The following is a 56,082-nucleotide window of genomic DNA, read 5'->3' as shown; positions in this document are numbered from 1 at the left end:
TCCGCCGCCCGCTGGAGGGCGTTCTCGAACGTCTCTTCCTGGCTCCGATCGTACAGCGTCGCGGCCGGGTGGACGCAGATCAGGAGCCGACGCGGCGCGTCCTCGATCCGGACCTCTTCGAGCGTGCCCGCCTCTTTGGTCACCGCGACCGAGCGACCCAGCAGGTGTTCGCTCGGGACCTTGCCCAGCGTGACGATCACGTCCGGGTCGAGGAGTTCGATCTCCCGTTCGAGGTAGCCGCGGCAGTTCGCGAGTTCGTCCGTCTTCGGGTCGCGGTTCTCCGGCGGCCGGCAGCGCACGCAGTTGGTGATGCGAACGTCGCTGCGGTCGAGCCCGACCGTCCGGAGCCCGTCGTCCAGAACGGTGCCGCTGCGGCCGACGAACGGTTCGCCCTGCTCGTCCTCGTTGGCGCCCGGGCCCTCGCCGACGAACAGGAGATCGGCGTCCTCCGGGCCGCCGCCGTTGACGATCCGGCTGCGGGAGTCGACCAGCGCCGGGCAGCGCGTACAGTCCGTGACGCAGAGATCCTCCATGTCGCCCATAGTCGTGGCTCGGTCGAGCGCCTCCTACGTCTTTCTCTTTCCCGCTCGCGTCGCTGCCGGTTCGGCTCTCCCCACCCTGACTCTACTCGAACGAACGAGCGTACGAATCCGCCGCCCGCGCCGCCAGGCGGGCGACGCGAATCGGTTCCGGGCGGCCGCCGACGGGGGTGAACGACCGGACGACGTCGTCGGCTTCGTCGGGGTCGAGGCCGACGGCTCTGACGTAGACCGTCTCGTCGTTGACCGTCAGGTCGCGCCGCGCCGGCAGCGCTCGGTAAGTCGCCAGGCGCTGTTCGAGTTCGGTGCCCGAAAACGCATCTTCGAGACCGGCCGCGAGCCCGTCGCTGGCCTCGAAGGTGACGGCCAGAACCGGGCGGGCGGCCGCCTCGTGAATCCGCGAGAGATCGAGGAGGTTGTACCAGGCGGGGGCGACGGCGCCGAGCAGGACGTACCGGACGTCCGGGCGACCCACCTCGTCGACCAGGCGGATCACCGCATCGGTCGCGTCGGTGCCGCCGACGGTACAGGCGTCGTACGCGAGGCCGTCACAGACGCGGTCCGCGCGGACGACGGCGCCGGCGAGCGTGCTCCGATTTCGATCGCGACCGTCGCGCTCGCGGTACGATTCGGCGACGCCCAGCGCCCGCACCCCGGGCTTCATTCGTCGTCGTCTTTGATCTCCTGTAGCCGATCGAGCAGCTCGTCGCTGGTCGCACCGTTTTCGAACTCGATTGTGCCTTCGTGGCTGTTCTCCCCGGACTTGACTGCGTCATCGTCGTCAAAATCAGCGTCGACTTCTTGTTGCTCGGATTCGTCGTAGCTCCCGAATCCCATACGGTGTTCCCTACGCGATTGCGATTGAAAAAGTCCGCGGTTACCAGTTTCGTGGGGTTTTCAAGACCGGAGACACGTTCCGGAGAGGGCCCAGTACCGGTGTGTACCCACCGATCCTCCGAAGTATATATGGATTCTGCCAGGTTATGCGAGCGGGCGCTGTGGCGACGACGATCGGAATGCGGGGTCGATGGCACCGTTTTTGCCGCCGGCCGTCGAGTGTCCGCGTATGGAGGTTTATCACGTCACCGAAGACACGGAGACGTTCACCTGCAACGCCTACCTCGCCGTCGGCGACCGGACGACCCTGGTCGACGCGGGGGCGATGGACGGCGTCGTCGACGAGATTCGCTCGCACACCGACGACCTCGAGGCCGTCGTCCTGACCCACCAGCACGGCGACCACGTCGAGCGACTCGAGAGCGTCGTCGACGCCTTCGATCCCGACGTGTACGCCTACGCGGACCATCCGACGCGGACCCGCGAACTCGACGACGGCGACACCGTCACGATCGGCGACGAGGAGTTCGACGTCGTCTACACGCCGGGCCACGCCGACGATCACGTCTCCCTGGTTTCGGAGACGACGCTGTTCTCCGGCGACGTAGTCGTCCACGACGACGGGGCATTCGACTACGGGAGCTTCGGCCGCACCGACATGGCCGGCCAGTCCCGCGAGCGGCTCATCCAGAGCATCGAGGACCTTCTCGATCGAATGCCAGACGGCGTCGAGCACATGTACGCGGGTCACGGCGACGTCTTCCACGGGGACGTGCGCGATGTCGTCGAGACGGCGCTCGAGCGGGCGGAAAAGCGGGAGCCGAAGTACCCAGACGAGTAGCGGATTTCGGAGGGCGTAGCCGGTTCGACCGCTCGTCCACACTCGCTCTCACTTGCCCTCGTCCGCCGATAGCGCCGCGATAGCAACGCGACAGCGTTGTGACTGCTCGGCGAAACGCGGAAGAAAGTGGATCGAGACGCGATCCGTCGTTGCCGTCGATTATGCGGCGCGGGGTTCCTTCGCCTTGGGGCGAAGCTTCTCGTAGCCGCACTTGCGGCAGCTGTCGGCTCGCTTCGGGTTGCGAGCGTTACAGCGCATGCAGATCATCTTCTCGAGCGTCCGTCTCTCGGCGGCGTCGAAACTTGGCATACCGCCCCGTTAGCCCGTGGTACATATAATCGCTGTGGTCCGTGCGACGGGGCCGACGCCGCCGGACTCCTTCGTGCATTTGCGTCGCCGCCACAACCATTGCATAATAAACACTTAGGGGGAGCCGGCGCGTACGGATCGATAATGGCGACCGACCCCGTTCGGTGGACCTGCGGCCCGCACAACAGCTGGCTCGTGCGCTTCGTCACGTACGCGCCGCACGGTCTCTTGGGCGGCGTCGCCCTCTGGCTCGCTGTCGGCGTCGCCGCCCTCGCCGCGAACGGGGCGGTCAGCGGGTCGACGGTCGCGTTGCTCCTAATCGTCGTTCTCGTCGGCGGCCCGATGTCACTGCTGTACGCCTGGTGGATCGCGAGCTACGGAGCGAACGGTTCGCGATGGGTCGGCAAACTCGTCGGCACGGACCAACTCACGGGCCGCGGGCTCGCCGTCGCGACGGTCCTCGGTGCGTTCGCGATCGCCGGCGGGATCACGATTTCGCCGCGGTTGCTGGCCGCCGCACTCGTCGTCGCCGTCCTGTTGTCCGTGTTCGGGAGTTCACTCGCGGTCGCCGTCGAGCTCGATCCCGTCGCCGGGCGACTCAGAGTCGGTCCCGAATCGCGGTTCGCCGGCGCGACCGCCGTCGACCTCGCCGACGCGACCGGCGCGTGGCACTTCTCGCTCGGGCCGCCGTCGGCCTGGCGAGTCACCGTCCTCCGACGGATTGCGGGCCCGCCGCTGATCGTTCCCATCCCGAAGCGACGCGTCGCGGCGTTCGACCGCGCGCTCGAGCGCGGCCTGGCGGCGGCCCCCGCGTCGGAGCCGGCGACGGCGTCGACGACCCGCCCGATGCGGATCGCGCTGGCCGCGATCGGACTCGGGTTCCTCGGACTCGCGGTCGGCTTCGGCGCCCTCGTCGTACAGACGGGGCAAACGGCCGGCGGGCGGGTGTTCTACCCGATCGTGCTTCTCGCGACGTTCGCCGCGATCGCACTCGGCTACGCCGGATACGAATCGTGGCTGGCCCGCCGCGCCGCGTCGACATCGGACCGGTGACGGCGGTAGCCGGGCGGCAGCAAGCAGGTGAGAGCGGGAGAGCCGGCAGTCGCCGTCGCCAGGCGCCACTCCTCGTCCTCGTTAGCCGAGCCGTCACCCCTCGTCAGTCGAGGCGTCACCCTCGTCCTCGTCGGCCAGGTAGTCCTCCTGGACCGCGACGACTTCGCTCGAGTCCGCGCACTCGCTGTACCGACGCAGGGGTTCCTCGTTGAGCGTCAGGAAGGTCTCGCCCCAGCGGAACGGCTCGAGCAGCTCCTCGGCCCGCTCTCGCTCCCCGAAGATGCAACAGGCGCCGGCGAGGGCTTCGACGGTGGTTAGGCGGAACGGCCGGCCGTAGTTGACCGGATTGGCGGCGACGAGGAAGGGCAGCGCCCGGTGGACGCCGTTCATCCGGAACGACGCCGCCTCGGCGGACTCCCACGAGCAGTCCAGCGCGACCAGCGTCCCCAGGCCGTCCGCGGCGTCGGCCGGCGAGAGCGCCTGGTCGGCGTGGGGGTTGAGGACGACGCCGTAGGGCACCTGCCCCATCGACCGGTAGAGGGTCGCCTTATCGAACTTCTCGAGGCGTCGGGCGGTGCACTTGGCGGGGTCGTCGTCGCCCTCGTAGTAGACGTGACACTCCACGCGAGGGGATAGGGGCGGCCGAGAGAAAAGGCGTATGGAACGCCGGCCGCCGACGCCGTCCCGCTGGCCGACGGCGATGCCACGTCGCTGGTCGACGTCATGTCGCCGGCCGAGGCCGAGACACCGCACCGCCGCTACTCGTCGTGGATCGTCTCGCCGCGGTTGAGCCGCGCGGCGATCGAGAACGTCTGCTCCGCCTGGCGCCGCGTCGGAAAGTGGGCGGCCAGGTAGCGGGCCGTCGCGATCAACGGCACGCGACGGCGCCGCTCGAGATCGATCGCAGCCGCGGACTCGTCCGCGCGGTCCCCCCGTTCCGACGCCCGCCCGTCGCGCGTTACCGCTTGCTCGGCTCGCTCGTCGGCGAGATCGAACTGCCGGAACGCCGCCTCGAGGTTCTGGAGCGTGTGGAAGCCGGCGTCCTCGCGCAGCAATCCATGGCCGAGCGTCCGCTTCAATTCGTCGGGATCACCGCCGCAGTCGAAGTGCTCGGCGACCAGGCGGCCGGCCTCGTTCACCTCGCCTTCGACGTCGAAGGTCGCCAGCAGTTCCTCGCGGATCGCCGCGGGATCGCGGCCGGTCTCGTTGTCGCCGGGGGCGGGAACGGGCGCGGGCGGCGTGTTGAGGAACCGATCGAGGTAGACGGAGAGGGCGGCGTCGAAAACGCCGCGGTAGAGTTCGACCGCGTCCGTCCGCCGCGCGCTCTGGTGGACCGCGTTCGCGTACGTGAACGTGTGGTGGACGGTGTTCCAGTCGCCGAACTCGTTGGCGGTCCCGAACTGCGCGACGCGAGTCGCGGCCGCGTGCGCGACCTCGGCCGCAAGGTCCTCGGTCGACGCTCCGTTGTCGACGGCGGTCGCGAGCGCGTCGACGACGGCTTCGGGGTCATCCGACAGCAGCGTGTCCTGGAACTCGGCGGGCGGCGACCAGTCCCGTCCAGCACCCTCGCCTCCCTCGCTCGCGAGTGCTTCCAGCCTGCTCGTCACCGTCACGTCGCCGCCGTAGGCGTCCTCGAGCAGCGCGACCAGGTCGACTGGCTGGCGCCACGAGGACCGCTCGTCGCTGCGGTCGGCGGTCGCGAGCGGTTCGATCAGGCTCGCCAGCGTCTCGCCGGCGTGCTCCCAGCCGACGTGCTCGAGGCTCTCGAAGGCCGTGTTGGCGAAATCGAGCACGTGCCCGGTCGAGAGGTAGGGGTGGTCGGTCGCGGCGGCGAAGAGCAGTTCGGCGACCTCGGACTCGGACCGGCCCGTCGCGACGGCGGTTCGGAGGCACCGCTCGGCGCCGTCGGCGTCGCGCACCTCGATGCAGTTTCGGAACCAGGCCTTCAGCCGATCGAACGCGACCTCGTCGGTCGAGAACGACGGCTGGTCGAAGTTCGGCGGCTGGTCGGCGCAGTCGTCTGCGACGTGACGAACGCCGGTGTACAGCGCCCGCTTCCGGTCCGCCGGGTCGAGGTCGTCGATCACGTTCGCCAGGCAGCCCAGGATCGTCAGGCCGGGTCCCCAACCCGAGTCCCGGTAGCGGGTTCCGAACTCGAGGGCGGTCGCCATCGGTTCGCGATAGTCGACGCCGGCGTCCAACAGACCGATCGTCGATTTCGCGACGACGAGTCGGAGGTTTTCCTCGAGACCGGTCTCCAAGCGATTCGCCCAGTGCTCGTCGGGCGGCAACTCGCGGGGCGGATTCGGGTTCACGTAGACGGTGCCGTCCCGGATTTCGGTCGGATACGTCCGGACGTCGTCGGCCCAGGGATCGAACGTATCGCCGCAGGAGAGTTCGAACCGCGCGTGGTGCCAGTGACAGGTAAGGATGCCGTCCTCGACGCTGCCCTCGCTGAGGGGAAACCCCATGTGCGGACAGCGATTGTCGACCGCGCGAATCTCGTCCTCGTGGTAGAACAGCGCGATCGCCGTGCCGTCGACGGTCACCAGTTCGCGGGTCGTCTCTCGCAAGTCGTCCAGCGGTACGGCCGCCTGAAATTCGTCTGCCGTTGCCATGCGTGTGATATCACCACACAGGTGCGTAAGCGTTCGCTGAAGTCAAATACTGTAACGAGGCTGAGAAGTCAGCCGGAGTGGCACGCTTTTGGCGTTCGCGACGAAACGTCGGGTATGGATGCGGCCGCCCTCGTCCGACGCTACTACGACGCGCTCGACGAGCACGACTACGACGCACTCGAAGCGGTTCTCGCACCCGAGTTCGTCCAGCATCGTCCCGATCGCACGTTCGAGGACCGCGAGTCGTTCGTCCGGTTCATGCGCGAGGAGCGGCCGAACCCCGACACGCGCCACGAACTCGAGGACGTGATCGCCGGGGACGACCGCGCCGCGGCCCGCGGTCGCGTGGTTGAAGCGGGAGAGCGAGACGACGGTGACGGAACGGTACTCTTCGAATTCGCCGACTTCTTCGACCTCGCGGACGGCCGACTCGCCCGTCTCGAGACCTACTCGCGGTGACGGCGACGCGCCCTCTCGCCGCGGCTCAGGCCGAACAGTTGTTCGGCCCGAGTTCGAGTTCCGTTCGCTCCTCGGGCGGCTCGGACGTCGCGCCGCGGTTCAGATCGATGATCTCCTCGTAGTTCGACGGCTTCTCTCCGGCGTCCGCCATCCGCTCGACGAACTCGTCTTCTTCGAGGCCGAGCAGGTCGATCCCCGTCCGCGCGTCGCGGATCGTCGTCTCGATCGGCTCGCCTGGCGCGCCGTGTGCGAACGCCCCGTCGGCGGTGACGGTCACGTGGCCCGGAAGCACGACGACGTCCTCGGGTTCGGCCAGGATCGTCCGGTGGAGCGTCTCGTAGAGCAGTTCGGCGCCTTTCTCCCCCGCATCCTCGCTGAACTCGAGTTCAGTCCGGCCCGTGGAGTCGACGTGGAGCGTGTCGGCGGTCAATAGCGCCCGGTCGTCGACTAGCAGGGTGATCATCTCGCTGGTGTGGCCAGGCGCGAACACGGCCTTGAGCTCGCGGTCGCCGACTTCGAGCACCTCGTTTCGCTCGAGGGGCGTGTATTCCAGGTCGACGCCGCGTTCGGCGGCCCGCGCACCGAGGTAGTAGGGCACGTCGAGGTCGTCCGCGAGGTCGCGACCGCCCGAGACGTGGTCGGCGTGGACGTGCGTATCGATCACGCCCGTGATCTCGAGGTCCACCTCCTCGGCCGCGATTTTGTACTCGTCGACGTCGGCAGTCGGATCGACGACGACGGCCTCGCCGGTAGCCGCGCAGCCGACGACGTAGCCCAGACAGCCCTTCGCGCGCCGCTGGACCTGAACGATCGTCAGGTCGTCGCCGGCGCCGACGTCGATTTTGGCGTGATCATAGACGCCGCTCCACCCCTTCATGCCGCCCTCGACGGTCGCGACGTCGTACTCGTCGGTCGCCGACTCGAGGCGGCTCGCCAGGTTCCCCGACGAGATGCCCTTCGCGCAGACGGTGATCACGCGCTCGGCGTCCCCGACGGTGTCCCGGAGGTCGTCGAGGCGGCCGTCCAGGTCCTCCTCGGGACCGAACGGGAAGTGGACCGCGTCCGCGATGTGCCAGGCCGCGTAGCTGTCTTCGGGCCTGGTGTCGAGGAGGACGTAGTCCGCATCTCCACTTTCGTCCCCGTTCTCACTCTGGGCCCCGGCCTCGTCCTGCAGTTCCGCGAGCCGCTCGGGCGAGATCGTGGTGACCATACGCACGCCTACGACCGCGACCGACGTAAACGCCGACGCATCATTCGCCACGGTCGCACCGGGAGCGCGTCGGCTACCCGAGACCGCTTGCGCCCGTGGCGGCGCAACGACCGACCGCTGCACGTTCCGCGCGTCGAGAGGGTTCATTTAACTGAGACGCGGGCAAAGGACGGTCATGGCGCTGTCAGATTTCGTCGCCGCCGTCGTCGCCGTCCTGCGTCGTCGCCCGTCCGATATCCTGCCGATGTACCTGCTCGGCGTCGCGCTCACAGCGGTCGTCCGCGTCGTCCCGTTTCTCGCGGTCGCCGTCGCGTACCTCTCGCTCGCGACGACCGGCCGGCTCGCGGCGATCCGGACGCACCTGGCCGATCTCGACTCGCCGCCGGATCCGAACGCCGACCCCGAGGCGTTCGAGGCGTGGGCCAGCGGCCTCGAGCCGGTCGTCGAGCAGTTGCTCACGCCGTCGCTGGTCGCCCTCGCGGGCGTGACGGTCGTCGCGAGTCTCGTCCTCTTCGTCCTCGGCTCCGCCGTCGTCGCCGCGGGCCAGCTCGCGGCCTGCTACGGCCGGCTGCGAAACAACCGCGGACTCGTCGCTGGGCTCGCAGGAGCCCGCCGCTACTGGCCGCGGTTCCTCGGCCTGTTCGTCCTCGAATTCCTCTGTTGGGCGGTCGTCCTCGGCACCGTCGGCGTCGGAACGGCGCTGTTCGCCGGCGCGGCCTCGCTTGCGACCCAGTCCGCGGTGCTCGCCGCCCCCGTCGTCCTACTGGCGATCCCCGTCACGATCGCCGTCCTCGCCGTCGTCCGCGCGCTGTTCGCGTTCGCCCCGGTCGCGGTCGTCGTCGACGACGCGGGCGTCTTCGGCTCGCTGCGACGCGCCGCCGGGTTCGTGCGCGCGCAGCCGGTCGGCGCGGCCTTCTACTGCGTCCTCGCAGTCGGATCGATCATCGCCCTCTCGACGATCAGCGGCTTGCTCTCGCTCGTCGACGTAGTCGCCCTCGGTTCGCTGCTCACGTCGCTCGTCCTGTTTCCGATTCTGGATCTGCTGAAGACGGCGCTGTACTGCGGTCATCGAAACCGCCTGTCCCCGCCGGAGCCGCCGACTCGCTCGGTTCGCGAGCAGCTCCGAACGGGGCTCCGCCGCGGCTGGACCGAACTGACCGCGTTCGTCCGAGCGCGACCGGGAACGCACGCGCTCGTCGTCGGCCTGGCCGTCCTCGGATTCGGTGCCGGCTGGCTGGCCGCCGAGCCCGTCGCCGGGACGTTCGAGACGTCGATCGCGGCCCGCCTCGAGGGTCACTTCCCGCCGGCGGCCGCGATCGAACTGTTCGGCAACAACTGGCTGGTCGCGTTCACGACGGCCTACGGCGGCGTCGCGCTCGCGCTCCCCGCGATCGTCTCGCTGCTTTTCAACGGCGTCTCCATGGGCGTCATCGCCCGCCTCGAGGTCGCACCGACGGAGCTCGCTGCCTTCGTCGTCCCCCACGGACTCCTCGAGATTCCGGCGATCCTGATCGCGACCGCGCTCGGGATCTCCGTGGGCCGGGTTGCCTGGCGGACGTGGCGCGGTCGCGCCGGTCGCCCGGACCTGGCGGACGCCCTCGAACGGGCGTTCTGGGTCCTGATCGGAATCGGACTCCTGCTGGCGGTCGCCGCGGTCATCGAGGGGTTCGTCAGCCCGTATTACTACCGCCCCTTCGTCTGATCGGCCGAATCGGAGAGATCGACGTCGCTACTGGTAGGCGTCGAACCCCTCGCCGAAGACGAGGAAGTAGGCGGTGCCGACGAGCCCGATCGCCGTCGCGATCGTAAAGGCGACCGTCGGATCGCCGGCGAACGCCTGGTCGCCGGTCAGCGGATTCGCGAAGCCGCCCCAGAGCAGGCCGCCCAGCGCCGCGCTCGGGATGACGATCAGGTTCCGCAGGAGGTAGTAGGCGCCGGTCACCCGGCCGCCGGCGCCCCGTTCGGCCGGGCCGACGATCAGGGCCTTGTGGGCGGGCAGGCCCGCGAATCGGAGTCCGGAGAAGGCAAAGAGGAGGGCGAGAACGGCGGCGTCGTCGGGCGCGTTGATCAGCAGGATCGGGAAGATCGCGTAGACCGCGAATCCGAGCGCGACCACGGGCTTGAGCCCGATGTGCTCGGCGGCCTTGGCGACCGGGATCATCGTCAGGAGGGCGACCAGCATCTCGATTCCCAGCAGGATCCCGAAGTACGACTGCGGTGAGAGCTCGACCGCGCCGACCGCCGGCAGGGACAGCGAGAGCCCGACCTCGAGGAAGCGCGTGACGACGAGGACGAAGAAGACGTAGACCATCCCGTTGGCGAAGCGAACGAGCGTGTCCCCGACGAGCAGGGGCCGGAGCTCGGCGGGCATCTCTCGGAGATCGGTGAACAGTTGCGAGACGCCTTCGAACTCCTTGCCGATGTCGTCCGCGTCGGGCCGGTAGAGGATATGTTGGACGACCGTCCCGACAGCGCCGAACGCGACGGCGACGAGCAAAATCAGCTGGAAGGCGGTGACGATCTCGCCGTCGGTCGACCCGAACGGATAGAACAGCGCGGCGGCGAACAGGGGGCCGACGAGGAAGGCCGTCCGGCGGAACGTTTCGGTGCTCGCGAAGCCGGCGGCTAGCTTCGAGGACGGCACCGACTGCTTGACGATCGCGAAGGTCGCCCCGAGTCCGAAGGACTTCCAGGCCTGGGCGAGCACCAGGCCGACGAAGATCGCGAGAATCGCCGGCGATGACGAACCGGCCGTCGCGTCCGCGACCGCGGGCGCGAGCAACCAGATCCCGAAGCCGAGCGTCGAGCAGAGACCGAAGGCGGTCAGGGCGTACCGCGAGCCGATCCGGTCCGAGATCGCCCCGCCTGGATATGGGTAAACGGCGCTGATGACGTTTCCGACCGTCCCGAACAGGCCGACGACGAACGCCGACGCCCCCAGGGCCGACATGTACTCGGCCATGTACCGGTTCGTCATCTGAAACCCGAGGCTGAAGGCGAACATCGCCGCCGAGAGGACGAGGACGTCGCGCTCGAGCGCGAAGAACTGCCGAAACGCGTCCCACGGATCGACCTCCTCTTCGGCCTGCTCCCGCTCGAGGCTCATGGGCGACGGTACGAACCACTCCGGTTTGAAATTTGGTTCATCGGTCGTCGAACCTTCTGGGCCTCGCTGTGGCCTGCGGACTGATACGACAAAGGGAAGGGCTCATTAACTCGTAGTGTGAGTTCAGGACAATGGCTTCGTGGAAGCGGGATTTTGCGAGCGGGCTCGTCGTCCTGGGACCCATCCTCGTCACGCTCTACGCTATCTATTGGCTCTACGGGCTCGTCGCCGGCCTGACTCCCGGTCTCATTCTTCAGGAGGAGGCGCTCGAACCGTTCATTACCGGGACGAGCGACCAGGCCGTCCAGACGCGCGAGCAACTCGCCCAGTTCCTCCGGGTGGTCGTCGCGCTGACCGTCTTCATCATTCTCACGTTCTCGGTTGGCTACCTGATGCGGACGACCGTCGGCGGCCTGGTCGAACGCCTGGTCGACAACGTCGCGAACCGCGTCCCGGTGATCCGGGTCGTCTACAACGCGTCGAAGATGGCCGCCGAGACGGCCTTCGGCGAGCAGGAGTCGCTCCAGAAACCGGTCAAGATCGAGACCTGGGAGGGGCTCCGGATGACGGCGTTCAAGACGGGGAAAGTGACCGACGACGGTCGCGAAGTGCTCTTCCTGCCGACGTCGCCGAACATCACCACCGGGTACGTCATCGAGGTCAAATCGGATCGGATCACCGAACTCGACGAGGACGTCGAGGACGCGCTGACCCGCATCCTGAGCGCCGGATTCGGCGACGCAAATCGCCGCGGCATGGACGCCGGCGTCTCGATCGACGTCGTCGACGAGGCGAAGACGAGCGGACCGAGCGGCGCGGACGACGACTGACCGCCGACATTTCACCTGCGATCTACCGCCTGGCGGCTGCGCCGCACAGCGCGATGTCCCTCGGCAAAGTGCCGATCAAAAACGCTTCACCCTTCGTTTCGAGCGCTTCGCGCTCTCGACGTTGATCGTCGCCCGCTCGCTCGGCCGCCGCCTTCGCTCGCGGCCGGAATCGGTGGCCTTCCCTCCCTCGATCGAGCGCCGCTCGCCTCCTCGCGGCGCTCTTCGAGCCGAGAACGGAAACCGGAGAGAAGAGATCGGGACTCCGTTCGACGGTCGACCGAGCGCCGATTACGTCACTCGAGGTATTCGAACCACTCGTCGTACTCGTCGGTCCGGCGCTCGACGACCTCGAAGAACCGCTGCTGGAGCTCCTCTGTGACGGGGCCGCGGGAGCCGTCGCCGATGACGACGTTGTCGACCTTCCGGATGGGCGTGACCTCGGCCGCGGAGCCGGTGAAGAACAGTTCGTCGGCCGTGTTGAGTTCGCCCCGCGAGATCGAGACGTTGTCGTGGACCGTATAGCCCAGGTCCTCCGCCAGTTCGATCACGGTGTCGCGGGTGATCCCGTCGAGGATCGACTCCGAGAGGCCGGGCGTGTAGATCTCGCCGTCGCGCACCAGGAAGACGTTCTCGCCGGGGCCTTCGGCGACGTTGCCCTCCTTGTTGAGGACGATGGCCTCGGCGTAGCCGTTGCGGCGGGCCTCCTCGCCGGCGAGCATGCTGTTGACGTAGAGACCGTTGGTCTTGGCGTTGGTCGGAATCTGGCTCGAGGCGTGTTTCCGCCACGAGGAGACCATCACGTCGATCCCGTTTTCGAGGGCGTCCTCGCCGAGGTACGCGCCCCACGGCCAGACGGCGATGGCGGTACGGGTGGGGCAGTCCTTGGGGCTGACGCCCAGGGAGTTGTAGCCGTAGAAGGCGACCGGCCGGATGTAACACGAGGTGAGGTCCTGGCGACGGATGAGTTCCTTCGTTGCCTCGGTGAGCTCTGCCTTCGTGTGGTCGATGTCCATGTCGTACGGCTTCGCGGACTGGAAGAGCCGTTCGAGGTGTTCCTCCCAGCGGAAGATGGCGGGGCCCTTCTCGGTCTCGTAACAGCGTGCGCCCTCGAAGACCCCGCTCCCGTAGTGGAGGCCGTGCGTGAGCACGTGGATCTGCGCGTCGTCCCAATCCACGTACTCACCGTCCATCCAGATCGTGTCGACGTCCATCTCGTCGAATCCCATGATCGTGTGTGTTGCAAGCCACTCTACTAAGTGTTCGCGGTTTCGGGATCGAAAATCGCGCTCGGCGACGGCGCCGTGCCGTCGAATTCAATTCGCGACCCGACCGTAACTGTCGTCAGTCGGCGCGTCCGCGGAAGCGGACCGCCTCGACCGCGACAGCTACGGTGCCGACGAGTCCGATCGCGAGCGCGACGACCCGCAGTCCGGCGGTAAACAGCGAGTCGCCCGCGTCGTCACCGTCACCGCTCTCTCCCTGGTCGTCGCGTTCGTTCGCTTCGTCGTCACCGCGCTCGTGGTCGTGACCCTGTGCGTCGGCGTCCGATAGCGCGTGCACGTCGACCCACTCGTCGACGTACCGGCTGTCCGGTTCGCCGGTGATTCGCAGCCGCCAGGCGCCGTCCGCCGGCAGCGTTTGAACGGTCGCGTAGGTTCCGTCGTCGGTCTCCTCGAGTTCGACCTCGAACCGATCGCCGTCGGGGCCGTCGGCGAGCAGGCGGACGGTCCGCTCCGATTCCAGCGGTTCGCCGCCCGCTCGGAAGGCGGCCTCGAAGACGATCGGCTCACCCGCCTGCACGAGGAGTTGCTCGTCGGAGTCGCCGCCGTCGCCATCGTGCTCGGCGGGAATCGCCGTCAACTCGACACCGACGTCGCCCTCGCGTTCGATCGTCGCGCTCTCGAGGCCGTCGTCCTCGCCGCCGACGGCGGCCGTCGGGACGGAGGTGAGCACCCCCGAGAGGAGCACGACGAGGACGAGCACGGCGACTTCGAAGCGGACGGCGCGAGTGAACGCGGTGATCGTCCCGGCGGCCGCGTCCGCCTGGCCGCCGTCCTCTCGCACCCGCATCTCGGAATCGGCCTCGGAGCGACCGCCGAACAATCGCTCGGCGAACCTGCCCCGATCGCCGTCCGCGCCGGGCTCGAGCCGGCGGAGAAGACCGAATCGAGTGAGTCCACCGAGGCCGAGCGCCAGCAGGACCAGCAGGAATTTCGCGGAGAGGACGACGCCGTAGCGATTCGCACTGAGCGACTCGACGGTCGGCACGTGCCACGCCGCCAGGAGGAATCCGGTCGCCGCCGCCAGCGTCACGCCGCCGAGTGCGAGCAGGGAGTAGCGGCGGATCGTTCCGGCGGCGAGCGCCGCCCGATCGGCGGGGGCCGTCTCCCGGAGCACCGGCGGGACGACGAGCGCGAGGACGACCAGGCCGCCGACCCACAGCCCCGCGCCGCCGATGTGGGCGAAGTCGACGGCCGTCCCTTGCAGCCGATCGATCGCCGTCGCGGAGTGGCTCGTCCAGCTGACGGTCGCACCGACGTAGGTCGCGCCGACGGCCGTTCCGGGAAGCCAGACGCGGCGGGAGAGCGACCCCGCCGCGGCGAGGGCGAGGACGACCAGGAGGATTGTTGCGAGCGCGAGTTGGAGCAGCCAGGCGCGCCCGAGCGCCGTTCCGGCGAATTCGACGATCGTCTCGACCGACGGTGGGCCGACCGACGCGGCCCGGCTGAGTCCGAGCGCGAGCACCGAGACGAGCAGCAGTCCGCCCGCGGCGGCGAACGCTCGGATGAGGCGGCGATCGACGGTCCGACCCGACGAGTCGAATCGGGCGGCGACCGGGTAGACGGCGACCGCGGCCGTTACCGGACCGCCGACGAGTCCGACGAGCGCAACCAATAGCAGCCCCTTCGCGGCGATTTCGACGGGCGGAACCGACTCGTCCGTCTCCTCGCCGTCGGTCTCGTAGGCCGCGAGGACGGCGTCCCGGTCGAGCGGTTCGTCGCCGACGCTGAAGACGAACGAGCCGCTGGTCTCGTGGCCGTCATCGGCGAGGATGGACCACCGAACGGTGTACATTCCGTCGGCGTCCTCGCCGTCGGCCGCGTCCGCGAGCGGGACGCGAACGATCCGCGAGTCGTCGGCGTCGACCGCGGCGTCGCCGCTGACGTCCTCGCCGTCGGGCCCGGTCACCGCGACGTCGGCGGTCTGAACGCCGTCCCCGCCGAACGTCAGCGTCACCTCGTCGGGAACGGACGCGACCTGGTCCCCGTTCGACGGGTCGGAATCGCTCAGGTACGCGTGGGCCGCGACCGGCGCAGCGATACCCGGGAGGACGACGACAGCGACAACGAGACCGACGAGGAGCCACGCTCGACGGGGGCGGGAACGGTGCGATCGGTCGCCAGGCGTCCGCTCGAGCGATTCACCCGGTGGCATGGTCACTCGGGGATGTAGGCGACGGCGCCGACGCCGTCTTCGATCGCGACCTGGTCGATCAGTTCCCGGTCGGCCATGTCGATCACCGCGACGGAGCCCTCGGCGTCCGCGGGCGTGAAGAAGTAGCCGTCTCCGGAGACGGCCGACCGGTGGAGGTGCTGGGCGCCCTCCGGGCGCTCGATGTCGCCGGCCTCGATCCGGTCGACTTCCTCGAGGGCGTCCATGTCGACGACGGCCGTCTGGGAGTCCATCGTGTTCGCCGTGAAGCCGTAGAGCCCGTCGTCGGCCTCGTAGTACTCGAGGTCGTCGGGACCGCCCTCGATCGCGACGGAACCGACTTCCGCCGTCTCGTCGCCGGTCACGTCGAACAGGTGGAGCTCGCCGTGATCGATGATCGCCATTCGCTCCTCGTCCGGCGTGAGGTACATGCCGCCGACGACGTCGAGTTCGTCGACGACCTCGTCGGTCTCGGTGTCGACGACGGCGGTGACGTCGCCGTACTCGACGTACGCGAAGCCGTTCGACGGACTGTACGCCTTGTAGTGAGTGCCGCCGTCCTCGCCGAGTTCGATCGAGTCGGTTCGCTCGTACGACTCGAGGTCGATGACGTGGAGCGCGGGATCGTTGACGTTGGTCGCGTACCCCACGTCGCCGAAGTCCTCGTGGGAGAGGAGTTTCCCGTGTCCTTCTCCGTCGAGGCCCGCCTCCACGGTCTCGACGACCTCGTGGGACTCGGTATCGATGACGTAGAAGGTCCCTTCCGCGTCGGAATGAGCCCACATCTCGTCGTCGGTCGGGTGGTACATGTGGGTGCCGTCGGGCCCCATTCCGACCTCGGCGGCGATCTCGCGCGTCTCGAGGTCGATGACGAGCACCTGGCTGAGCGTCTCTTCGATGACGAAAAGCTGGCTTCCGTCGTTCGTCACCACCGCGTCGCCGTACTCGTAGCCGTCGACGCCGTCCGCGATCTCGTCGACGACCTCTCCCGCGGCGGGATCGATAAGCGAGATCGCGTTCGGTCCGAACGCGTAGGCCAGGCCGGCGCTTCCCTCGCCGGCCCCATCACCGTCGTTCTCGTCGCCGCTTTCGTCGTCGTCATCGCCACCGAGACAGCCCGCGGCACCGATCGCGAGACCGCCGCTGACCACCTGTACGAATCGTCGTCGGTCGATGGAGTGCGCCATGTGCGGTACCCATCCGCCGCGGCCTATTTTCTATTCTGGTGCGACCGTCGAAATTATGGTACGAACGTCGAAATCGTCCCTCAACGTGCCGGTCTGTCGGTCGGTCGACCGACCGAGGATGGTGTGACAATCGAACGAAAACGAGCGGATTCGCCGTCTTCTCGCGGCCGTCAGGAGTCGACCGAACGCGTCCTATCCGAGGCGCTCGAGAATCTCGCGGCCCTCGAGGTAGGCGAAGTCGTGGCGCTCCGCGTAGGCGCGGGCGTCGGCCGGCGAGAGCGCCTCGCCGGTCTGGTCGTCGAGCATCTCACAGACGACGACGGCGGGCGCCAGGTCCGCGACGTCGGCGAGGGCCAGGCCGAGTTCGGTGTGGCCCTCGCGCTGGGCGAGCAGGTCCGGCGCGCCCTTGAGCAGGTGGACGTGACCGGGGACGCGAAACTCCGCGGCGAAGTCTGCGCCGTCGGGATCGGCCGCGACCTCGCCGAGCGACCGGATGGTCGTCGACCGGTCCTCGTCGGTGATCCCGGTGTAGGTGTCCCGGTGGTTGACCGTCAGCGAGAACGACGAGCGGTCGTCGTAGCCGAGTTCGTGATCGCTCGTCGCGGGGTGGTCGACCGCGTCCGAGTAGAAGGGCAAGTCGAACACCTCCGCGATCTCGTAGCCGAGCGCGACACAGACCAGGCCGCCCGCGTCGTTGCGCAGCCTGGCGACGGCGTCGGGCGTGACGGCGTCGGCGTGGTAGATCAGGTCCGTCTCGCCCTCGCGGTCGGCCGCGTCGTGGACGAGGACGGGTTCGCCGTTCCGGAGCGATTCCAGGGCGTGATCGAACGCGTTCGCGCTCGGTGCGCCGGCGTTCGCGCCGTCGTCCGTGCTCGCGCCCGACCGCGCGCCGGCGCGGTGGCCCGTCATTCCCGATCACCCACCGAGACGGTGACGTGGTCGCCGTCCTCGAGGTCGAGTTCCTCCCGGAGTTTGTCCGGCGCGATGACCTCGAGTTGGTCCTCGTCGTGGTGGGTGCGTTCGGGGGCGATGGTGTGGGCGGTCTCGTAGGTCTCGCCGTCGGCGGTCTCGATCGTCGCGGGGGAGCAGACGGCGGGGCCGTAGGTCCGCTCGTCGGTCTCCCAGCCGTCGATTGGAACGGGCTCGAGCGAGGACATGGCGCTGCGCCGGCGGATGCTGTCCTCGCGGAGGTCGACGTTGAGCGTCCCGGGGAATGGTTCGTACCCGAGTCGGTCCTCGAACTGACGCTGGTAGCCGGGGAGGGAGATGTAGTGGCGTCCCTCGCCCATGCCGCTGGTGACGGTGCCGTCGAGTTCGATCTGCGACTCCGTCTCGAAGATGCGACGGTAGTCCTCGTACTCGGCGTGGAGCGTCCGTTCGCCCGTCTCGGTGATCTTGACCCACTGCCCGTCGCTGACCGTATCGCGCTCGAGTAGGTCGGCGCTCTCGAGGCGCTGGAGCCGACGAGAGGCGGTCTGGTTCGACGCGTCGAGGCGGTCCGCGAGGTGAGAACAGGAGATCTTGACGTCACCCTCGAGCCCACCCTCGAGCGCGAGGAGTTTGAGCACGGCGAGTTCGTCGTGCCCGACGGCGGACTCCGTTAGCACTGACATACGTGCCGGTAGACCGTAGCCGCCTAAAAGCATATCGAATGTGGGATGCGTAACGAAACCGTGACGTAGTTCACGAGCGTTTATCGCGTACTCGGAGGTTCCGAGCGCGACGCAAAAAGCCACCGATCCGGCGAACGGCCGTCCCGCGAACGACGCGTACATGGACAAGCGGGCGGCGTTCACGGTTCCCTGAATTCGTGATGCGCCCGACTGTCCGTCCTTGCACAATGCAAGCCGTCGGGTTTTGACGCGGACTGTTGAGCGTTAAGGCGTATCTGCATGAAACGTCTCGTCGAGGCCCTGTTCGGCCTGGTGGCACTGACGGGCCTCCCGTACCTGCTCTACTTGGGGGTGTACTATCTCCGGCGGCCGTCCGGCACGCCCGCCGATGCACAGCCGCGAGAGCCGTCGGTGAGCATCGTCTTGCCGACGTACAACGAAGCTGCGATCGTCGAGTCGAAACTCGAGGAACTCGTCGGACTCGACTACCCGATGGAGAAGGTCGAGATCGTCGTCGTCGACTCGAGCGACGACGGGACGGCCGACCTGGTCGAGACCTTCTTCGCGGGCCGGCCGGCGCCCGACCTGACGCTCGTCCGGAAGGAAGAACGCGAGGGCCTGGCGACCGCGCTGAACGAGGCCTACGCCGCCGCGGCCAACGAGATCGTCGTCAAGACCGACTGCGACTCCCGGATCGCGGCCGACGCCGTGCGTACGGCCGCCGCGAACCTGGCCGATCCCGACGTTGCGGCGGTGACCGGCCGCAACGCCGAGGTTATCGGCGACAGCGAGGTCGAGCGGGGCTACCGCGACCTCCAGACGATGATCCAGGTGCTCGAATCGCACCTCGACTCGACGCTGATCTTCCACGGGCCGTTCTCGGCGTTCGAACGCGACGCCATCGTCTCGATCGACGAGGACTCGCTGGCCGACGACACCGAACTCGCCCTGAAGATCCGCCGGAACGGCGGCCGGGTCGTCTTCGATCCGGAAATTCACTACAAGGAGGCGGCCCACTCCGAGTTCGGGAAGCGCCGCGAGCAGAAGGATCGACGGGCGATGGGGCTGCTTCGGCTGCTGTGGCGCCAGCGCGACGCGCTCGGCCGCCACGGGGCCTACGGCCGCGTCGTGTTGCCGTTCAACTGGTGGTTCATGGTCGTCTCGCCGTGGCTCGTCGCCGGCTCGCTCGCGCTGGCGACGGTCGGCTCGCTGGCCGTCGCGGGACCGTTCGGACTCGCGGTCCCGGCCGGTATCCTCGGGTTCACGGCGCTCGGCTCCCGCGACGCGCTCGGCCCGATCCAGCCGCTCTACTCGCTGTTCGACACCCAGATCTCGCTGCTGCGCGCGAGCGTCTCCCTCCTCCGGGCCCGCGCCGAGGACGACGACGAAGCCCACGACGGCACCTGGTCGCCCGACCGAGAGCTGCGGGAGGTGTTACAGTGACCGACGGCGAGACCGACCCCGACGCCGCCGCGGACGTCCCCGTCCCCGTCGACGTCGCGATCCTCCACGACCGGTTTCCCGGCATCGGCGGCGGCGAGGAGTTCGCCATCGAAGCCGCGCGGGTGCTCGACGCGCCGATCTACACGACCTACGTCGCCGAGGGAACGGAACTCCCCGACGACGTCGAGGTGATCCCCTTCGAGCAGGCGAAGTACACGTCGCTGCCGTGGCGGCCCTTTCTCGAGTGGAAAAACGAGGGGATGAACCCCCTCGAGACGCTCAACGTCGCGCTCGACATGACCGACGCCCACGAGGACCTCGCCGAGTACGACGTGATCCTCGAGAGCGCGCCGCTGTCGAAGTACTACGTCCCCGACGTCGGCCAGCGAATCGTTCACTACCCCCACAGCCCGCCGCGGTGGCTGTACGACCTCTACCGGGACCGGCTCTCCGCGTTCGACCGCCCGTTCGTCGAGACCGGGCTCAAGGCCTACGCGAAGGCCTGGCGAGCGCTGGACAAGGAGGCCAACGACTACGTCGATCGGTTCGTCGCGAACAGCGAACTCGTTCGGGATCGGATCCGGCGGTTCTACGACCGCGACGCCGCGGTGGTCTACCCGCCGGTCACCGGCGACTGGCGCAACGAGGGCGACGACGGCTACTTCCTCACCTGGTCCCGGCTCGCCCCCGAGAAGCGGATCGACCTGATCGCGAAGGCCTTCGCGGGGCTCGACGAGCGACTCGTGATCGCCGGCGACGGCGAGCAGCGCGACCGGCTCGAGGCCTTCGCGGCGAACTACGACAACATCGAGGTGCGGGGCTACGTCGAGGACATCGAATCGCTGGTCGCGCGGGCCACCGCGGTCGTCTACGCGCCGAAGCAGGAGGACTTCGGACTCGTCGGGGCCGAGACCATGATGGCCGGCAAACCCCTGCTCGGCGTGAACGAGGGGTTCACTCGCTATCAGGTCAAGGGCGACCGGACGGGACTCGTCTTCGAGCCGACCGTCGAGTCGCTCCGCCGGGCGGTCCGCCGGTTCGACCCCGACGACTTCGATCCGGTCGAGATCCGCGAGGAAGCGCGCCGGTACGAGTACGACCGCTTCGCGGCGGGGCTCCGTCGGGTCGTCGCGGAGACCGCGGCCGCCGGAGCCGGAGCCGCCGCAACGGAACCGGAACCGGCGGTAGAAACGGAGCGGGAGTCGGAATCGGAACGCGCAGACGACCCTCGAGACGCCGACCAGCGGCGCAGCGCGGGGCGCGGCGAAGAGCGCGCCGAAGGGGTGACCGATCGGTGACGGCGAGTACGACCGCTCGCGACCGGAGCGGTGAATCGAGGGAGCGGCGAGAAGACCAGGCGTCGGGACCGCGGGGAGCGGAGCCGAGCAACCGGTGTTTCCTCTACCAAAACGACGATGCACACCCCGCACACCGGGTCTTCGCCGACGCCGTGGACGCCGACCGTCGCCACTTCGAGACCGGCGCGCGACCGCCCGCACCGGGCGGGAACACGGAGCGAATCGTCGATCGGCTCCGGATCGCCGGGACGCTCCCGTCGTACGACACCGTCATCGCGGAAGGAACCGCGCCGCTCCAGACCGGTCTCGCGTACAAACTGCGCCGGCCGGGAACGACCCTCGTCTATCTCGCCGCCGACGAGACGTTCTACACGCTGCCCGAGCGCCCGACGCGGCACCTCTGGCGCGGACTCAAGCCGCTCGCGAATCGGTTGCTCGACGGCGTGATCGCGGTCGGCCGCGACGTCTACCGCTGGGCGCGGCCGTACGTCGGCGACGTCCCGGTCGCGTACGTCCGGCCGCCGATCGCCGACGACAAGTACGACCGGCTCGCGTCGCTCTCGCCGCGCTCGCCCGCCGATCCGTTTACCGTCCTCTCGGCGGGCGAGGCCAAACCGGCGAACGGATACGACCGCCTGGCCCGAGCGGTCGAGCGGTTCGCCGGCACCGTCGAGGCCGACATGCGCCTGGCCGTCCTCGGCGAGGGACACGACGAGCGGGCCTACGCGGACCGCCCCCACGTCGTCACGCCCGGGTTCGTCGACCTGGACGCCTTCGCCGACTGGTTCGGTCGCGCGAGCGTCTACGTCCAGTCGTCGCGGGGCGACGCGTTCCCCGTCGCCGCGCTCGAGGGGATCCTCTCGGGAACGCCGACGCTGGTCACCGAAGCGACCGGCGTGCGGGAGCTGCTGCCCGCTCGGCAGGTCGTTCCGCCGACCGAGCGGGGGCTGTTCGAGGGCTTGCGAGATGTCTCCGAGCGGTCGCCGGACGAGCGGCGGGCCACCGCGAGCGAGCAGCGACGCCTCGTCGCCGACCTGACCGAGTCGAACCAGGGAGACCGCTTCAGCGCCGCGCTCGAGGAGTACGCATGACCGGAGCCGACCGACCGAACGTCGTCGTCGTCTGTCTCGACACCGTCAGGAAAGACGTCTACGATCGGTACGCGACCGGGCTGCGGGAGCGGGCCGCCGTCCGCTTCGAGGGGATGCGAGCGCTCGGCGGCTGGAGCGTCCCGAGTCACGCCGGACTGCTGACGGGGTCGGTCCCGTCGGAAACGGGCGTGCACGCCCACCAGCGCCGGTTCGATCCGATCGACGTCGAGGACACCTGGATCGCGCCACTCGCGCGCCAGGGGTACGAGTCGGTTTGCGTCACGGCGAACATCTACGCGAGCCCCGTCTTCGGATTCGACCGGTTCTTCGATCGGACGATCCCCGTCTCACCGAGTCGCAGACTGCCGGCTGGGATGGACGTCCAACGGCACATTTCCGACCGGTCGACCGAGGGAATGGGGGCTTACGCCGATTTCGTCCGCCAGGCGCTAGACCACGAGCATCCGCTGCGATCGCTGTGCAACGGTGTCCTGCTCAAACTGGACGACGTGAGTCGGAAACTGCCGATCGAGAAACCGACCGATTTCGGCGGGCGGGCGATCGCTCGGTCCCTCGAGCGGGAGATCACCGAGCGCGACGGCCCGGTGCTGGCTTTCGCCAACTTCATGGACGCTCACGGGCCCCACACCCCGTTCCGCGGGTTGGATGACTCGATTCACGGCGTTTCGGCCGACTTCCACTCGAGTTCGTTCCGGGACTCGGACGTGAACGTCGCGGACGGCCTCGGCGAGTTCGGTCCGGACGTCGAGCGCGTCCGCCGGCTGTACGCCGCGACGGTGGAGTACCTCGATCGGATCGTCGCCGACCTGGTGACCGCGTTAGAGCGCGATGACCGCGAGTCGATCCTGATCGTCACGGCCGATCACGGCGAGAACCTCGGCTACGAATCGGACGGCCACCTCATGAACCACATGAGCAGCCTCTCGGAGGGGCTGTTGCACGTCCCGTTCGACGTCGTCACCACCGGCGACCGCGCCCTCGAGCTCGCGGTCGACGACACGGGCGCCGACGGCGCCGCCCGTCCCGTCGACGTCGACGGGCTCAGTTCCCACGCCGACCTCGGCGACGTGATCCGGTCGCTCGCGAACGAGGACCCGTTCGATCCGTTCTCGTTCGAGCGCGAGCGCGCTCGCGCCGAGATCGTCGGCTCCGGCTCCGGCATCCCGGAGGGCGGGGACGAGTCGTACTGGGACCGAGGACAGCGGGTCGTCTACGAGGGCGAGCGGAAGTACTACCGCGACCAGCTCGGCACCGAGGCGGTGTACGACGTCTCCGGGCCGCCGTCGAAACAGGTCGAACGACCGGACGAGACGGTCCCGGACGGCGTCTTCGAATCCGCCTTCGGCGACTGGATCACCGACGGCGAGCGGACCGACGCCGCGGAGGTCGACCAGGCGAGTCGCGCGCGACTGGAGGATCTGGGATACCTATGAGCACGAATTCGATTCGGACGGTGAATACCCACGCATGACAGAGACGACCCTGCTAGTCACGATCGATTCGCTCAGAACCGATCACGTCCAGTACATGCCCCGAACCCGGGAGTTCCTGGACGACACCCACGACGCCGCGTTCGCCACGAGCACCGCGACGCCCGGCAGCTTCCCGGCGATCATCGGCGGGGAGTACCCGGCCGGAAATGGCCTCGAGACGGAGGCTAGTGTCGCGAACGAGTTCGACGTCCACTGCGTCGGTATCACGACGAATCACCTGCTCTCTCAGGAGTACGGCTACGCGACCGGGTTCGACTCGTTCACGTCACCGAAAGGCGGCGGCGAGTCGCTGAAGGACAAGGGCGCGATCCTGCTCGAGCGCGGGTCGCTCCCGTACAAGATCGCCAGTTGGGGCTACAACCGCTATCAGCAGCTTCGGAGCTACGTCGACGAGACTGAGAAGTCGTTCCGACCCGCGGACGCCGTCGTCGACCAGTTCTTAGACGAGGTCGCCGGTCGCGACGAGTGGTTCGCCTGGCTGCACTTCATGGAGCCCCACCACCCGTACGATCCCGACGGCGCGGACGTCGACCGGGCGACGGCACAGCGGATCACCCGTCGCGTGCTCTCGGACCGCGGCTCGGCGGAGGACGAAGCCCTCGTTCGGGACCTCTACCGGCGGGAGGTCGCCGAACTCGACGCGGCCCTCGAGTCCCTGTGGGCGTCGATCCCCGACGAGACCCGCGTCGTCTGCTGCGGCGATCACGGCGAACTGCTCGGCGAGGACGGGCTGTGGGGCCACCCGGGAGAGATGCGCCCCGAACTGCTGAACGTCCCGTTCGGCACGCGGAACGCCCCCGAGGTCGGGGAGGTCGTCTCGCTGGTCGACGTCCCGACGATCCTGACGGGCGCCGAACACGGCAGCGGCACGTTCGATCGCGACACCGCCTTCGCCGCCTACGGGGATCGAAAGGCTGCGATGACCGCTGAACACATCGCGACGGACGACGGCACGTACCGACTCGACGACGGCGAGCCTGTCGACGATCCCGCCCTCGAGCGGGAGCGCGAACGGTTCGACCCCGCCTACGTCGTCAAGGAAGACGCGCTGCAGGAAGATCTGGAGGATCTCGGTTACGCATGACGGTCGTCGTACTGGCGCTGGACGCGCTCGACGCCGGACTGGTCGACTACTTCGATCTCGACGCCGTCCGCCTCGGGTCGGGCGGGGAGATCGAGACGTTCGCGAACACGCAGGACGTCCCGTACACGCCAGAGGTCTGGGCGACCGTCGCGACCGGGCTCGAACCGGCCGAGCACGGGATCACCGGCGGCGGAACGAGCGAGTGGGAAAACCCCGCGCTCGACCTCGCGTCGACCGTCACCGGGCACCTCGACGAGTCGACTCGGGGGACGCTCGGCAAACTGGTTCGGTCGCGGACCGGCACGCGCGAGCGGATCGGCGAGACGGACCGAGAGTCGATGTTCGACGCCGACGACGCGGTCGTCCACAACTGGCCAGGCGTCCACGACGGCGAGCCGCTCCAGCGGGCCTGGGACCTGATGAACGCCGTGGCGGAGGGGATGTCCCGCAGCGAGTTCGAGCGCGAACTGTTCGGGCTCTGCGCCCAGCAGTTCGGCTGGGCGCGCGAGATGCTCGAACACCCCGTCTCGATCGCTGGCGTCCACGTCCACACGCTGGACGCGGCGGGCCACGCCTACGCCGACGACGAGGCCGCGTTGCGTCGGGCCTACGGCCGCGTCGGGGGGTTCGTCGAGGAGGTCGCCGACGCCCTCGGCGAGGACGACGACCTCCTCGTCGTCAGCGATCACGGCATGCGGACCGCGTTCTACCCGCCGGACGACGGCGAGAAGCCGGCGAGTCACTCCTGGCGCGCGTACGCGAGTTCCACGGCGGAGACCTGCCCGGAGTCGGTCTACGACGTGCGGGCGTGGGTCGAGGAACGTGCGAAAGGCTCCGCGACCGCGACCGGAACCGACGAGGGGATCGACATGCCGACCGACCGCCTGCGCGAACTCGGCTATCTCGACTGAGGCGCGGCGGGCGGACGGGTCGTCGCCGACGGACCGAGACGGGAACGGGGTGTATCCACCGCATAATTATACCCGATTCCGGCGGAGAGAACCACGATGCGAATCCTGCTTCTGCGAACGTGGACGACGAACATCGGGAACGGATTCATCGATTACGGGGCAAGAGCGATGCTCGAACGGGCGTTTCCCGACGCGGAGATCGTCGAAACGGGGGGTTATCCCAACCACGCGTCGGACACCGCGGCGCTGTGGGGCGGAACCCGGAAGCTCGCTCGGATGACGGGGTTCGATCGCTCCGACTACGAGTCGCCGACCCACCCGATCCGCCGGAACGCGGTGAACGTCAGCGAGCTGATCGATGCTGACCTAGCCGTCCTCCCGGGATGCGTGCTCTCCAGGCCGACCTTCCGCAAGTACTACGATACGCTCCGGGAACTCAGGGAGCGGGGCGTGCCGATCGTTATCGTCGGCGGGGGCGGCGAAGAGTACGATCAGGACGAACGGAAGTACGTGGAGACCGTGTTCGACGCGCTGGATATCGAGGTCCTGCTCACGCGGGACCGGACCGCCTACGAGGAGTACGGCGATCTCGTCGAATACAGGTACGACGGCATCGACTGTTCGCTATTCCTCGGCGACCGGCATCGGCCGCCGGACGCGAACCAGGCGTTCGACGTCCACACGTTCGACAAACTCGAGGAACCCGATATCGACGGCGCGTCGACGGTCATCAGGCCCGATCACGCGCCCTTCGACGAACCGTACCACTTCCCGGTCGGCGAACGGGCGAGGGAACTGGCCGGCCTCGAGACGCCGCTGTTCGAGACGGAGAACGTCTTCGTCTCCGATCTCGTGACCGATTACCTCTTCCTCTACGCCAACGCGGACGTGGTGCGGTCCGACCGGATCCACGCCTGCCTCCCCGCGCTGACCTACGGCAACAGGGCCCAGTTCTACTTCGACACCCCCAGAGCGAACCTGTTCGACCGGGTCCCGATCGACGGGGACGTCACGGCCGAGCCGGTCTCGTTCGATATGGACGAACTCGAGCGGGAGAAGGACGCGCAGGTCGAGGCTCTCGAAGAGGGGGTCGCGACCGTCCTGTGAGCGCACCCGGTTCCATTGCCGGGACTAGGTTCTTTATCGGCGATATGGTACGATGATCGGAACCGCGACTATGGGAGACGAGCCATCTATCGCCCTCATCGTGCTCGATACGCTTCGGGCGGATTCGTTCGACGAGCACTTCGATTGGTTGCCCGGCGTGCAGTTCACGAACGCGTGGAGCACGACTCACTGGACGGCCCCGGCCCACGCCTCGCTGTTCACCGGCCGCTACGCGAGCGAGGTCGGCGTGACGATCACGTCCCAAGCGTTCGATCGGCACGCCACTCGCCTCCCCGAACTGCTGCAGGATCGCGGCTATCGGACGCGAGCGTTCAGCTGTAACGTCAACATCTCCGAACAGTTGGGCTGGCACCACGGGTTCGACGAGTTCGACGGCGGCTGGCGGCTTCGCGGCCTCGGCGAGGACGTCTTCGACTGGGACGAGTTCATCGCGGACCACCGATCGGACGGTCCGGAACGGTACGTCCGTGCGCTCTGGCGCTGCGTCGACGGCGACTGCGATACGGTCCAATCGCTGCGGCAAGGCGCCCTGATGAAACTCCGGGACATGGGACTGAAGGGCCGCCACCCCGACGACGGTGCGGCGGAGTTTCTGGAGTACGTCCGAGAGCGGTCGTGGAACGACGATCCCGAGTTCCTCTTCACGAATCTCATGGAGGCGCACTTGCCGTACGACCCGCCGGACGAGTACCGCACCTATCCCGACGAGGAGCCGCCGCACTTCGACAGCGTGAAAGCGACGCTCGGGGAGCCGTCGGCCGACCCGGATCGGATCGCGACCGCGTACGACGACGCCGTGCGGTACCTCTCGGACATCTATCGGGACATCTACCGGGAACTCGCCGAGGAGTTCGACTACGTCGTGACACTCGCCGACCACGGCGAAGCGCTCGGAGAGTACGGCGCCTGGCAACACGGCGGCGGTCTCCACCCCCCGGTGACGCGCGTCCCGCTCGTCGTCTCCGCGCCCGGTCCGAACGCCGACGACCGGACCCCCAACGCGGACGGCGAGGAGCGAGCGACGCGGGACGCCCTCGCGAACCTGCTCGACGTCCACGCGACGGTGCTCGACCTCGCGGAAATCCAGTCGGAACACCGCCGCGGCGAATCGCTCCGTCCGCTGCTCTCGGGCGACCCCGTCGCGCCGGAACCGCGGTCGAACGCGCTGCTGGAGTACCACGGGATCTCGAAGCGGCGAGCGCTCGCGCTCGAGGACGACGGCTACGACGTCGCACCCGTCGACCGCGAACGGTACGGCATCGCGACAGCCGGCTGCTACTACTTCGAGGGCATCTTCGAGGACCGGCTGCTCGGCGACTGCGACCAGGCGACCCTCGAGTCGGAACTCGAGCGGCTGCTCGCCGACCTCGAAACGCGGGACGGCCTCGACGAAACGGATCTATCAGGTCTGGAATCTCAGCTCGAGGACCTGGGGTACCTGTGACCGTGCGCTCGATGCGACCGACGGCGACCGGCCGAACGCGGTCTCCACCCGATAAATTCGGCTCTAGCGTGCCCGTTGTCCATCAGCTATGAGTGACGCGACGTCGGTCAGCCTCGGCGGCGAGACGCTCAAGGCGACGGCCGCGAAGTTCACGATGGCTGCGATCGGATTCCTCGGCACGATCGTCTTCGCGCGGGTCCTCGGCCCGACCGGATTCGGCGGGTACTACCTCCTCTTTTCGCTGGTGAAGATCGCCGATCGGGCGGTCAACGGGTGGGGAACCGCGGTCAAGAAGCGGTTTTCGGAAGCCGAAACCACGCCGGGCGAACTGGTCGGCAGCCAGGCGCTGTTCACGCTGGTCTGGATGGCGATCGTCTGCGCGACGACCATCCTGGCGTCCGACCGGCTCGTCGCGTACACGGGGCTTCCCGAGGCGCCGGTGTTGTTCATCGTCCTACTGTTCGCCGTCACGCTCTTCGAGCCGCTCGATCTGATGGTGCAGGCCCGCGGGCGCGTCGGGGCCTCGATGTGGACCGACACGCTGCGATCGCTGCTCACCTTCCCGCTCCAGCTGGGCCTGATACTGCTCGGGTTCGGGGCCGCCGGCATGGCCTACGGGCTGGCCGCGGCGACGTTCCTAACGGTGCCGATCCTCTGGTACTACGTCCGAGTGCGGCCGGTCTCTCCGGGACGGGAGACGGTCGCGAGCCTCTGGTCGTACGCCAGGTTCAGCATTCCGAACTCGCTGCTGAGCCAGGCCTACGATCGGTTCGACATCATCCTGCTGGGCTACCTGTTGGCGCCCGCCGCTGCCGGCCACTACGAGGTCGCGCTCAAACTCACGGTTCCGGCGACGTTCGTGACGATGGCCGCCGCGAGCGGACTGATGGCGCGGGTGAGCCACCGGCACAGCAAGGGGGACGACCTCGGCACGGACGTCTCGAACACGTTGGCGTTTACGAGCGTCGTCGCGATCCCGATGTTCTTCGGGGCCGTCGCGATGCCGAAGCAACTCGTCGTGACGTTCTTCGGTCCCGACTACGCCGCCGCCGCGCCGCTTCTCGTCGGACTCGCGCTGTATCACGTCGCGAAGACCCAGGCCGGCGTGCTCACGAGCGTGATCGACGGGATCGATCGGCCGGACGTCAACACGCGCATCTCGGCGGTGACGCTGGCACTCAACATCGCGCTCGGCGTGGCGCTGACGCTCGTCTACGGGGCAATCGGCGTCGTGGTCGCGACGGTCGTCGCCGAGACGCTCCGATACGTCCTCTCGGCCGCCGTCGTCAAACGGCGGCTATCGTCCGTCGTCCTGCTTCCGCGGACGCTTGCCGAACAGGTCGCGGCCGGTGCCGTGATGTTCGCCGTGATCGTGCCCGTCGAACGCGCCGTCGCCGTCGATCAGTGGTATCACCTCCTCGCGATCGTCGTCCTGGGTGCGGTCGTGTACGCCGTCACGCTGGCGGCGATCAGTCGCAAACTCCGGATCACGATCAAGGGCGTCCTCCACAGTTCGCGACTCGATCTGTAGCGTTCCCGGGTCCGTCCCGGTAGGTACTGCGACGGATCTCGGTCAGTCGCCGACGACCGGATCGCGCTCCCAGAACTCGCTGCCCTTCTTCAGTTTCGGGACCCAGGTGTCCTTCTCCTTCGCGAGCAGGGCGACGCGGGAGGCCGGGACGCCCCGACACTCGGCGAACGCGGGCATGTACTCCTTGACGTCCTCGGCGAACGCTACGACCTCCTCGTGGTCGGGCATCGAAGACCGGTCGAGCCGCCCCTGCGAGTGGCCGACGTGCATGTACGCCTTCAGCTCGATAAAGTCCGGATCGGCCTGTTGGTAGAAGCCCGCGTACCAGTCGGGGTGGTGCATGTTCTCGCCGTCGACGAGCGTCGTCCGGAGGACGGTCCGGGTCTCGTCTTTCTCCGCGAGGACGTCCATCGTCTCGAGGAGCCGCTCCCAGGAATCGTCCTCCATCGCGCCGACGACCTGATCGAAGGTGTGGCGCTCGGGGGCGTCGACGCTGACGTACAACTGCGTCGGGTCACACTCCCGGAGCACCTCGGGGCGAGTGCCGTTCGAGACCAGGAACGTGGTGATATCGCGGTCGTGGAAGGCCTCGATGAGTTCGGGCAGGTAGGGGTAGAGCGTGGGCTCGCCGTCCAGCGAGATGGCGACGTGGCGCGGCTCCATCGCCTGGTCGAAGACCTCGCGGGGGACCTCGTCGTTGCCGCCGAAACCCGAGAGGAGCTTCTTCTGGAGCCGGATCGAGGCGTCGACGACCGCCTCGGGGTCGTCCCACTCGACCTCGTCCATCTCGTAGGCGTGGCCCTGATGGTCGCGCCAGCAGAAGACGCAGCGCTCGTTGCACTTGACGACGGGCGTCATCTGGATGCAGCGGTGGGACTCGATGCCGTAGAAAATGTACTTGTAGCACTTGCCCTCGCCGCGGATGGCGTTAGCCGTCCAGCCGCAGGTCTGGGCCGCCGTGTGGTTCTCGCTGTGATAGTCCGGGCTCGAGACCTGAGCCGGGCCGCCGGTGCGGTCGGCGTCGCCGTCGGGACCCGCCTCGGCGTCGGCGCTCGCGCCGTCGCCCCCGGAATTCGCGGAGTCGCTCATGTTGACGGCCGTTGGGCGGGCGCGGGCAAAAGGTGTGTGGTGTCCCGGGCCCGTCGGGCGGGCGTCGCGGATCGGCTCGCTAGCCGTCGGACCGTCGCTCGTTCGCGGTCCGTTCGTCGCCGTCGCTGCCATCGCTGTCGGCCGTCTCACTGCGGCCGTCCGGGAGAACGTGCGGGTCGGCGGGTTCGTCCCCGTGTCTCGCGTCGTCGCGCTCGAACAGGTACAGCGCCGGGCCCGCGATGACGATCACGAGCAGGCCTGGTACCGGCACGTCCAGCGGCGAGAGGAAGATCCCGAGCCCGCCGCCGCACGTGACGAAGACGAACCCCGCCCACAGGTGCGGCCGCGAGACGCCGATCCGGCGCGCGTCTCGGTACACGACGCCGGTACAGCCGAGGACGACCGCGAACCCGAGGACCGCGCCCGCGATCCCCTGCAAGGAAGCCATACGTCGAGTTACGAGAACGAGGGGAAAAGCGTTCTGAGAGGCGATTCGCGGGCGAAACCGTCCCACCGTCGACGGCGAGATGGGTCTTGCTTCGCCCCTCGCTCGCTTCCGTACGAAAGCCTCGCTCTCTTGCCCGTTCCGGCGCAAACATCGTCCATGATTGGCGCGTACACCATCGGTAAGAAGGCGGTCACGTTCGGGTACAGGCGCTACGGAATTCCGGGTGCGATTGCGTCCGGCGGCGCGGCCCTGGCGGGCTACGTCATCGTCCGACGAGCCCTCCAATCGGCCGCGAACTCCGAGAACGTCGACTCGGCGATCGACGCCGACGAACTCCGGTCCGCGGTCGAGAACGAAGGGTTGAGCGCGGTGGCCGACCGCGACACCCTCGATCAGTCGATCGACGCCGACCGGATCGGCTCGACGTTCGACATGGACGACGTTCAGTCGTCGGCCGAGTCGGAGACCGAGGAGTTCACCGACAATTCGGGCGATAGCGGCGGCTCCGAGTAGGGCGGCTCGCCTCTCTCGTCGGTCCGCGGCGAGCGGGGATCTCCGCTCCTCCTCTCAGCGCCGTCTGCGGTCCGCGACGTGACCTCGGTTCCCTGCTGTTCTCGCGCCCGACCAGGCCCGCCGTCCGACGCGTCCGATGCGTCCGACGGAGCCGGGCACTGGATCCCGGGTCCCGAACCGGTGACTCCTACACCGCCCCGCGGACCCGTTCGAGCACCGCCAGCGCGCCGTCCGCGTGGACCTCGTCGAGGACGTCGTCGGCCGCCTCCGTCGCAGCTTGATCGGCGTTGCCGACCGCGAAGCTCCGGCCGACGACCTCGAACGTCGAGGCGTCGTTGATCGAGTCGCCGACGGCGACGCAGTCTGCGAGGTCGATCCCGACACGGTCGGCGATCGTCTCGACGCCGTCGCCCTTGTTCGGAGCCGCGTCCTTGACGTGGTAGGCGTAACCGGTGTCGATCACTTCCAGGCCGTACTCGGCGGCGATCTCACGCAGCGGGTCGATCGGCTGCTCGAGGTTGACCGCGATTTCGGTCTCTCGCCAGCGGTTAACCGTGTCCTCTTCCCCCCAGCCGAGGTCGTAGCCGGCGGCCCGATACTCTTCGGCGACAGCCTGGGCCGCCTGGCGGTCGGCGGTGAAGAAGACGTCGTCGCCAGTGTAGACGACGCCGCCGTTCTCGGCGACGACGAGTTCGGGGATGCCGACGAAGTGACAGAGGGCGACGGGGTAGGGGAAAGCCTTCCCGGTGGCGATCACGACGGGGGCGTCCCACTCGCGCAGCGGGTCGAAGATGCGGGGATCGATGCCCCACCCCTCGGGGCGAGTCAGGGTACCATCTATGTCGAGAACGAGCGGCGGATCGGCTGTCATATTCCTCGTTCGTGGATCCAGGATTAAAAGAGTCGGTTCGGAACCGGAGTACAACGGCGCTGTTACTCGACAGTCTCAACTGTGTACGTCGATAATGGCGTCTCTATCGGATCACTCGTCTCAAGTGCAGGGCTTACAGCAGATTATCGATGCGCGTGTCGGTCCCCATAGAGCGGTCAGCGGACGGTGTACCCGCCATCGATAGAGATCGATTCGCCCGTCATGTACCACGAGGCCTCCGATGCCAGGTACACGGCGAGCGCCCCGATCGATTCTGGACGCGCCATCTCGTCGAGGAGCATCTCTCGTTTCCACTCTTCGGCCATCTCGGGATCGTTTTTGAGAACGTCCTCGACCATATTGGTGCGGATGTAACCGGGATTGATATTGTTGACCCTGATGTCGTACCTCGCCCACTCTGAGGCTAGTTGGGTTTTGAGGCCTTCGAGACCCGCCTTGGATGCATTGTAGGCTACCTGCGGTTGAGGATGATTGGCGATGAAAGCCGAGATAGACGAGACATTGACAATCGATCCGCCATCGCCATCGATCATCCGGCGACCGACATGTTTCGAACAGAGAAACACGCCGGTGAGGTTGACGTCAACTACTCGTTGCCAGTCCTCGGGATCCATCCGTTCAGCAGGGACGTTCTCCGTTATGCCAGCATTGTTGACCAGCACATCGATCGAATTGTACTCGTCGATGATAGCTTCTACCGCTGTTGCCACGTCGTCCTCATTGGTTACGTCCATCTGAACCGCGAGCGTCTCAGCGCCCGTTTCGGCCGCGATTTCCTCGGCTGCAGCGACGCCGGAGTCCCGGTCACGATTCGCCACGACGAGGTCCGCGCCGGCATCGGCGAGCGCTGTGGCGATTCCTTTCCCGATCCCGCGATTTCCGCCCGTTACGACTGCAGTGCGCTGATCCAAGCGAAATGAATCAAGTATGGACATTCGATGTGGTTTCGCATCCGTCAGTCATATCTAGCCATTCTGGTTCCGCGTGCGATCGGCCGAATTGACGCTGTGATAATCGCCATTGATCAACGATCTACTGAGATCATGCCTTTGATGACGTCCGGCTTCATCGAACGTTCGAAGGCTTCGTCGATCGAGTCCAATCCCCGCTCGAAGTCGATAATACCCTCGACGTCCACGACACCGTCGGCGAGAAGTTTCACCGCCGTCGAATACGTGTTCTTGTAGCGAAACGAGCCGTACACGTCGAGCTCGTTGTTGATGATGTCGACGACGTCGAGTGGGATCTCTGACTCGCTGGCGAGTCCGACGAATACGATGTTCCCCCCACGACGGACGCCGTCGAGCGTCGACTTGACGGAGGGTTCGGCCCCGGAAGCTTCGATGACGACATCGGCGCCACTCTCGTCCGTGTATTCGTTGATCGCCGTCTCGAGGTCTGTTTCAGCGACATTGACAGCGTGGTCTGCGCCACGTTCTTTTGCAAATTCGAGTTTCGACTGTACGATGTCGGTGATGATGACATCCGTCGCGCCGGCCGCACGTGCGGCCTCCATCGCGAGAAGACCGATCGGTCCCGCACCCGTAATGAGAACGGTGTCACCGGTTCCGACGTTACCCCGTCGACATGCATGGATGCCGACAGAGAGCGGTTCACAGAGCGCTCCCGCTCGTGTCGAGATGTTTTCGGGGAGTTTGTACGTGTAGTCCGTGGGCCATGCAACGTACTCCGAAAATGCGCCATCGTGAGGCGGCGTTGCCATAAACGTGACGTCGGGACAGAGGTGGTAATCACCGCGTTTGCAGTGAGAACAACGCCGACAGGGGACGCCTGGCTCGAGAGTAACGCGGTCACCGGCTTCGAATCCATTGACATTAGCACCTGTTTCAACGATCTCTCCCGCACTCTCGTGGCCAAGGACGAGCGGATTCTCAACTACGAAGTCGCCGATTCGGCCATGTTCATAGTAGTGGACATCTGAGCCACAGATACCGACATTACGGATTTTGACGAGAACCTCATCTGCGTCTGGCTCAGGCCGTTCTCTTTCTTCGATCTCGAACTCCTCCGGATCAGTGAGTACTGCGGCACGCATCGGCTGGTCAGACTTTTCCATTCAATAAAAACATGAGGGATAATTCATAGTCGCTATCATTGACGTTAATCAGTTACATATACAATCAAATGTATGGAACAATTCAATTCACTCCGATATATTGAATTCTGGGTTAATACGAGTTGAATCGGAGAATTTTGGCCATAAACTGCTGCTATGTAACCACGATAAATTTTATTAATGAGTGTGATTATGACTCACACAGGCTCGATCCGAATGATAGATAATAACAGACCAGGTATCGATCGTCGTACTTTCATACGAGCGAGTGGTGCTGCCGGCCTCGCAGGTCTCGGAGGGTGTCTCGGCGAAGATAACGAAGCGGGAGGGCTTCCCGACCCCGATATCGAACCAGCCTCCTCGATCAGTTTCATTTCGGAAGCGACGCCACCAAGCGTAGCGGTAAATGAATTGATCGGCGAGTTTACTGAAGAGACGGGTATCGAAGTCGATATCACGCTCGCACCGTTCGATAACTATTCCGAACGTCTTGCAAGCGACATAAATAGCCAAACCGGAGACATTCAGGTTTTCTACGCCGATCCGTACATCGTCGGCTCCCGGTACTACCCGGACATGGAATCGCTCGATCCGTACATCGAGTCCGACGACTTCGAGGACCTTCCGAACGGAACTGACGACTTCATCGCGAGTCACCTCGATGCGTGCGGGTACTTCGGCGATAACCAACTTCGCGGCCTCCCATACGACTGCCCAACGATGCTGTGGGCCTACCGCACAGACATCATCGAGAACTACAAGGACGAAGCTGAAGCGGATCTCGGCTTCCCGTTCGAACCGGGCAGGGAGCGAACCTGGGAAGAGTACTACGAGATGGCGGAGTGGATCAACGAGAACGTCGACGAAGTCGACTACGGGACCGGTCACCAAGCTCAGCAGCACGACTCCTTGCAATGTGACTTCCATAACGTCCTCTGGGCGTACGGCGGAGAGGACGTTGAAGGGTTCAGCGGCCGTGTCGACCACGGATGGTCCGACGATCCAAAGCCTAACCTCTCGGGGGAACGAGGCATCGAGGCTGCGGAGTTCTACGACCGGTTGCTCGATATTGCCCACCCTGGCTCGACCTCGTGGACTTGGGACGGCGTCGGACAGGCATTCGCGCAAGGAGAAATCGCGATGACGCCCGAATGGCACGAGTTCAACGGAATGTTCGCCGACCCCGAACAGAGCGTGGTCACCGAAGACGTCGGCTGGGCGCTGCTCCCCCAGGGACCCGAGCGCTCCGTGAACCTCTACGGCGGTGCGGGAATCACAATCAACTCTCACGCGTCGGATGCCGAACGGAAGGCTGCTTGGAAGTTCCTCGTCTGGGCTACCTCCCCAGAGATCCAGATGCGCGCACTCGAGATGGCCGGCGGGACACCAACACGCCACTCGGTGTACGAGCGCGATGCAGTTACGGAGGCCGCCGAACAGCCCACGGAGGAAAGCGAGTTCCCCAACGTTGTCCCACCCGTCGAGGAAGCGTGGGAAGAAGAGTACGTCGGGATGCGTCCGAAACCAGCCCAGTGGCTAGAACTTAACGAGGCGCTTTACTCCGAGCTTTCGGCGATGATCAGTGATGACAAGTCGCCGGAAGAAGCGATGCAAGCCGTCGACGAACAGTGGTCGAACACGCTGTAATCCCTCCAAACTGACGTTTCCCATTATGGCAACTCAACAGTCAGATGTGTTCGTCGGCGATGAGCCCGAAACCAAAGGGCCGATCGTCGATAGACTGCCGGTATCGTTCGAGGGCCTCTTGCTAGCGCCGAGCGTTCTCGTCCTCGGAATACTCAGCATCGTCCCCTTGATCGCACTACTATGGCTGTCCGCTATGGAGGTCAACTTCTTGCCCGGTCACGAACCCACGTTCGTTGGCCTCGAAAATTACCAGGCGATGTTCAACAGCACTGTCGCCAATTCATGGAAGGTGACGGTGTTCTACATCGTCGGTGCTCTCTCCTTGCAAATCACACTGGGAACGGCTATCGCGTTGCTGTTGGATCGCGTTTCGCGAGGTGAGAACGTACTGACGGGTATTATCATCATGCCGATGATGATTGCACCCGTGGTTGTCGGGCTACTCTGGCAGTTCCTTCTCGATCCGTCGTTCGGCCTCTATACGTGGCTCCTCAATCAGATCGGTCTGTTCACGGAGAGTCCGATATTAGGGTCACAACCGAGTGCTCTCATCGCGGTTATCGTCATGGACACATGGCAGTGGACACCGCTCGTGGTGCTCATCGTTCTTGCCGGACTCAAGGCTGTCCCCCGACAACTCTACGAAGCGGCTCGCGTGGACGGCGCGACGTTTTGGACGGAGTTCCGGTACGTGACGCTGCCGATGCTCAAACCCGCACTGGCGATCGCCCTGTTATTACGCTCGATGGATCTTATCCGGTACTTCACGAAGATCTTCATTACGACGGGCGGTGGCCCGGCGAGCTCGACGAAGATCATCGGCTTTCTCGTTTACGAGGAGTCGCTTCGATTCTACAATCTCGGCTACGGCGCAGCGATGGGCATCGGTATGCTCATCGTGACAGTTCTGCTCGGGATATTCTTCACCGAGTCCGTCATGGGAGGTGCTGGCGACGATGCGTGACGCAACGTCGTCAGACCAGTCTCTGAACTGGCACAAAATTCTGGGCCAGGCCGGTCCCTACCTCGTGTTAGGGTTATTCGTCGTCTGGACGCTCGTACCCATCATCTGGATGGTTCTCTCGTCGCTAAAGATTCGCTCCGGAATGTTCCAGATGCCACCGCAGTTGATCTTCGAACCCACACTTCAGTACTACGCGGAGCTGCTGTTCGGCGCGAATCCACTGACGAAGTACCTTCTTAACAGCATCGTCGTCGCAGTTGCGTCCGCTGTCGTGGCTGTCAGCCTCGGGACGCTCGGTGGGTACGGTCTCTCACGGATTCGGATGAGAGGAAAGAAGCACTTCGCTTTCTGGATCATCAGCACCCGAATGGCGCCGATCGCGGTCGTCATCCTTCCACTGTACTTCCTGTACCAGTACGCGGGGTTACTGAACACGCGAATCGGGCTCGTCATCGCCTATACGACGTTTAACCTTCCGTTCGCTATCTGGCTGATGCGTTCGTTCTTTGACGAGGTTCCAGAGGCGCTTGAGGAAGCTGCGCGGATAGACGGCGCTACTCACTGGCAAGCGTTCTACAAGGTCGCGCTCCCGCTCGTCCTCCCGGGGATGGGTGCGACGGCGATCATATCGATCGTCTTCGCTTGGAACGACTTCCTGTTCGCGCTGATCTTCACCAACAGCGAGACGCAGACTGTTCCGGTCGCTGCCGCACAGCTCGTCACGCAGACCGGCACATTGTGGGGTCAAGTCATGGCGATCGGTGTCGTCATCCTCACGCCGATGGTTCTCTTCGGGCTGATCGTGAAAAATTACCTGGTTAGTGGCTTAACGATGGGGGCAATGAAGCAGTGACCATGCCTGACCAAAGAGACGCAGTTGACGGACCAAATCTGCAGGAAACGTTGGAGGAAAATGCCGGTATGTCCGCCTCTGAGGCGACAGTCTACCTCACGCTGGTCCGTTACGGAAAGCAAACGATGACCGAGATCGCCGAACACAGCGATATCCCGAAACAACGCGTCTACACGGTCGTCGAAGCGTTGTGCGATGGAGGATTCGTTGAAATTATCGACAAGTATCCCCAACAAGCATACGCGATCGATCCGGCGAAGACGATCGATCCGCTCGCCTCCCGCCTCGAGGAGGCCGGTGATAAGCTGGCGAACCTTCACCAGACGGTTGAGGAGGTTACTAGCGGAATTAGTCTTTTCCACAGTAGAGCGTCCATCGAGAAACACATCCGAGACGTCGTCCAGAGCGCGGAGGAGAGCGTCTTCATGCTCGCCCCTCAGCAGATGCTCTCCGAGTTCTTCGACGACCTCGCCGACCGTGAAGACGTTAAAACACAGCTTATCATCTCGAATCTCGACGACGACGCAATCGGTGAAGAGACGATCGAACTTCCGCACGAGATCACCGATGCCGTGGATCGGGTCAGGGGAATCAAGAGCAACGAGTCGCTGGTCGTTACCAGTGATCGCGATGAGGCGTTCTTCTGGCCCGATGTCTCGAAGACCGGTATGACGACGAAAGAGCAGGGGTTCCGCATCACCAATCCAGAACTCGCGTTCGAACTGGATCGGTTCCTCGATGTGTCGATGTGGTCGCTGGCGAAGCCTGCGGCAGGACGGGAAGCGGAAATCGCCTTTCCCGAACGGTACGCTCGGATGCGGAACTGCCTCGCTGATCTAAAGGAGGTTACGCGCTCTGCCCCTGTCGAGGCGTTCGAAGTGGAGTTTGAGGGGTACGAAGTCGAGACCCACGAGAACGTCACGAAACGCGGAATCCTCACGGGATACTATTACTCGCCCTTCGACGTCAGAGCCTACCTCGAACTCGACATCGACGGAGAGGACGGGATCACCACGGTCGGTGGCTGGAAGGCAACGCTCGAAGATTATGGGTGTGAGGCACTAACTGTCTATAGGCGAGAAGCGCGCAAGGCGGCTCAAGAACTGGACGAGGAAACCGCCGAGCACCTCGAGGCCTGCCGTCACGCGCTCCCCGATGAGCCGACAACCGGGAAGCTGACGTTCGGATTCGACGGGTTCATCGACAACGTCAGGCAGATGGTGGACAGGCGGAACGGACCGAACGACTTCGACCGCCTCGAGGAGCTCGGCGAGCTCGGAGTACGAATCAGCAAGTCTGCCGCCACGAACACCTCGTTTACGAATGAGTGGGCCCAGACCGGAACCCGCTGTGGCGGCCTCACCTCGCACCTTTCACGTGCGTTCGGTCGTCTCGGCTACGAACCGACGCTCGTGGGTACCTTCGGCGAACCGCCCCGCGAAGAGTTCGAAGACGAGTTTCAGGAGTATCAGCTTCTGACCGTCGGCGAGCCGACGATTACCGACGCGGTGGAGTTCCGTGACGGCAAGCTAATGGTAATGGATACGGGTGACCATCCGACCGTCGACTGGGAAACGATCTGTGACAAAGTCGGCTTGGAGACGCTAGCTGACGCCATCGACGGTGCAAAGCTGTTCGGAATCGGTTACTGGGCAAACCTCCCGATGATGCCGACGATCTGGGACGGCATTCGTCGAGACTTGTGGCCACTCCTGTCGGATCCGCCGGCGTCAATCTTCGTTGATCCCGCGGATATACGGCGGCGACGGGACGTACGACCCGACAGACGCTGACAAGATGATCGAGCCCCTCTCGCGGGGGTACGAGCACGTGATCGGCAACCGCTTTGCCGACATGGACGACGACGCGATGCGCGCGTTGAACGGATTCGGGAACCGGCTGATCAACCGCGCGTTCGGGTTCGTCCACGGGGCCAACTACGAGGATATCCTATCCGGCTACCGGGCGTTCACCGTCGACTCGTTCGATCGCCTGTCGCTCGACTCCGACGGCTTCACGATCGAGACCGAACTCGCCGTCGAGTGCGTCAAACACGGAATCGATACCACCGTCGTCCCGATCAGTTACAGCGCCAGGCCCGACGAGTCGGAGACCAACCTGCATCCGGTCAAGGACGGCGGGACGATTTTGCTCGCGCTGTACTCGCTCGCGAAGACGAACAACCCGCTGTTCTACTTCGGCAGCCTGGGGATGGGCGGGATCATCTCCGGGGGCTGTATCGCGACCTATGTCCTCTGGGAGTGGATCCAGTACCGCCAGGGGCACGAGATCATGGCGCTGGCCGCGGCGGCCGCCATTCTGCTCGGGGTCCAGCTGATCATGTTCGGCGTGCTCTCGGACATGCTCGTGACCCTCCACCGCGAGCAGCGGCGGCGGCTCGAGCGGATCGCTCGCGAGGCGCGCGACGATTAAAGCGGGCGGGAGACGGGAGAACGGACGGCTGGGATCGCCGGGATCGACGGCCGGAGAAGGTCGCGATTGGTGCGGTCAGAAGGGCAACAGCGACCGCACTTGAGCGACGACCCCGCTCGAACGGTTCCGTCGGTACTCCTCGAACGGTCCGTGGAGTTCGTTCAACAGTTCTTGGCGGGAGCCGAACTCGTTCGTCGGGACTTCCTCGAGCATCTGGCTCAGCGCCACGTCGTTTCCGTGGACGTCGTACGGGATGCGCTCGTGACCGATCTCGGCCGCAACGTCCGCTTTCGTGGCCGGAAACGAGAGATCGGCGTCCTTGAGACGGACGTCGACCGCGGCGATGCCGAATTCGATGCTCTCGGGCTCCTCGTCGTCTCCGCTCGATGGTGGCCGGACTCCCATACCTATACCTCCCGGTACGCAGCCGGATATAAAAATGCCTACGGAGACGGGCGACGATCGATGGCTTGCGACCGGCGTTCGCGGTCGACCTGTCGACACTCATTTGAGGACCGCGACGGAGTATGGCGTATGACCGAGTACACCACGGTGTCGATCCCGAAGGACCTGGCGGACCGCGTCGAGGAGACCATCGAGGGGACGAGCTTCCAGAGTACGAGCGACCTGGTCCGGTTCCTGCTGCGCAGTATCGTCATCCAACACCAGAAGGAGGGCGAACTCACCGAGGCGGAGTTCGAGGAGATCACCGAACAGCTCCGGGGCCTGGGCTACCTGGAGTGAGCCGCGAGCGGGACACGTCGGACCGGTGGCGAACGGACTCGTTCGACGGGGACCGGCCGTAGCGCGTCCCCAACGGGGCAGCGTTTTTCCGGCTCGAAGCGACTAGCGCCGCACGGAGGGCGAGATGAATGCCGCACATTCCACGTTTCCCGTCCGAGGACTCCGAGGGGTCCGACGACGAGCGACGCGAGCGGAGTCCCGGTAGCATCATCGACCGAATCATCGGTGACGACGAGTTGCCGGTAACCACCAGGGCCTGATTTCCACGTCCGGTCCCGGGTCCCGCCGTTCCGTCTCCCGTATTTTCGAGCGGGTCGGTGTTCGACTCACTCCGCCAGCGATTGTCCCGGCGGCGAGGCGTCGACGATTTCGAGGGGTTGGCGCTCGCCACTTCGATCGAACGCGGCGAACGACCGCTCGCCGAGCGTCCACGGCGGGACCGCGACGAAGACCACCTGGGCCAGGTCGTCCCGTCGCGTCACGGCGAGTTCGCCGACGGGATGGGAGACGAACCGACCCTGCGCCTGGCGGGCGGGCGTCGAGAGGTCGACCCCAAAGACGGCGTTGACGGGGTTGCCTGGATCCGGGAGGAAGAAGTCCGTGAAGACGGGAGTCTCGGGCGGGAGTCCGTCCGCGCCGGCGCCTTCGAGGTCGCCTGCGGGTGTGATGGAGACGCCGGTCGTGACGTCGTCGGGATCGGCCTCGCTGGCCAGATCCAGCAGGACGTCGACGAGCGCGCGGGTGACGTAGACCACAGGGCTGTTTTGGGCGGAGAGTAGTTAGATGTATGCCCCGGCGACCGGTGTCTCACGGCGCCGCCAGTCTGGCCGCCAAGCGGCAGGTGAGCCCGTCAGATCGGGAGCAGGTCCCGGGCGGTCGATGCGTACAGCCGCGGGGCTTGCCTGCGAGAACTGGCAATGGCGTTCTCGATGGCGCTCGATGCGCCGTCCGCGATACCCGATCCGTGGCCGACGAGCAGTCGTCTCGCCGCCACCTGACGGAGCTTTCGCGGCGGCGTCAGTCGCAACATCGGGTGGACGCCCAGCGTCTCGTCGCCGGCCAGGAAGAAGTCGGCCGTCCCGACCGCTTCGGGGACGACGAACGTTCCGTCGGCCGAGTTGTAGAGGGCGACCTCCTGCCAGAAGCGGTTGTTCAGCACCGGAAGGGCGCGAATCCCGGTGTCGGAGAGTTCGTCGCCGAAGCGAGCGACCGCGGCGTCGACGTCCTCGCTGACCCCCTCGAAGAACTCGGGAAGGTAGACGGGAACGCTGTGACGGTCCGCGATCGCGGCGGCGTCGCGCGTGTGCCGGTCGAGCGTGACGACGACGCCGGCCACGTCGCCGAACTCGGCGAACAGGTCGTCGATCCCCTCGGCGTCGACGGGATCGATGACCCAGACCTCGCCGTCGACTTCGAGGGCGTGGCTGGCCCGTTGCATCTCCTCTTCGGGGTGGGCGATCCACCCGACGCCCCCCTCGAAGCGATCGATCTCGCGGTAGTCGGTTGCGCGCTCGTCGACGCGGAAGCTCATACCGACTCCTACGGGCCGTTCGTCTATAAACGTCGGCGGGGGCCAAGCTTCTATGCCGCCGCCGCGCGTACGGACGGCTATGCTATCCGGCCTGGCCTGGCTCGCCCTCGAGGTCAAGTACCTCGACCCGGCGCAGGCGTTCTACGCGGAGACGCTGGACCTCCCCGTCCGCGAGCGCGGAGCCAACGAACTCGCGTTCGCAGCTGGCGACACCGACCTCGTGCTCCGACGACCTGAGGGGGTCCCGCGGGGCGGGCTGCACACCCACTACGCGTTCTCGATCCCCGAGTCCGAGTACGACGCCTGGTGGGATCGCCTGGGCGAGGAGTACGACCTCGAGGAGATGCAGTTCGGCTCCGCGCGGTCGCTGTACCTGTACGATCCCGACGGCAACTGCGTCGAACTCGGCCAGCAGGACGTAGCCGGGCCGGGGATCGACGGGATTTTCGAGGTCGTCCTCGAGGTCGAGGACCTCGACCGCTCGCGGGCGTTCTACGAGGATCTGGGGTTCGAGACCGTCGACGTGGGCGACGCCCGAAAGCGCGTGCGGCTCCACGGACCGATGGCGCTGGAACTCTGGGAACCGCATCTGGGGATCGCCGACGCCCGCGGCGGCGTCCACGTCGACCTCGGCTTCGCGACGGACGATCCCGCGGCGGCGCTCGAGGCGATTGGCGATCGCGTCCGGTCCGTCGAGCGGGAGGGCGACGACGAGGTCGTCGTCCGGGATCCCGACGGGCACTTCCTGACGTTTACGTCGGCCTGACGGCGACGAGCGAGCGTCGCATCCGGTCGACGGTTCGAGCGACGATTCGGCGAGGGAAGAGAAAACGGCGAATCCGATTCAGAGCCGGTCCGTGCTCACGTCCACGCCAGGCGGCGTCACGAGCAGGAAGCCGCGGAAGTGGACGAGGCTGCCGCCGGATTCCTTGACGTCGCGGGCGAAGCCCGCGGCCAGTTCGTTGACGTCGCCTTCGACGTTGAGGACGAGAACGTTGCCCTTCGAGATCGCGTCGAGCCATTCGTCGCCGGGCGTCGTGCCGTCGAGCACGCCGAGGAGGATACTGCCCTCTATCTCGAGTTCGTCGTCGATGTGCTCCTCGACGGCCCGGAGGTCGAGGTCGAAATCGCTCATACGCGAGGGTTGGACCGGGGCGAGAAAAACGTTCCTCTCGTCCGACGGGAGTCCCCAAGTACCCGTGTACAGCCCTTACCCACCCGTCTTCAGTCCTGTGGGAACTCCTTCTGGAAGCCGCGGAACTCGGTGTGGTGGGCCTCCTCGTCGGCCAGGATCGTCACCGCGACGTCCTCCGTGACGGGATCGTTCGCCTCGGACGCGGCCTCGTGGAGCGATTGGTAGGTCTCGATCGCGTCGTTCTCGGCCTCGAGGACGCCTTCGATGACCGACTGGACGTCGGTCGTGTCCTCCGGAGGCTGGAGGCTGTGCTGGTTCGCCTCGAACGATTCGGAGCCTGGCGGTGACTCGTCGAGTTGTTTCAATCGCTCGCCGAGCATCTGGGCGTGGTCGAGTTCCTCCTGAATGTCCTCCTGGAGACTCTCCTTGACCTCCTCGGCGTGGATGCCGTCGAGGACGATCGCGTTGGTGAGGTAGTTCATCACGGTCTCGAGTTCGTCGATGTAAGCCTCGGTCAGGAGGGTGCTGATCTCGTCGGTCGTCATGCGCGGGGCCCTACCACGACCGAACATAAAATCCTGACACGCGCGCCTGCTTCGTCGTTTTCAGTTACTGAACGGACGGTTCGTCGCCAGCACGCGGGCGTCGGCGACCGAACAGCGCGAACACCGATCGGCGGTGACGCCGTCGCTTGCCGTCCCAATCCGCCGCCGGATTGAACGGATGTCTCCAACGCTTCCCCGAATTGGACGAGTAGACGCTTCGACCGATCTGCGGTCGCGGGCACTGACTGAACGTCCATCGCTGACCGCGCGCCATCGACCCGTCCTCGTCAAACGCCCCCGCGCCCGTTTATTTCGCGTCTTCAGCTGCGTGATCAGCCCAACCGTCGCGACTAGGTCATATCGTAATAGGGAATACCTACCAATATTAGGCCGTTTACGTCGTGCGGTTTTTGACTATCACTGATGATTATAGCATTTCTTCCTCTCATCCGTATGCTACGAAGGCGGTATATTTATATAGGCAGTCGCACGTCGGATGCAGATACAATGTCTGCACAAGACAACCCGTCCTCTGACACCAGTCAGGGGGGTCGAGTTCTTCCAGGGCACGTTAGATTCCACTGACGAAATAGAGTCAGCACGTGTCTTCGATACGACCCTCCGGGACGGCGAGCAGTCACCCGGAACTTCGTTCTCCTACGACGATAAACGGCAGATCGCGTCCGTTCTGGACGATATGGGGACCCACGTCATCGAGGCCGGGTTCCCTGTCAACTCGGACGCCGAGTTCGAGGCCGTTCGTGATATCGCTTCGTCCACCAGTTCGACGACCTGCGGCTTAGCCCGCGTCGTCGACAAGGATATCGAAGCGGCGCTCGATTCCGGCGTCGAGATGGTGCACACGTTCGTCAGCACCAGCGACGTCCAGATCGAGGATTCGATGCACGCCACCCGGGAGGAAGTCGTACAGCGCGCAGTCGAGTCGGTCGAACGCATCAAAGCGGCGGGCGCGACCTGCATGTTCTCGCCGATGGATGCGACCCGAACCGACGAACAGTTCCTGATCGAGGTGATCGAAGCGGTCACCGAGGCGGGAACCGACTGGATCAACATTCCCGACACATGTGGCGTCGCCACCCCCGGTCGGTTCCGGGCCATGATCGAGAAGGTCTCGGCCCACACCGACGCGCGGATCGACGTCCACGCCCACGACGACTTCGGCCTGGCCACCGCCAACGCCCTCGCGGGCATCGAGGCGGGGGCCGACCAGGCCCAGGTGTCGGTCAACTCTATCGGCGAGCGGGCCGGCAACGCCGCTTACGAGGAGTTCGTGATGGCCGTCGAGTCCCTGTATCAGACTGAGACGGGGATCGACACGACGCGCATCACCGAGCTCTCGGAGATCGTCGCGGAGAAGAGCGACGTCCCGACGCCGGGCAACAAGCCCGTCGTCGGCGACAACGCCTTCTCCCACGAGAGCGGCATCCACGCCGCCGGCGTCATCGAAAACTCCGACACCTTCGAGCCCGGCGTAATGACCCCCGAGATGGTCGGCGCCGAGCGCCGCCTGGTCATGGGCAAGCACACCGGCACCCACTCGGTCCGCGAACGGCTCGTCGAGTGCGGGTTCGACCCCACCGACGACCAGGTGCGGGCCGTCACCCGCCGTGTCAAGGATTACGGGGCCGAGAAGCGCCGGGTCACGGTCAGCGACCTCGAGCGCTTCGCCGAAGAGACCGGCATCGAACGCCGGCGCGAGGAGGAAGAGGAGGTGCGCGCCTGAGGGATGTCCTCCCCGTTTGCCACCGGTCGCGAGCCTCGGCTGTCGCGCTCGAGCGCTCGGACCCGAGCCCGCACCACTCGTAAGGATTATGACCCTCGAGAGAGCTACATCAACAGTAATGACGGTCCGCGCTCGACTGTCGGCTCGCGTTCGCCCGGCCGGCAGCGGCGCGTTCGCTCCGATTCGTATTGTAGGGGCGTTCTAGCCCCTCACTTTGTACCTCGCAGCTTCGGACCCGAATTCGCCGTATCGTTCTCCGAGCGATCAGTAATCCATCAGATGACACACTACCGTACCCGTACACCCGTTCGCCGCACAACGGCAGGGGACAACCGATGAGCGAACGCGCAGCAAAGGTCACGCCAGCGGACGCGGAGGAACAGGCAGACGACCAGAGCCAAGAGCAGATCACCGACAGCGCCGCGCCCGACGCGGCGGAACCCGACGTCGAGTCCGAGACGACGACCGAACCCGTTACGACGGGTGCAGAGGCCGTCATCCGCGCGTTGGAAAACGCGGGCGTCGAGTACGCCTTCGGCGTGCAGGGCGGGGCGATCATGCCCGTCTACGACGCCCTCTACGACTCGGACATCTACCACGTGACGATGGCCCACGAGCAGGGCGCAGCCCACGCGGCCGACGCCTACGGCATCGTCTCGGGCGAGCCGGGGATCTGCCTGGCGACGTCGGGCCCGGGCGCGACCAACCTGGTGACCGGCATCGCCGACGCCGACATGGACTCGGACCCGATGGTCGCGCTGACCGGCCAGGTGCCGACGGAGTTCGTCGGCAACGACGCGTTCCAGGAGACCGACACCACCGGCGTCACGACGCCGGTTACGAAGGAGAACACGTTCGCGACCGACTCGGATCGCGTCGGGACCGACGTCAGCGAGGCGTTCGCGCTCGCAAGCGAGGGGCGACCGGGGCCGACCCTGGTCGACCTGCCAAAGGACGTCACCCAGGCCGACACCGACAGCGAACCCGACGAGCCGAAGACGCCCGACACCTACCGCGTGCAGGAGCGGGCGGACCCGGAGATCATCGACGCCGCGGCCGAGCGGATCGAGAACTCGAACCGCCCGGTCATGCTGCTGGGCGGGGGCGTCATCAAGGGCGAAGCCAGCGAGGCCTGCCGGGAGTTCGCGATCGAACACGAGATCCCGGTCATCACCACGATGCCCGGCCTCGGCGCGTTCCCCGAGGACCACGAACTCTCCTTGGAGATGGCGGGGATGCACGGCACTGGGTACGCCAACATGGCGATCACCCACTGTGACTCCCTGATCGGGATCGGGACCCGGTTCGACGACCGCCTAACCGGCGGGATCGAGACCTTCGCGCCCGACGCGGAGCTCATCCACGTCGACATCGACCCCGCGGAGATCTCGAAGAACATCCACGCGGACTACCCGCTGGTCGGCGACGCCGAAACCGTCGTCGAGCAGCTGGCCGACGCGGTCGACGCCTCGCCGGAAGCCACGAAGTGGCGCGCGCAGTGCCAGCAGTGGAAGTCCGACTACTCGATGGCCTACGACGCGCCCGAGGACGAGCCGGTCCAGCCGGAGTTCGTCGTCGAGGCGTTAGACGAGGCCACTAGCGACCGCGCGATCGTCACGACCGGTGTCGGCCAACACCAGATGTGGGCCTGCCAGTACTGGACGTTCACCGAGCCCCGCACCTGGGTCTCGAGTCACGGTCTCGGGACGATGGGCTACGGCCTGCCCGCCGCCATCGGCGCGCGGATCGCGGCCGACGACGATCAGGAGGTCGTCTGCATCGACGGCGACGGCTCGTTCCTGATGACGATGCAAGGGCTGTCCGTGGCGGTCCGCGAGAACTTGGACATCACGGTCGCCGTGCTCAACAACGAGTACATCGGAATGGTCCGGCAGTGGCAGGACGCCTTCTTCGAGGGCCGCCACGCCGCGTCGGACTACGGCTGGATGCCCGAATTCGATAAGCTCGCCGAGGCCTTCGGCGCGCAGGGGTACCGGATCGACGACTACGACGACGTCGCCGACACCATCGAGTCGGCGCTGACTTACGACGGCCCCTCGGTGATCGACGTCCACATCGATCCCGAGGCGAACGTCTACCCGATGGTGCCAAGCGGCGGCGACAACGGTCAGTTCGCATTGACGGAGGACCAGCTATGAGACGCGGATTAGACGGCCCGGCTCCGGAGGAGCGACCGAGCCCCGAGGGACGGCGCAACGAACAGGGCATTCGCATCGACCCCGAGGTCGAAGCGACCCACGAGCCCCGGCGCACCGTCATCTCGGCGCTGGTCGAACACGAGCCGGGCGTCCTCTCGGACGTCTCCGGGCTGTTCTCCCGGCGCCAGTTCAACATCGAGAGCCTGACCGTCGGGCCCACCGAGGACGAGAACCGCGCCCGGATCACGGTCGTCGTCGAGGAGCCCGACCCCGGAATCGATCAGCTCAAGAAACAGCTGCGGAAGCTGGTGCCGGTGATCGCGGTGCGGGAACTCGAGCCCGATGCGATGCGCCGGGAACTCGCGCTGGTGAAAGTCGACGCCGCGGACCCGGCGCAGGTCAACGCCGTCGCGGACATGTACGACGCGACGACCGTCGACTCCAGCCCCGAGACCGCGACCTTCGAGATCACGGGCGCGCGCCAGAAGATCGAGGCCGCGATCGAGACGTTCGGCCAGTTCGGCATCCGGGAAATCTCCCGAACCGGCACGACGGCGCTGGCTCGCGGCACCGACGACACCGCCGCGACCGATCGAGCAGCATCGACCGCCGACCAGGCGAACCAGCACTACGAAACCCACCAGACTGCCAACGATGACTGACGAATTCAACACCGAGATTTACTACGACGACGACGCGGACGAATCGCACCTCGAAACCACCACGGTAGCCGTCCTCGGCTACGGCAGCCAGGGCCACGCTCACGCGCAGAACCTCGACGACAGCGGGGTCGACGTGATCGTCGGCCTGCGCGAGGACTCGTCCTCGCGCGACGCGGCCGAGGCCGACGGCCTCGAGGTGGCGACGCCGGTCGAGGCGGCCTCGCGGGCAGAGGTCGTCTCGGTGCTGGTCCCTGACACGGTTCAGCCGTCGGTCTACGCCGACATCGAGTCCGAACTCGACGCGGGCGACACGCTGCAGTTCGCCCACGGCTTCAACATCCACTACAACCAGATCCAGCCCCCCGAGGACGTCGACGTCACGATGATCGCGCCGAAGTCGCCAGGCCACCTGGTGCGGCGCAACTACGAGAGCGGCGAAGGAACTCCGGGGCTGCTCGCGGTCTATCAGGACGCGACCGGCGACGCGAAAGAGCGCGCGCTCGCGTATGCAAAGGGTATCGGGTGTACTCGCGCCGGCGTCGTCGAGACGACGTTCCGCGAGGAGACCGAGACCGACCTCTTCGGCGAGCAGGCCGTCCTCTGTGGCGGCATCGCGGAACTGATCAAGGCCGGCTACGACACGCTCGTCGACGCTGGCTACAGCCCCGAGATGGCGTACTTCGAGTGTCTCAACGAGATGAAGCTCATCGTCGACCTCATGTACGAGGGCGGCCTCGGCGCGATGTGGGATTCTGTCTCCGACACCGCCGAGTACGGCGGCCTCTCCCGTGGCGACGCCGTGATCGACGACCACGCTCGCGAGAACATGGAGGAAGTCCTCCGGCAGGTTCAGGACGGCGAGTTCGCGACCGAGTGGGTCGCCGAGAACCAGGCCAACCGGCCCACCTACACCCAGCTTCGCCAGGCCGAGAAGAACCACGAGATCGAGGACGTCGGCGAGCGACTGCGCGCGCTGTTCGCGTGGGCGGAAGAAGAGGAGACCGAGGACGAGTCCGTCCGGATGCAGGCGGACGACTGAGACCGAAACCGAGAACGAGAGCGAAATCATGACAGAGAACGACACGACGGACACGATGGCCGACGTCAGCCACACCAACCCCTCCACGGGAGAGACGGCCGGGCGGCTGTTCAACCGCGGACCGATCGTCGCCGCCGACGGTGGTAAACCGGCCGCGACCGAGTCCGACGAGGCCGACGAGACTGACGAGGCCGACGGGAGCACGGGCACGGAGACAGACGCGACGATGCGCGACGTCGATCACACGCCGCCACACCGCGCCGACGACGCGAACCGCGTCTTCGAGCGCGGCGTCGACCACGAACGGCGAACGGATCGCGACACGGTAGTAGAGGAATGAGCGAGGGAACACTGTACGACAAGGTCTGGAATCGCCACAAGGTCACGACGCTGCCGACGGGACAGGATCAACTGTTCGTCGGCCTCCACCTCATTCACGAGGTGACGAGTCCGCAGGCGTTCGGGATGCTCCGCGAGCGCGACCTCGAAGTCGCCTTCCCCGAACTGACCCACGCGACCGTCGACCACATCGTCCCGACGGCCGATCAGTCTCGCCCGTACGAGGAGGACGCGGCCGAGGAGATGATGGCCGAACTCGAGCAGAACGTCCGCGAGGCGGGCATCGAGTTCTCCGACCCGACGACGGGCGATCAGGGCATCGTCCACGTCATCGGACCGGAGCAGGGACTCACCCAGCCCGGTAAGACGATCGTCTGTGGCGACTCCCACACCTCGACCCACGGCGCCTTCGGCGCGCTGGCGTTCGGGATCGGGACCAGCCAGATCCGCGACGTGCTCGCGACGGGCACCGTCGCCATGGAGAAACAGCAGGTCCGCAAGATCCAGGTCGACGGCGAACTCGGTGAGGGCGTCGAGGCTAAAGACGTCATCCTCGAGATCATCCGCCGACTCGGCACCGAGGGCGGCGTCGGCTACGTCTACGAGTACGCCGGCGAGGCCATCGAGAACCTCGGCATGGAGGGTCGGATGTCGATCTGCAACATGTCCATCGAGGGCGGCGCCCGCGCGGGCTACGTCAACCCCGACGAGACCACCTACGAGTGGCTCGAGGAGACCGACTACTTCCGGGAAAACCCCGAGAAGTTCGAGGAACTCAAGCCCTACTGGGAGTCGATCCGTTCGGACGAGGACGCCGAATACGACGATATCGTCCGGATCGACGCCGACGAACTCGAGCCGGTCGTCACCTGGGGCACCACGCCTGGCCAGGGCATCGGCATCACCGACCCGATTCCGGCCCCCGAGGACCTGCCCGAGGACAAACAAGAGACCGCGCGACGCGCCCAGGAGCACATGCGCGTCGAGCCAGGCGACACGATGGAGGGCTACGAGATCGACGTGGCCTTCCTCGGCTCCTGTACGAACGCCCGCCTGCCGGACCTGCGGCGGGCCGCCCGGATCGTCGAGGGCCGCGAGGTCCACGACGACGTCCGCGCGATGGTCGTCCCCGGCAGCCAACGCGTCCAGGACGCCGCCGAGGAAGCGGGCCTCAAGGATATCTTCGAGGAAGCCGGCTTCGAGTGGCGCAACGCCGGCTGTTCGATGTGCCTGGGCATGAACGAGGACCAACTCGAGGGCGACGAGTCCTGTGCCTCCTCCTCGAATCGGAACTTCATCGGCCGCCAGGGCTCGAAGGACGGGCGGACCGTCCTGATGAACCCGCGGATGGTCGCCGCCGCGGCGATCGAGGGTGAAGTAACCGACGTTCGAGAGCTGCCGGAAGCGGAGGTGACCACCGCATGACCGACGACGGCGAGGTCGAGATCCCCGAAGTCGAGTACGTGTCGGGGTCGGGCGTCCCGATCCGCGGGAACGATATCGACACCGACCAGATCATCCCCGCGCGGTTCATGAAGGTCGTCACCTTCGACGGGCTGGGCGAGTTCGCGTTCTTCGACGTCCGGTTCGACGAGAACGACGATCCCAAGGAGCATCCGATGAACGAGGACCGATTCCAGGACTCCTCGGTGATGGTCGTCAACAGCAATTTCGGCTGCGGCTCTTCGCGCGAGCACGCGCCCCAGGCCCTGATGCGCTGGGGCATCGACGCGATCATCGGCGAGAGCTTCGCCGAGATCTTCGCGGGCAACTGCCTGGCGCTCGGCATCCCGACCGTCACGGCGGACAGCGAGACGATTGGAGAGTTGCAGGATTGGGTCGACGCGAACCCCGACGGCGAGATCGACATCGACGTCGAGGCCGAGGAGGTCACCTACGGCGAAACCACGATCGACGTCACCGTCGACGAGGCCCAGCGCAAGGCCCTCGTCGAGGGTGTCTGGGATACGACGGCGCTGATGAAGTCCAACGCCGGCGAGGTCGCTAAGCTGGCCGAGGAGTTGCCCTACGTCGAGGACGCGGCGATTCCCGAAGCCGAGTAACCGACCGACGGACTCCCTCGACTCGGCGGTCCAGTCGTTTTCGACGCGAACCGCCGTTCTGACAGCTGTATCGACACTCTCTTTTTGGCCGCCGCGAGATGGTAGGGTATGACTCACGAGATCGCCGTTATCCCGGGCGACGGGATTGGGCAGGAAGTGACGCCCGCCGCTGTGGAGGTTCTCGAATCGCTCGACATCGACTTCGAGTTCGCCGAGGCCGAAGCCGGCGACGCGGTCAAAGCGGAGACCGGCGAGGCACTCCCGCAGGAGACCTACGACCTGGCGGCGTCGGCCGACGCGACGTTGTTCGGCGCGGCCGGCGACACCGCGGCGGACGTCATCCTCCCGCTGCGCGGCGCGGTCGATTCGTTCGTCAACGTCCGTCCCGCGAAGGCGTACCCCGGCGTCGACGCCGTCCGCCCCGAGACGGACCTGGTCTTCCTCCGTGAGAACACGGAGGGCGTCTACGCGGGCCACGAGGATCGCCTGACTCAGGACGTCTCGACGCTGACCCGCGTCGTCACGGAGTCGGCCTCGGAGCGACTCGCCGAGTTCGCCTGCGACTACGTCTCGGGCGACGAGCACGACGGCTTCACCGTCGCTCACAAGGCCAACGTGATGCGCGAAACGGACGGCCTCTTCCGCGATACGGTCCGCGACGTCGCTGACGAGAACGGTGTCGAGACCGACGAGGTGCTGATGGACGCCTTCGCGACGCGGGTCTGTCTCGACCCGACGCAGTTCGACGTCGTCGTCTGTCCGAACCTAGCCGGTGACGTGCTCTCGGACCTGGCCGCCGGCCTCGTCGGCGGGCTCGGTCTGCTCCCCTCGGCCAACATCGGCCCCGAGCGCGCCCTCTTCGAGCCGGTCCACGGCACCGCGCCCGACATCGCCGGCGAGGGCGTCGCGAACCCGGCCGCGACGATCGTCTCCGCGGCCATGCTCCTCGAGTATCTCGGCTACGACGACCAGGCGGCGGCCGTCAACGAGGCCGTCGAAGCGACGCTCGCCGACGGGCCGCGCACGCCCGATCTGGGTGGCGGCGCCTCGACCGAGGACGTGACGGAAGCGATCATCGATCGGTTGTAACCCGGACCCGCTGTCCGACACTGGCTCCGGCCGTTTTCGTTTTCGTTCGCCGTCAGTTTTCCCCCAGTTCGCCTCCTCGCAGTCGTCAGGCGAACGCGATCCGCCCCTCTATCGTTGTATGCAATCAGAAACGATCGCATAAATCAGCACAAACAAATAAAACCGTGCAGACCACAGACGGTATCGAAGACGATCCTCATGTTACCCGAACAGCGGAAGCGGAAGATCGTCGAACTCGTCTCGGACCGGGACGGCTGCTCGGTCGACGCGCTGGCCGACGAGCTCGACGTGTCGAAGGCGACGATCCGGCGCGATCTCGACGAGTTGGAGGAGGACCGACTGATCGAGCGGTCCCACGGCGGGGCCGTACCGGTAACGGCGGTCGGCCGCGAGCAGACCTACGGCCAGAAGGAGGTCCAGAACCTGGAGGCGAAGGCCGCGATCGGCTCGCGGGCGGTCACGGAGATCCACGACGGCCAGGTCGTCTTCTTCGATTCGGGGACGACCACGATGCAGGTCGCGATGCAGGTGCCGACGGACATCTCCTTCATTCCGGTGACCAACTCCCCGCTGCTCGCGCTCGAACTCGGGAAGGAGACGACCGACGTGAAGCTCACCGGCGGGACGCTCCGCCATCGGACGCGGGCGCTCGTCGGCCCGAGCGCGGAGGCGTTCATGGAGCGGACGAACTTCGATCTCCTCTTTCTCGGGACGAACGCCCTCGCCGACGACGGGAGCCTGACGACCCCCAACGAGGACGAAGCGCGCATGAAACAGCTCATGGTCGAGAGCTCCGAGCGCGTCGTGCTCGTCGCCGACGAAACCAAGTTCGGCGAGCGGAGCTTCGCCCGGTTTGCCACCCTCGAAGACGTCGACGTGCTGGTGACCGACGACGACCCGACCGGCGAACTCGCCGAGACGTGCGCGGCGGCCGACGTGACCGTCGGCGTGGAGGGCCCGAATGATCGCTAGCGTCACGCTCAACCCGGCCGTCGACTACACGGTCGAGTTGTCCGGCGCACTCGCGGACGGTGCGGTCGCGCGCGCCGACGAGTACCGCTACGACGCCGGCGGTAAGGGGATCAACGTCTCGAAGTACCTGGCGGCGCTCGGCGTCGACACCGTCGCGACCGGCCTGGCCGGCGGTCGGCTCGGCCGGTTCCTCCGGAACGAACTGTCGACGGCCGGGATCGCGACCGATTTCGTCGAGATCGAAGGGGAGACCCGGTTGAACACGACCGTTCTCACGACCGATGGCGAGTACAAGATCAACCAGAACGGCCCGCGGGTCTCGGGGGTTGCGATCGAAACGGTCTGTGACCGGCTGCGCGAGTACGACCCCGAGACGGTGGTCATCGCCGGGAGTCGCCCGAAGGGCGTCGGCCCCGATGCAATCGATCGGCTCGCCGACGCCGGGCCCTGGGAGACGGTCGTGGACGTCGGCGGCGCGACGCTCTCGGCCCTCGAGGGAGAGTACGCGCTCTGCAAACCGAACCTCGCGGAGCTTGCAGCGGCGACGGGAACGGAGATCGGCGGGGTAGAAGACGCGCTCGCGGCCGCCGAGACGCTTCGGGCGGACGGCTTCGCGCGAGTCATCGCCTCGCTCGGTGACGAGGGTGCCGTGATGGCGACGCCGGAGCGACACCTGCACGCGCCCGCGAGGGACGTCGACGTGGTCGACACCGTCGGCGCCGGCGACTCCCTGCTGGCCGGCGTCCTCGCGGCGCGTGCGCGCGGCGAATCGGCCGCCCAGGAGCTCCGATCGGGCGTCGCCGTCTCGTCGCACGTCGTCTCCGTTTCCGGGACGCAGGTCCCGCCGCTGGCCGACGTTCGCGACGAGCGGGACGCGATCGCCGTTTCGACGTACTGATCGGTAGTCGTGAATTCGACCCCGGTCGGAGCGAGCGATGGTGGATCCATCGAACAGCGACTCGGTCGTCCCGCTCGACGCTGCGAGTTCGACGCCTCTGAACTAGTTATCGAGACATAACGGACGAAAACGAACATACTCGAAACTATTTTGCCAACAAAATGCGAACGTTTCGCTATAGCGTGCTAGATAATAATGAGCGATAGGGTATCACCCAGACTTCGCGCACACCTCACGTCGGTGAAGGAGGATCTGATGACGGGCGTGTCGTTCATGATCCCGTTCGTGACGATCGGCGGGATCTGCCTGGCACTCGCGTTTATGCTCGCTTCGCTTCCGGAGACGATCTTCGGGATTCCGACGCCCGGGGCGGGGACGAGCACCAGGACGGTCTTCGAGGACACCGGGACGTTCGCCTGGTACCTCGCCCAGATCGGCGACCTCGGGCTGACGATCATGATCCCCATCCTCGGGGGTTACATCGCCTACGCGATCGCGGACAAGCCCGGGCTCGCGCCCGGGTTTCTCCTCTCGTGGGCGATTCAACAGGAGGCGATCATCGCGGCCGCCGGCCAAGTTATCGGCTTCGACGCCGACGGCGCGGTTGCCGGCTTCCTGGGCGCGATCGTCGCCGGGCTGCTCGCCGGCTACGTCGCGCGGTGGCTGAAGGGGCGGTCGGTGCCGTCGGCGGTCCAGCCGATGATGCCGATTCTCGTGATCCCCGTGGTCACGACGCTGTTTCTCGCGCCGATCGTCATCTTCGGCCTC

At 66.3% G+C, this 56,082-nt stretch carries 56 protein-coding genes and 1 pseudogene (2 of these 57 cut by a window edge); 34 read left to right on the top strand and 23 right to left on the bottom strand.

The annotated features are described in order from the left end of the window. From BMY29_RS11320 to BMY29_RS11310, 3 genes are all read right to left on the bottom strand, one after another. Nucleotides 1-542: the 5' portion of a uracil-DNA glycosylase gene (locus tag BMY29_RS11320; protein WP_049988782.1), read on the bottom strand. It extends 55 nt beyond the left edge of the window; 542 of the gene's 597 nt are visible here — the first part of the coding sequence; its start codon is at nt 540-542; its stop codon lies beyond the left edge, outside the window. Nucleotides 543-624: 82 nt separating this feature from the next. Beyond that, nucleotides 625-1,203 (bottom strand): endonuclease dU, encoded by a 579-nt coding sequence (locus BMY29_RS11315; protein WP_049988781.1) that lies wholly within the window; start codon nt 1,201-1,203, stop codon nt 625-627. Further along, nucleotides 1,200-1,376: a DUF5786 family protein gene (locus tag BMY29_RS11310; RefSeq protein WP_049988780.1), complete on the bottom strand. Its 177-nt coding sequence runs from the start codon at nt 1,374-1,376 to the stop codon at nt 1,200-1,202. The genes BMY29_RS11315 and BMY29_RS11310 overlap by 4 nt, the downstream gene beginning before the upstream one ends. Before the next feature lie 229 nt (nt 1,377-1,605). Between BMY29_RS11310 and BMY29_RS11305 the strand changes: the two genes are divergently transcribed. Further along, on the top strand, nt 1,606-2,217 hold the full coding sequence (locus BMY29_RS11305) for an MBL fold metallo-hydrolase (RefSeq protein WP_049988779.1): 612 nt from the start codon (nt 1,606-1,608) through the stop codon (nt 2,215-2,217). A gap of 159 nt (nt 2,218-2,376) precedes the next feature. Here BMY29_RS11305 and BMY29_RS11300 read toward each other — a convergent pair whose 3' ends face one another. Then, complete coding sequence (locus BMY29_RS11300) at nt 2,377-2,526, bottom strand: 50S ribosomal protein L40e (RefSeq protein ID WP_074854721.1); 150 nt, start codon at nt 2,524-2,526, stop codon at nt 2,377-2,379. A 144-nt stretch (nt 2,527-2,670) separates the two neighbouring features. On the opposite strand from BMY29_RS11300, the gene BMY29_RS11295 reads away from it, so the two are divergent. Next, entirely contained in the window at nt 2,671-3,579 is a 909-nt protein-coding gene (locus tag BMY29_RS11295; RefSeq protein WP_049988778.1) for a hypothetical protein, read from the top strand. A 93-nt stretch (nt 3,580-3,672) separates the two neighbouring features. Here BMY29_RS11295 and BMY29_RS11290 read toward each other — a convergent pair whose 3' ends face one another. Further along, nucleotides 3,673-4,203, bottom strand: a complete 531-nt coding sequence (locus tag BMY29_RS11290) for a DUF367 family protein (protein WP_049988777.1) — start codon at nt 4,201-4,203, stop codon at nt 3,673-3,675. A 134-nt stretch (nt 4,204-4,337) separates the two neighbouring features. Continuing rightward, nucleotides 4,338-6,197, bottom strand: coding sequence for a Rieske (2Fe-2S) protein (locus BMY29_RS11285; protein ID WP_049988776.1), 1,860 nt, complete (start codon nt 6,195-6,197; stop codon nt 4,338-4,340). A 114-nt stretch (nt 6,198-6,311) separates the two neighbouring features. Between BMY29_RS11285 and BMY29_RS11280 the strand changes: the two genes are divergently transcribed. Beyond that, on the top strand, nt 6,312-6,656 hold the full coding sequence (locus tag BMY29_RS11280; protein ID WP_049988775.1) for a nuclear transport factor 2 family protein: 345 nt from the start codon (nt 6,312-6,314) through the stop codon (nt 6,654-6,656). Nucleotides 6,657-6,681: 25 nt separating this feature from the next. Here BMY29_RS11280 and BMY29_RS11275 read toward each other — a convergent pair whose 3' ends face one another. After that, the gene (locus BMY29_RS11275; RefSeq protein ID WP_049988774.1) at nt 6,682-7,866 is read right to left on the bottom strand and encodes an MBL fold metallo-hydrolase; all 1,185 of its coding nucleotides are present in this window, start codon (nt 7,864-7,866) and stop codon (nt 6,682-6,684) included. A 175-nt stretch (nt 7,867-8,041) separates the two neighbouring features. Between BMY29_RS11275 and BMY29_RS11270 the strand changes: the two genes are divergently transcribed. Further along, on the top strand, nt 8,042-9,568 hold the full coding sequence (locus BMY29_RS11270; protein WP_049988773.1) for a stage II sporulation protein M: 1,527 nt from the start codon (nt 8,042-8,044) through the stop codon (nt 9,566-9,568). A 27-nt stretch (nt 9,569-9,595) separates the two neighbouring features. Here the strand turns inward: BMY29_RS11270 and BMY29_RS11265 are convergent, their stop codons facing one another. After that, the gene (locus tag BMY29_RS11265) at nt 9,596-10,972 is read right to left on the bottom strand and encodes an MFS transporter (RefSeq protein ID WP_049988772.1); all 1,377 of its coding nucleotides are present in this window, start codon (nt 10,970-10,972) and stop codon (nt 9,596-9,598) included. A 131-nt stretch (nt 10,973-11,103) separates the two neighbouring features. Here BMY29_RS11265 and BMY29_RS11260 point away from each other — a divergent pair, with 131 nt between their 5' ends. Continuing rightward, nucleotides 11,104-11,802 carry a DUF502 domain-containing protein gene (locus BMY29_RS11260; RefSeq protein ID WP_049988771.1) on the top strand — a complete coding sequence of 233 codons (699 nt, stop codon included), beginning with the start codon at nt 11,104-11,106 and terminating at the stop codon, nt 11,800-11,802. Between the two features lie 293 nt (nt 11,803-12,095). Here the strand turns inward: BMY29_RS11260 and BMY29_RS11255 are convergent, their stop codons facing one another. The 5 genes from BMY29_RS11255 to BMY29_RS11235 form a co-directional block, all read right to left on the bottom strand. Then, the gene (locus BMY29_RS11255; RefSeq protein WP_049988770.1) at nt 12,096-13,028 is read right to left on the bottom strand and encodes a branched-chain amino acid transaminase; all 933 of its coding nucleotides are present in this window, start codon (nt 13,026-13,028) and stop codon (nt 12,096-12,098) included. Nucleotides 13,029-13,143: 115 nt separating this feature from the next. Beyond that, nucleotides 13,144-15,237, bottom strand: a complete 2,094-nt coding sequence (locus BMY29_RS11250) for a copper resistance CopC/CopD family protein (RefSeq protein WP_049988923.1) — start codon at nt 15,235-15,237, stop codon at nt 13,144-13,146. 2 nt (nt 15,238-15,239) lie between these two features. Then, entirely contained in the window at nt 15,240-16,421 is a 1,182-nt protein-coding gene (locus BMY29_RS11245) for a YncE family protein (RefSeq protein WP_049988769.1), read from the bottom strand. 192 nt (nt 16,422-16,613) lie between these two features. Continuing rightward, complete coding sequence (gene ribB / locus BMY29_RS11240; protein WP_049988768.1) at nt 16,614-17,330, bottom strand: 3,4-dihydroxy-2-butanone-4-phosphate synthase; 717 nt, start codon at nt 17,328-17,330, stop codon at nt 16,614-16,616. Next, a complete protein-coding gene (locus tag BMY29_RS11235) occupies nt 17,327-18,034 on the bottom strand; it encodes a DUF120 domain-containing protein (protein WP_049988767.1) in 708 nt (235 codons plus the stop codon). Before BMY29_RS11235 ends, ribB begins: the two co-directional genes overlap by 4 nt. 279 nt (nt 18,035-18,313) lie before the next feature. Here BMY29_RS11235 and BMY29_RS11230 point away from each other — a divergent pair, with 279 nt between their 5' ends. The 9 genes from BMY29_RS11230 to BMY29_RS11190 all read left to right on the top strand — a co-directional run bounded on the left by BMY29_RS11230 (nt 18,314) and on the right by BMY29_RS11190 (nt 29,478). After that, nucleotides 18,314-19,477, top strand: a complete 1,164-nt coding sequence (locus BMY29_RS11230) for a glycosyltransferase (RefSeq protein WP_049988766.1) — start codon at nt 18,314-18,316, stop codon at nt 19,475-19,477. Beyond that, on the top strand, nt 19,474-20,775 hold the full coding sequence (locus tag BMY29_RS11225; RefSeq protein WP_206539043.1) for a glycosyltransferase: 1,302 nt from the start codon (nt 19,474-19,476) through the stop codon (nt 20,773-20,775). Before BMY29_RS11230 ends, BMY29_RS11225 begins: the two co-directional genes overlap by 4 nt. Then, a complete protein-coding gene (locus tag BMY29_RS11220) occupies nt 20,772-21,866 on the top strand; it encodes a glycosyltransferase family 4 protein (protein WP_049988765.1) in 1,095 nt (364 codons plus the stop codon). Before BMY29_RS11225 ends, BMY29_RS11220 begins: the two co-directional genes overlap by 4 nt. Then, nucleotides 21,863-23,320 (top strand): sulfatase-like hydrolase/transferase, encoded by a 1,458-nt coding sequence (locus BMY29_RS11215; RefSeq protein WP_049988764.1) that lies wholly within the window; start codon nt 21,863-21,865, stop codon nt 23,318-23,320. The genes BMY29_RS11220 and BMY29_RS11215 overlap by 4 nt, the downstream gene beginning before the upstream one ends. 34 nt (nt 23,321-23,354) lie before the next feature. Continuing rightward, entirely contained in the window at nt 23,355-24,464 is a 1,110-nt protein-coding gene (locus BMY29_RS11210; protein WP_049988763.1) for a sulfatase-like hydrolase/transferase, read from the top strand. Next, on the top strand, nt 24,461-25,375 hold the full coding sequence (locus BMY29_RS11205) for an alkaline phosphatase family protein (RefSeq protein WP_049988762.1): 915 nt from the start codon (nt 24,461-24,463) through the stop codon (nt 25,373-25,375). The genes BMY29_RS11210 and BMY29_RS11205 overlap by 4 nt, the downstream gene beginning before the upstream one ends. Before the next feature lie 96 nt (nt 25,376-25,471). Further along, nucleotides 25,472-26,482: a polysaccharide pyruvyl transferase family protein gene (locus tag BMY29_RS11200; RefSeq protein WP_049988761.1), complete on the top strand. Its 1,011-nt coding sequence runs from the start codon at nt 25,472-25,474 to the stop codon at nt 26,480-26,482. 52 nt (nt 26,483-26,534) lie between these two features. After that, a complete protein-coding gene (locus BMY29_RS11195; protein WP_049988760.1) occupies nt 26,535-27,947 on the top strand; it encodes a sulfatase-like hydrolase/transferase in 1,413 nt (470 codons plus the stop codon). Nucleotides 27,948-28,035: 88 nt separating this feature from the next. Then, complete coding sequence (locus BMY29_RS11190; RefSeq protein ID WP_049988759.1) at nt 28,036-29,478, top strand: oligosaccharide flippase family protein; 1,443 nt, start codon at nt 28,036-28,038, stop codon at nt 29,476-29,478. A gap of 42 nt (nt 29,479-29,520) precedes the next feature. Here BMY29_RS11190 and twy1 read toward each other — a convergent pair whose 3' ends face one another. Both twy1 and BMY29_RS11180 read right to left on the bottom strand, forming a co-directional pair. Next, complete coding sequence (gene twy1 / locus BMY29_RS11185; protein WP_049988758.1) at nt 29,521-30,567, bottom strand: 4-demethylwyosine synthase TYW1; 1,047 nt, start codon at nt 30,565-30,567, stop codon at nt 29,521-29,523. Nucleotides 30,568-30,646: 79 nt separating this feature from the next. Then, nucleotides 30,647-31,015, bottom strand: a complete 369-nt coding sequence (locus tag BMY29_RS11180; protein WP_049988757.1) for a hypothetical protein — start codon at nt 31,013-31,015, stop codon at nt 30,647-30,649. A 156-nt stretch (nt 31,016-31,171) separates the two neighbouring features. Here BMY29_RS11180 and BMY29_RS11175 point away from each other — a divergent pair, with 156 nt between their 5' ends. Continuing rightward, nucleotides 31,172-31,528 carry a hypothetical protein gene (locus BMY29_RS11175; protein WP_049988756.1) on the top strand — a complete coding sequence of 119 codons (357 nt, stop codon included), beginning with the start codon at nt 31,172-31,174 and terminating at the stop codon, nt 31,526-31,528. Between the two features lie 187 nt (nt 31,529-31,715). On the opposite strand, the gene BMY29_RS11170 is transcribed toward BMY29_RS11175, so the two are convergent. The 3 genes from BMY29_RS11170 to BMY29_RS11160 all read right to left on the bottom strand — a co-directional run bounded on the left by BMY29_RS11170 (nt 31,716) and on the right by BMY29_RS11160 (nt 34,476). Beyond that, a complete protein-coding gene (locus tag BMY29_RS11170; RefSeq protein ID WP_049988755.1) occupies nt 31,716-32,399 on the bottom strand; it encodes an HAD-IIB family hydrolase in 684 nt (227 codons plus the stop codon). A gap of 176 nt (nt 32,400-32,575) precedes the next feature. After that, the gene (locus BMY29_RS11165; RefSeq protein ID WP_049988754.1) at nt 32,576-33,355 is read right to left on the bottom strand and encodes an SDR family NAD(P)-dependent oxidoreductase; all 780 of its coding nucleotides are present in this window, start codon (nt 33,353-33,355) and stop codon (nt 32,576-32,578) included. 89 nt (nt 33,356-33,444) lie between these two features. Continuing rightward, a complete protein-coding gene (locus tag BMY29_RS11160) occupies nt 33,445-34,476 on the bottom strand; it encodes an NAD(P)-dependent alcohol dehydrogenase (RefSeq protein WP_049988921.1) in 1,032 nt (343 codons plus the stop codon). 237 nt (nt 34,477-34,713) lie between these two features. On the opposite strand from BMY29_RS11160, the gene BMY29_RS11155 reads away from it, so the two are divergent. The 5 genes and pseudogenes from BMY29_RS11155 to BMY29_RS11135 all read left to right on the top strand — a co-directional run. Continuing rightward, nucleotides 34,714-36,144 (top strand): extracellular solute-binding protein, encoded by a 1,431-nt coding sequence (locus BMY29_RS11155; RefSeq protein WP_074854782.1) that lies wholly within the window; start codon nt 34,714-34,716, stop codon nt 36,142-36,144. Between the two features lie 25 nt (nt 36,145-36,169). Continuing rightward, nucleotides 36,170-37,108, top strand: a complete 939-nt coding sequence (locus BMY29_RS11150; RefSeq protein WP_049988752.1) for a carbohydrate ABC transporter permease — start codon at nt 36,170-36,172, stop codon at nt 37,106-37,108. Next, on the top strand, nt 37,101-37,961 hold the full coding sequence (locus tag BMY29_RS11145) for a carbohydrate ABC transporter permease (protein ID WP_074854781.1): 861 nt from the start codon (nt 37,101-37,103) through the stop codon (nt 37,959-37,961). Before BMY29_RS11150 ends, BMY29_RS11145 begins: the two co-directional genes overlap by 8 nt. 2 nt (nt 37,962-37,963) lie before the next feature. Next, entirely contained in the window at nt 37,964-39,754 is a 1,791-nt protein-coding gene (locus BMY29_RS11140) for a TrmB family transcriptional regulator (RefSeq protein ID WP_083402520.1), read from the top strand. Further along, nucleotides 39,723-40,394, top strand: a pseudogene (locus BMY29_RS11135) (S-layer glycoprotein N-glycosyltransferase AglJ); the annotation flags it as partial. The gene BMY29_RS11140 and the pseudogene BMY29_RS11135, both read left to right, overlap by 32 nt. Before the next feature lie 75 nt (nt 40,395-40,469). On the opposite strand, the gene BMY29_RS11130 reads toward BMY29_RS11135, so the two are convergent. Then, nucleotides 40,470-40,799: a hypothetical protein gene (locus tag BMY29_RS11130; protein ID WP_049991259.1), complete on the bottom strand. Its 330-nt coding sequence runs from the start codon at nt 40,797-40,799 to the stop codon at nt 40,470-40,472. Nucleotides 40,800-40,928: 129 nt separating this feature from the next. Between BMY29_RS11130 and BMY29_RS11125 the strand changes: the two genes are divergently transcribed. Beyond that, nucleotides 40,929-41,138 carry a ribbon-helix-helix domain-containing protein gene (locus tag BMY29_RS11125; protein WP_006186097.1) on the top strand — a complete coding sequence of 70 codons (210 nt, stop codon included), beginning with the start codon at nt 40,929-40,931 and terminating at the stop codon, nt 41,136-41,138. Nucleotides 41,139-41,266: 128 nt separating this feature from the next. Then, entirely contained in the window at nt 41,267-41,398 is a 132-nt protein-coding gene (locus BMY29_RS21595; protein ID WP_275041256.1) for a hypothetical protein, read from the top strand. A 66-nt stretch (nt 41,399-41,464) separates the two neighbouring features. Here BMY29_RS21595 and BMY29_RS11120 read toward each other — a convergent pair whose 3' ends face one another. Both BMY29_RS11120 and BMY29_RS11115 read right to left on the bottom strand, forming a co-directional pair. Next, nucleotides 41,465-41,893, bottom strand: a complete 429-nt coding sequence (locus BMY29_RS11120) for a JAB/MPN domain protein-containing protein (protein WP_049991260.1) — start codon at nt 41,891-41,893, stop codon at nt 41,465-41,467. Nucleotides 41,894-41,988: 95 nt separating this feature from the next. Next, the gene (locus BMY29_RS11115; RefSeq protein ID WP_049991261.1) at nt 41,989-42,669 is read right to left on the bottom strand and encodes a hypothetical protein; all 681 of its coding nucleotides are present in this window, start codon (nt 42,667-42,669) and stop codon (nt 41,989-41,991) included. A 79-nt stretch (nt 42,670-42,748) separates the two neighbouring features. Between BMY29_RS11115 and BMY29_RS11110 the strand changes: the two genes are divergently transcribed. Then, complete coding sequence (locus BMY29_RS11110; RefSeq protein WP_049991262.1) at nt 42,749-43,435, top strand: VOC family protein; 687 nt, start codon at nt 42,749-42,751, stop codon at nt 43,433-43,435. 78 nt (nt 43,436-43,513) lie between these two features. Here the strand turns inward: BMY29_RS11110 and BMY29_RS11105 are convergent, their stop codons facing one another. Then, the gene (locus BMY29_RS11105) at nt 43,514-43,804 is read right to left on the bottom strand and encodes a DUF5779 family protein (RefSeq protein ID WP_049991263.1); all 291 of its coding nucleotides are present in this window, start codon (nt 43,802-43,804) and stop codon (nt 43,514-43,516) included. Nucleotides 43,805-43,893: 89 nt separating this feature from the next. Continuing rightward, the gene (locus BMY29_RS11100) at nt 43,894-44,349 is read right to left on the bottom strand and encodes a ferritin-like domain-containing protein (protein WP_049991264.1); all 456 of its coding nucleotides are present in this window, start codon (nt 44,347-44,349) and stop codon (nt 43,894-43,896) included. A 496-nt stretch (nt 44,350-44,845) separates the two neighbouring features. On the opposite strand from BMY29_RS11100, the gene BMY29_RS11095 reads away from it, so the two are divergent. The 11 genes from BMY29_RS11095 to BMY29_RS11045 all read left to right on the top strand — a co-directional run. Continuing rightward, on the top strand, nt 44,846-46,093 hold the full coding sequence (locus BMY29_RS11095) for a LeuA family protein (protein ID WP_081985493.1): 1,248 nt from the start codon (nt 44,846-44,848) through the stop codon (nt 46,091-46,093). Nucleotides 46,094-46,428: 335 nt separating this feature from the next. Continuing rightward, nucleotides 46,429-48,252: a biosynthetic-type acetolactate synthase large subunit gene (gene ilvB / locus BMY29_RS11090; RefSeq protein WP_049991266.1), complete on the top strand. Its 1,824-nt coding sequence runs from the start codon at nt 46,429-46,431 to the stop codon at nt 48,250-48,252. Beyond that, the gene (gene ilvN, locus BMY29_RS11085; protein WP_049991267.1) at nt 48,249-48,914 is read left to right on the top strand and encodes an acetolactate synthase small subunit; all 666 of its coding nucleotides are present in this window, start codon (nt 48,249-48,251) and stop codon (nt 48,912-48,914) included. Before ilvB ends, ilvN begins: the two co-directional genes overlap by 4 nt. Beyond that, nucleotides 48,907-49,953, top strand: a complete 1,047-nt coding sequence (ilvC, locus tag BMY29_RS11080; protein ID WP_049991268.1) for a ketol-acid reductoisomerase — start codon at nt 48,907-48,909, stop codon at nt 49,951-49,953. The genes ilvN and ilvC overlap by 8 nt, the downstream gene beginning before the upstream one ends. Nucleotides 49,954-49,981: 28 nt before the next feature. Continuing rightward, nucleotides 49,982-50,293 (top strand): DUF7989 family protein, encoded by a 312-nt coding sequence (locus tag BMY29_RS11075; RefSeq protein ID WP_049991269.1) that lies wholly within the window; start codon nt 49,982-49,984, stop codon nt 50,291-50,293. Next, entirely contained in the window at nt 50,290-51,717 is a 1,428-nt protein-coding gene (gene leuC, locus BMY29_RS11070; RefSeq protein WP_049991270.1) for a 3-isopropylmalate dehydratase large subunit, read from the top strand. The genes BMY29_RS11075 and leuC overlap by 4 nt, the downstream gene beginning before the upstream one ends. Then, complete coding sequence (gene leuD / locus BMY29_RS11065) at nt 51,714-52,355, top strand: 3-isopropylmalate dehydratase small subunit (RefSeq protein WP_049991271.1); 642 nt, start codon at nt 51,714-51,716, stop codon at nt 52,353-52,355. The genes leuC and leuD overlap by 4 nt, the downstream gene beginning before the upstream one ends. Before the next feature lie 108 nt (nt 52,356-52,463). Then, complete coding sequence (gene leuB, locus BMY29_RS11060; protein ID WP_049991272.1) at nt 52,464-53,444, top strand: 3-isopropylmalate dehydrogenase; 981 nt, start codon at nt 52,464-52,466, stop codon at nt 53,442-53,444. Nucleotides 53,445-53,642: 198 nt separating this feature from the next. Continuing rightward, nucleotides 53,643-54,416, top strand: a complete 774-nt coding sequence (gene glpR, locus BMY29_RS11055) for an HTH-type transcriptional regulator GlpR (RefSeq protein ID WP_049991273.1) — start codon at nt 53,643-53,645, stop codon at nt 54,414-54,416. Next, nucleotides 54,406-55,314, top strand: coding sequence for a 1-phosphofructokinase (gene pfkB, locus BMY29_RS11050; RefSeq protein ID WP_049991274.1), 909 nt, complete (start codon nt 54,406-54,408; stop codon nt 55,312-55,314). The genes glpR and pfkB overlap by 11 nt, the downstream gene beginning before the upstream one ends. 195 nt (nt 55,315-55,509) lie before the next feature. Beyond that, nucleotides 55,510-56,082, top strand: the 5' portion of a protein-coding gene (locus BMY29_RS11045; protein ID WP_081985494.1) for a PTS fructose transporter subunit IIC. 597 nt of this gene lie beyond the right edge of the window; only the first 573 of its 1,170 coding nucleotides appear in the window; its start codon is at nt 55,510-55,512; its stop codon lies beyond the right edge, outside the window.

It is taken from the genome of Natrinema salifodinae, from assembly GCF_900110455.1.
Taxonomy (GTDB): Archaea; Halobacteriota; Halobacteria; order Halobacteriales; family Natrialbaceae; genus Natrinema; species Natrinema salifodinae.
This window is presented reverse-complemented; position numbering and strand designations above follow the sequence as displayed.

Bases quoted from the DNA above. Each gene is read 5' to 3' on its own strand.
- BMY29_RS11205 (WP_049988762.1), top strand. From the start codon at position 24,461: ATGACGGTCGTCGTACTGGCGCTGGACGCGCTCGACGCCGGACTGGTC.
- ilvC (WP_049991268.1), top strand. From the start codon at position 48,907: ATGACTGACGAATTCAACACCGAGATTTACTACGACGACGACGCGGAC.
- BMY29_RS11160 (WP_049988921.1), bottom strand. From the start codon at position 34,476: ATGCGTGCCGCAGTACTCACTGATCCGGAGGAGTTCGAGATCGAAGAA.
- leuC (WP_049991270.1), top strand. From the start codon at position 50,290: ATGAGCGAGGGAACACTGTACGACAAGGTCTGGAATCGCCACAAGGTC.
- BMY29_RS11075 (WP_049991269.1), top strand. From the start codon at position 49,982: ATGACAGAGAACGACACGACGGACACGATGGCCGACGTCAGCCACACC.
- BMY29_RS11190 (WP_049988759.1), top strand. From the start codon at position 28,036: ATGAGTGACGCGACGTCGGTCAGCCTCGGCGGCGAGACGCTCAAGGCG.
- glpR (WP_049991273.1), top strand. From the start codon at position 53,643: ATGTTACCCGAACAGCGGAAGCGGAAGATCGTCGAACTCGTCTCGGAC.
- BMY29_RS11230 (WP_049988766.1), top strand. From the start codon at position 18,314: ATGAAACGTCTCGTCGAGGCCCTGTTCGGCCTGGTGGCACTGACGGGC.
- BMY29_RS11315 (WP_049988781.1), bottom strand. From the start codon at position 1,203: ATGAAGCCCGGGGTGCGGGCGCTGGGCGTCGCCGAATCGTACCGCGAG.
- BMY29_RS11125 (WP_006186097.1), top strand. From the start codon at position 40,929: ATGACCGAGTACACCACGGTGTCGATCCCGAAGGACCTGGCGGACCGC.
- ilvN (WP_049991267.1), top strand. From the start codon at position 48,249: ATGAGACGCGGATTAGACGGCCCGGCTCCGGAGGAGCGACCGAGCCCC.
- BMY29_RS11255 (WP_049988770.1), bottom strand. From the start codon at position 13,028: ATGGGATTCGACGAGATGGACGTCGACACGATCTGGATGGACGGTGAG.
- BMY29_RS11265 (WP_049988772.1), bottom strand. From the start codon at position 10,972: ATGAGCCTCGAGCGGGAGCAGGCCGAAGAGGAGGTCGATCCGTGGGAC.
- BMY29_RS11305 (WP_049988779.1), top strand. From the start codon at position 1,606: ATGGAGGTTTATCACGTCACCGAAGACACGGAGACGTTCACCTGCAAC.
- BMY29_RS11280 (WP_049988775.1), top strand. From the start codon at position 6,312: ATGGATGCGGCCGCCCTCGTCCGACGCTACTACGACGCGCTCGACGAG.
- BMY29_RS11175 (WP_049988756.1), top strand. From the start codon at position 31,172: ATGATTGGCGCGTACACCATCGGTAAGAAGGCGGTCACGTTCGGGTAC.
- BMY29_RS11260 (WP_049988771.1), top strand. From the start codon at position 11,104: ATGGCTTCGTGGAAGCGGGATTTTGCGAGCGGGCTCGTCGTCCTGGGA.
- BMY29_RS11270 (WP_049988773.1), top strand. From the start codon at position 8,042: ATGGCGCTGTCAGATTTCGTCGCCGCCGTCGTCGCCGTCCTGCGTCGT.
- BMY29_RS11275 (WP_049988774.1), bottom strand. From the start codon at position 7,866: ATGGTCACCACGATCTCGCCCGAGCGGCTCGCGGAACTGCAGGACGAG.
- twy1 (WP_049988758.1), bottom strand. From the start codon at position 30,567: ATGAGCGACTCCGCGAATTCCGGGGGCGACGGCGCGAGCGCCGACGCC.
- BMY29_RS11300 (WP_074854721.1), bottom strand. From the start codon at position 2,526: ATGCCAAGTTTCGACGCCGCCGAGAGACGGACGCTCGAGAAGATGATC.
- BMY29_RS11145 (WP_074854781.1), top strand. From the start codon at position 37,101: ATGCGTGACGCAACGTCGTCAGACCAGTCTCTGAACTGGCACAAAATT.
- BMY29_RS11155 (WP_074854782.1), top strand. From the start codon at position 34,714: ATGATAGATAATAACAGACCAGGTATCGATCGTCGTACTTTCATACGA.
- BMY29_RS11150 (WP_049988752.1), top strand. From the start codon at position 36,170: ATGGCAACTCAACAGTCAGATGTGTTCGTCGGCGATGAGCCCGAAACC.
- leuB (WP_049991272.1), top strand. From the start codon at position 52,464: ATGACTCACGAGATCGCCGTTATCCCGGGCGACGGGATTGGGCAGGAA.
- BMY29_RS11310 (WP_049988780.1), bottom strand. From the start codon at position 1,376: ATGGGATTCGGGAGCTACGACGAATCCGAGCAACAAGAAGTCGACGCT.
- BMY29_RS11295 (WP_049988778.1), top strand. From the start codon at position 2,671: ATGGCGACCGACCCCGTTCGGTGGACCTGCGGCCCGCACAACAGCTGG.
- leuD (WP_049991271.1), top strand. From the start codon at position 51,714: ATGACCGACGACGGCGAGGTCGAGATCCCCGAAGTCGAGTACGTGTCG.
- BMY29_RS11210 (WP_049988763.1), top strand. From the start codon at position 23,355: ATGACAGAGACGACCCTGCTAGTCACGATCGATTCGCTCAGAACCGAT.
- BMY29_RS11285 (WP_049988776.1), bottom strand. From the start codon at position 6,197: ATGGCAACGGCAGACGAATTTCAGGCGGCCGTACCGCTGGACGACTTG.
- BMY29_RS21595 (WP_275041256.1), top strand. From the start codon at position 41,267: ATGCCGCACATTCCACGTTTCCCGTCCGAGGACTCCGAGGGGTCCGAC.
- ilvB (WP_049991266.1), top strand. From the start codon at position 46,429: ATGAGCGAACGCGCAGCAAAGGTCACGCCAGCGGACGCGGAGGAACAG.
- BMY29_RS11170 (WP_049988755.1), bottom strand. From the start codon at position 32,399: ATGACAGCCGATCCGCCGCTCGTTCTCGACATAGATGGTACCCTGACT.
- BMY29_RS11140 (WP_083402520.1), top strand. From the start codon at position 37,964: ATGCCTGACCAAAGAGACGCAGTTGACGGACCAAATCTGCAGGAAACG.
- BMY29_RS11235 (WP_049988767.1), bottom strand. From the start codon at position 18,034: ATGTCAGTGCTAACGGAGTCCGCCGTCGGGCACGACGAACTCGCCGTG.
- pfkB (WP_049991274.1), top strand. From the start codon at position 54,406: ATGATCGCTAGCGTCACGCTCAACCCGGCCGTCGACTACACGGTCGAG.
- BMY29_RS11195 (WP_049988760.1), top strand. From the start codon at position 26,535: ATGATCGGAACCGCGACTATGGGAGACGAGCCATCTATCGCCCTCATC.
- BMY29_RS11110 (WP_049991262.1), top strand. From the start codon at position 42,749: ATGCTATCCGGCCTGGCCTGGCTCGCCCTCGAGGTCAAGTACCTCGAC.
- BMY29_RS11130 (WP_049991259.1), bottom strand. From the start codon at position 40,799: ATGGGAGTCCGGCCACCATCGAGCGGAGACGACGAGGAGCCCGAGAGC.
- BMY29_RS11100 (WP_049991264.1), bottom strand. From the start codon at position 44,349: ATGACGACCGACGAGATCAGCACCCTCCTGACCGAGGCTTACATCGAC.
- BMY29_RS11095 (WP_081985493.1), top strand. From the start codon at position 44,846: ATGCAGATACAATGTCTGCACAAGACAACCCGTCCTCTGACACCAGTC.
- BMY29_RS11200 (WP_049988761.1), top strand. From the start codon at position 25,472: ATGCGAATCCTGCTTCTGCGAACGTGGACGACGAACATCGGGAACGGA.
- BMY29_RS11245 (WP_049988769.1), bottom strand. From the start codon at position 16,421: ATGGCGCACTCCATCGACCGACGACGATTCGTACAGGTGGTCAGCGGC.
- BMY29_RS11250 (WP_049988923.1), bottom strand. From the start codon at position 15,237: ATGCCACCGGGTGAATCGCTCGAGCGGACGCCTGGCGACCGATCGCAC.
- BMY29_RS11180 (WP_049988757.1), bottom strand. From the start codon at position 31,015: ATGGCTTCCTTGCAGGGGATCGCGGGCGCGGTCCTCGGGTTCGCGGTC.
- BMY29_RS11215 (WP_049988764.1), top strand. From the start codon at position 21,863: ATGACCGGAGCCGACCGACCGAACGTCGTCGTCGTCTGTCTCGACACC.
- BMY29_RS11105 (WP_049991263.1), bottom strand. From the start codon at position 43,804: ATGAGCGATTTCGACCTCGACCTCCGGGCCGTCGAGGAGCACATCGAC.
- BMY29_RS11165 (WP_049988754.1), bottom strand. From the start codon at position 33,355: ATGTCCATACTTGATTCATTTCGCTTGGATCAGCGCACTGCAGTCGTA.
- BMY29_RS11115 (WP_049991261.1), bottom strand. From the start codon at position 42,669: ATGAGCTTCCGCGTCGACGAGCGCGCAACCGACTACCGCGAGATCGAT.
- ribB (WP_049988768.1), bottom strand. From the start codon at position 17,330: ATGACGGGCCACCGCGCCGGCGCGCGGTCGGGCGCGAGCACGGACGAC.